The organism is Streptomyces griseocarneus (assembly GCF_014655595.1).
GTDB classification, from domain to species: Bacteria; Actinomycetota; Actinomycetes; order Streptomycetales; family Streptomycetaceae; genus Streptomyces; species Streptomyces griseocarneus.
On the sequence record NZ_BNBL01000020.1, the window covers coordinates 1 to 56,602 of the forward strand.

The 56,602-nt window shown below is 74.7% G+C and carries 47 protein-coding genes; 23 read left to right on the forward strand and 24 right to left on the reverse strand.

Features of this window, described 5'->3' with window-relative positions:
• Positions 1-583: 583 nt before the first annotated feature.
• Together IE295_RS31760 and ptsP are read left to right on the forward strand one after the other, a co-directional pair.
• Positions 584-1,033 (forward strand): PTS sugar transporter subunit IIA, encoded by a 450-nt coding sequence (locus tag IE295_RS31760; RefSeq protein WP_190067263.1) that lies wholly within the window; start codon positions 584-586, stop codon positions 1,031-1,033.
• 123 nt (positions 1,034-1,156) lie between these two features.
• The gene (gene ptsP, locus IE295_RS31765) at positions 1,157-2,827 is read left to right on the forward strand and encodes a phosphoenolpyruvate--protein phosphotransferase (RefSeq protein WP_190067340.1); all 1,671 of its coding nucleotides are present in this window, start codon (positions 1,157-1,159) and stop codon (positions 2,825-2,827) included.
• Between the two features lie 96 nt (positions 2,828-2,923).
• Here the strand turns inward: ptsP and IE295_RS31770 are convergent, their stop codons facing one another.
• A complete protein-coding gene (locus tag IE295_RS31770) occupies positions 2,924-3,820 on the reverse strand; it encodes a DUF8829 domain-containing protein (RefSeq protein ID WP_190067264.1) in 897 nt (298 codons plus the stop codon).
• Between the two features lie 109 nt (positions 3,821-3,929).
• Positions 3,930-5,948 (reverse strand): acetoacetate--CoA ligase, encoded by a 2,019-nt coding sequence (locus tag IE295_RS31775; RefSeq protein WP_190067265.1) that lies wholly within the window; start codon positions 5,946-5,948, stop codon positions 3,930-3,932.
• A gap of 209 nt (positions 5,949-6,157) precedes the next feature.
• Between IE295_RS31775 and IE295_RS31780 the strand changes: the two genes are divergently transcribed.
• Positions 6,158-8,515, forward strand: a complete 2,358-nt coding sequence (locus tag IE295_RS31780; RefSeq protein ID WP_190067266.1) for a glycoside hydrolase family 31 protein — start codon at positions 6,158-6,160, stop codon at positions 8,513-8,515.
• A 60-nt stretch (positions 8,516-8,575) separates the two neighbouring features.
• A complete protein-coding gene (locus IE295_RS31785) occupies positions 8,576-9,364 on the forward strand; it encodes a M15 family metallopeptidase (RefSeq protein ID WP_190067267.1) in 789 nt (262 codons plus the stop codon).
• A 6-nt stretch (positions 9,365-9,370) separates the two neighbouring features.
• On the opposite strand, the gene IE295_RS31790 is transcribed toward IE295_RS31785, so the two are convergent.
• The 4 genes from IE295_RS31790 to IE295_RS31805 form a co-directional block, all read right to left on the reverse strand.
• A complete protein-coding gene (locus IE295_RS31790) occupies positions 9,371-9,976 on the reverse strand; it encodes a GTP-binding protein (RefSeq protein ID WP_190067268.1) in 606 nt (201 codons plus the stop codon).
• 115 nt (positions 9,977-10,091) lie between these two features.
• The gene (locus IE295_RS31795; protein ID WP_190067269.1) at positions 10,092-10,490 is read right to left on the reverse strand and encodes a DUF742 domain-containing protein; all 399 of its coding nucleotides are present in this window, start codon (positions 10,488-10,490) and stop codon (positions 10,092-10,094) included.
• 8 nt (positions 10,491-10,498) lie between these two features.
• Positions 10,499-10,960 carry a roadblock/LC7 domain-containing protein gene (locus IE295_RS31800; RefSeq protein WP_190067270.1) on the reverse strand — a complete coding sequence of 154 codons (462 nt, stop codon included), beginning with the start codon at positions 10,958-10,960 and terminating at the stop codon, positions 10,499-10,501.
• Positions 10,957-13,452 carry a sensor histidine kinase gene (locus IE295_RS31805; protein WP_190067271.1) on the reverse strand — a complete coding sequence of 832 codons (2,496 nt, stop codon included), beginning with the start codon at positions 13,450-13,452 and terminating at the stop codon, positions 10,957-10,959. The genes IE295_RS31800 and IE295_RS31805 overlap by 4 nt, the downstream gene beginning before the upstream one ends.
• 248 nt (positions 13,453-13,700) lie before the next feature.
• On the opposite strand from IE295_RS31805, the gene IE295_RS31810 reads away from it, so the two are divergent.
• Entirely contained in the window at positions 13,701-14,066 is a 366-nt protein-coding gene (locus tag IE295_RS31810; protein WP_190067272.1) for a hypothetical protein, read from the forward strand.
• 40 nt (positions 14,067-14,106) lie between these two features.
• Here IE295_RS31810 and IE295_RS31815 read toward each other — a convergent pair whose 3' ends face one another.
• The 5 genes from IE295_RS31815 to IE295_RS31835 form a co-directional block, all read right to left on the reverse strand.
• A complete protein-coding gene (locus tag IE295_RS31815; protein ID WP_190067273.1) occupies positions 14,107-18,744 on the reverse strand; it encodes a hypothetical protein in 4,638 nt (1,545 codons plus the stop codon).
• A gap of 71 nt (positions 18,745-18,815) precedes the next feature.
• Complete coding sequence (locus IE295_RS31820) at positions 18,816-19,724, reverse strand: hypothetical protein (RefSeq protein ID WP_190067274.1); 909 nt, start codon at positions 19,722-19,724, stop codon at positions 18,816-18,818.
• A gap of 166 nt (positions 19,725-19,890) precedes the next feature.
• Positions 19,891-21,414 (reverse strand): hypothetical protein, encoded by a 1,524-nt coding sequence (locus tag IE295_RS31825; RefSeq protein WP_190067275.1) that lies wholly within the window; start codon positions 21,412-21,414, stop codon positions 19,891-19,893.
• A gap of 124 nt (positions 21,415-21,538) precedes the next feature.
• A complete protein-coding gene (locus tag IE295_RS31830; RefSeq protein WP_190067276.1) occupies positions 21,539-22,507 on the reverse strand; it encodes a DUF979 domain-containing protein in 969 nt (322 codons plus the stop codon).
• Positions 22,504-23,199, reverse strand: a complete 696-nt coding sequence (locus IE295_RS31835; RefSeq protein WP_190067277.1) for a DUF969 domain-containing protein — start codon at positions 23,197-23,199, stop codon at positions 22,504-22,506. Before IE295_RS31835 ends, IE295_RS31830 begins: the two co-directional genes overlap by 4 nt.
• A gap of 168 nt (positions 23,200-23,367) precedes the next feature.
• Between IE295_RS31835 and IE295_RS31840 the strand changes: the two genes are divergently transcribed.
• From IE295_RS31840 to IE295_RS31855, 4 genes are read left to right on the forward strand one after another with little or no spacing between them, the layout of a single operon-like run.
• Positions 23,368-24,012, forward strand: coding sequence for a GntR family transcriptional regulator (locus tag IE295_RS31840; protein ID WP_190067278.1), 645 nt, complete (start codon positions 23,368-23,370; stop codon positions 24,010-24,012).
• A complete protein-coding gene (locus IE295_RS31845; RefSeq protein ID WP_190067279.1) occupies positions 24,009-24,785 on the forward strand; it encodes a LamB/YcsF family protein in 777 nt (258 codons plus the stop codon). The genes IE295_RS31840 and IE295_RS31845 overlap by 4 nt, the downstream gene beginning before the upstream one ends.
• Entirely contained in the window at positions 24,782-25,420 is a 639-nt protein-coding gene (gene pxpB / locus IE295_RS31850) for a 5-oxoprolinase subunit PxpB (RefSeq protein WP_190067280.1), read from the forward strand. The genes IE295_RS31845 and pxpB overlap by 4 nt, the downstream gene beginning before the upstream one ends.
• The gene (locus tag IE295_RS31855) at positions 25,417-26,295 is read left to right on the forward strand and encodes a 5-oxoprolinase subunit C family protein (RefSeq protein WP_224323564.1); all 879 of its coding nucleotides are present in this window, start codon (positions 25,417-25,419) and stop codon (positions 26,293-26,295) included. The genes pxpB and IE295_RS31855 overlap by 4 nt, the downstream gene beginning before the upstream one ends.
• A gap of 595 nt (positions 26,296-26,890) precedes the next feature.
• Here the strand turns inward: IE295_RS31855 and IE295_RS31860 are convergent.
• Both IE295_RS31860 and IE295_RS31865 read right to left on the reverse strand, forming a co-directional pair.
• Positions 26,891-28,105 (reverse strand): glycosyltransferase family 4 protein, encoded by a 1,215-nt coding sequence (locus IE295_RS31860; RefSeq protein ID WP_190067281.1) that lies wholly within the window; start codon positions 28,103-28,105, stop codon positions 26,891-26,893.
• 73 nt (positions 28,106-28,178) lie between these two features.
• The gene (locus IE295_RS31865) at positions 28,179-28,340 is read right to left on the reverse strand and encodes a hypothetical protein (RefSeq protein WP_190067282.1); all 162 of its coding nucleotides are present in this window, start codon (positions 28,338-28,340) and stop codon (positions 28,179-28,181) included.
• 201 nt (positions 28,341-28,541) lie between these two features.
• On the opposite strand from IE295_RS31865, the gene IE295_RS31870 reads away from it, so the two are divergent.
• Positions 28,542-28,997 carry an SPW repeat protein gene (locus IE295_RS31870; protein WP_190067283.1) on the forward strand — a complete coding sequence of 152 codons (456 nt, stop codon included), beginning with the start codon at positions 28,542-28,544 and terminating at the stop codon, positions 28,995-28,997.
• Between the two features lie 131 nt (positions 28,998-29,128).
• On the opposite strand, the gene IE295_RS31875 is transcribed toward IE295_RS31870, so the two are convergent.
• Positions 29,129-29,311 (reverse strand): hypothetical protein, encoded by a 183-nt coding sequence (locus IE295_RS31875; protein ID WP_190067284.1) that lies wholly within the window; start codon positions 29,309-29,311, stop codon positions 29,129-29,131.
• Between the two features lie 166 nt (positions 29,312-29,477).
• Between IE295_RS31875 and mdlC the strand changes: the two genes are divergently transcribed.
• The 6 genes from mdlC (at position 29,478) to IE295_RS31905 (ending at position 37,505) form a co-directional block, all read left to right on the forward strand.
• Positions 29,478-31,091 (forward strand): benzoylformate decarboxylase, encoded by a 1,614-nt coding sequence (gene mdlC / locus IE295_RS31880; protein WP_190067285.1) that lies wholly within the window; start codon positions 29,478-29,480, stop codon positions 31,089-31,091.
• Positions 31,092-31,220: 129 nt separating this feature from the next.
• A complete protein-coding gene (locus IE295_RS31885; protein ID WP_224323563.1) occupies positions 31,221-32,624 on the forward strand; it encodes an FAD-binding oxidoreductase in 1,404 nt (467 codons plus the stop codon).
• Positions 32,621-34,051: a cytochrome P450 gene (locus IE295_RS31890; protein ID WP_190067287.1), complete on the forward strand. Its 1,431-nt coding sequence runs from the start codon at positions 32,621-32,623 to the stop codon at positions 34,049-34,051. The genes IE295_RS31885 and IE295_RS31890 overlap by 4 nt, the downstream gene beginning before the upstream one ends.
• A complete protein-coding gene (locus IE295_RS31895; RefSeq protein ID WP_190067288.1) occupies positions 34,048-35,418 on the forward strand; it encodes a hypothetical protein in 1,371 nt (456 codons plus the stop codon). The genes IE295_RS31890 and IE295_RS31895 overlap by 4 nt, the downstream gene beginning before the upstream one ends.
• A gap of 36 nt (positions 35,419-35,454) precedes the next feature.
• The gene (locus tag IE295_RS31900; protein ID WP_190067289.1) at positions 35,455-37,218 is read left to right on the forward strand and encodes a peroxidase family protein; all 1,764 of its coding nucleotides are present in this window, start codon (positions 35,455-35,457) and stop codon (positions 37,216-37,218) included.
• On the forward strand, positions 37,215-37,505 hold the full coding sequence (locus IE295_RS31905; protein WP_190067290.1) for a hypothetical protein: 291 nt from the start codon (positions 37,215-37,217) through the stop codon (positions 37,503-37,505). The genes IE295_RS31900 and IE295_RS31905 overlap by 4 nt, the downstream gene beginning before the upstream one ends.
• Positions 37,506-37,562: 57 nt before the next feature.
• Here the strand turns inward: IE295_RS31905 and IE295_RS31910 are convergent, their stop codons facing one another.
• Positions 37,563-37,913, reverse strand: a complete 351-nt coding sequence (locus tag IE295_RS31910; protein WP_190067291.1) for a hypothetical protein — start codon at positions 37,911-37,913, stop codon at positions 37,563-37,565.
• Between the two features lie 287 nt (positions 37,914-38,200).
• Between IE295_RS31910 and IE295_RS31915 the strand changes: the two genes are divergently transcribed.
• The gene (locus IE295_RS31915; RefSeq protein WP_190067342.1) at positions 38,201-39,631 is read left to right on the forward strand and encodes an FtsW/RodA/SpoVE family cell cycle protein; all 1,431 of its coding nucleotides are present in this window, start codon (positions 38,201-38,203) and stop codon (positions 39,629-39,631) included.
• Between the two features lie 61 nt (positions 39,632-39,692).
• A complete protein-coding gene (locus IE295_RS31920) occupies positions 39,693-41,252 on the forward strand; it encodes an ATP-dependent DNA ligase (RefSeq protein WP_190067292.1) in 1,560 nt (519 codons plus the stop codon).
• Here IE295_RS31920 and IE295_RS31925 read toward each other — a convergent pair.
• Both IE295_RS31925 and IE295_RS31930 read right to left on the reverse strand, forming a co-directional pair.
• Positions 41,242-43,236 carry a glycoside hydrolase gene (locus tag IE295_RS31925; protein ID WP_190067293.1) on the reverse strand — a complete coding sequence of 665 codons (1,995 nt, stop codon included), beginning with the start codon at positions 43,234-43,236 and terminating at the stop codon, positions 41,242-41,244. The two genes, IE295_RS31920 and IE295_RS31925, sit on opposite strands and share 11 nt — an antisense overlap.
• A gap of 131 nt (positions 43,237-43,367) precedes the next feature.
• Positions 43,368-43,784 (reverse strand): ankyrin repeat domain-containing protein, encoded by a 417-nt coding sequence (locus IE295_RS31930; protein ID WP_190067294.1) that lies wholly within the window; start codon positions 43,782-43,784, stop codon positions 43,368-43,370.
• A gap of 106 nt (positions 43,785-43,890) precedes the next feature.
• Between IE295_RS31930 and IE295_RS31935 the strand changes: the two genes are divergently transcribed.
• Positions 43,891-44,085, forward strand: coding sequence for a hypothetical protein (locus tag IE295_RS31935; protein WP_190067295.1), 195 nt, complete (start codon positions 43,891-43,893; stop codon positions 44,083-44,085).
• Positions 44,086-44,118: 33 nt separating this feature from the next.
• A complete protein-coding gene (locus tag IE295_RS31940; protein ID WP_190067296.1) occupies positions 44,119-45,690 on the forward strand; it encodes a hypothetical protein in 1,572 nt (523 codons plus the stop codon).
• Between the two features lie 30 nt (positions 45,691-45,720).
• On the opposite strand, the gene IE295_RS31945 is transcribed toward IE295_RS31940, so the two are convergent.
• Positions 45,721-47,226 carry an SCO1417 family PLP biosynthesis transcription factor gene (locus tag IE295_RS31945; RefSeq protein WP_190067297.1) on the reverse strand — a complete coding sequence of 502 codons (1,506 nt, stop codon included), beginning with the start codon at positions 47,224-47,226 and terminating at the stop codon, positions 45,721-45,723.
• 64 nt (positions 47,227-47,290) lie between these two features.
• Between IE295_RS31945 and yczE the strand changes: the two genes are divergently transcribed.
• Together yczE and IE295_RS31955 are read left to right on the forward strand one after the other, a co-directional pair.
• A complete protein-coding gene (gene yczE / locus IE295_RS31950; protein ID WP_190067298.1) occupies positions 47,291-48,034 on the forward strand; it encodes a membrane protein YczE in 744 nt (247 codons plus the stop codon).
• 257 nt (positions 48,035-48,291) lie between these two features.
• Positions 48,292-48,666, forward strand: coding sequence for an RNA polymerase-binding protein RbpA (locus tag IE295_RS31955; RefSeq protein WP_004948858.1), 375 nt, complete (start codon positions 48,292-48,294; stop codon positions 48,664-48,666).
• A 100-nt stretch (positions 48,667-48,766) separates the two neighbouring features.
• On the opposite strand, the gene fxsA is transcribed toward IE295_RS31955, so the two are convergent.
• The 5 genes from fxsA to IE295_RS31980 all read right to left on the reverse strand — a co-directional run bounded on the left by fxsA (position 48,767) and on the right by IE295_RS31980 (position 54,493).
• Positions 48,767-49,342 carry an FxsA family membrane protein gene (fxsA, locus tag IE295_RS31960; protein ID WP_190067299.1) on the reverse strand — a complete coding sequence of 192 codons (576 nt, stop codon included), beginning with the start codon at positions 49,340-49,342 and terminating at the stop codon, positions 48,767-48,769.
• A gap of 54 nt (positions 49,343-49,396) precedes the next feature.
• Entirely contained in the window at positions 49,397-50,176 is a 780-nt protein-coding gene (locus IE295_RS31965; protein WP_190067300.1) for a polyprenol monophosphomannose synthase, read from the reverse strand.
• Entirely contained in the window at positions 50,173-51,858 is a 1,686-nt protein-coding gene (lnt, locus tag IE295_RS31970) for an apolipoprotein N-acyltransferase (protein WP_372479809.1), read from the reverse strand. The genes IE295_RS31965 and lnt overlap by 4 nt, the downstream gene beginning before the upstream one ends.
• 501 nt (positions 51,859-52,359) lie before the next feature.
• The gene (locus tag IE295_RS31975; protein WP_190067302.1) at positions 52,360-53,988 is read right to left on the reverse strand and encodes an amidohydrolase; all 1,629 of its coding nucleotides are present in this window, start codon (positions 53,986-53,988) and stop codon (positions 52,360-52,362) included.
• A gap of 61 nt (positions 53,989-54,049) precedes the next feature.
• The gene (locus IE295_RS31980; protein WP_030365423.1) at positions 54,050-54,493 is read right to left on the reverse strand and encodes an Lrp/AsnC family transcriptional regulator; all 444 of its coding nucleotides are present in this window, start codon (positions 54,491-54,493) and stop codon (positions 54,050-54,052) included.
• A 195-nt stretch (positions 54,494-54,688) separates the two neighbouring features.
• Here IE295_RS31980 and IE295_RS31985 point away from each other — a divergent pair, with 195 nt between their 5' ends.
• Entirely contained in the window at positions 54,689-55,060 is a 372-nt protein-coding gene (locus tag IE295_RS31985) for a hypothetical protein (protein ID WP_190067303.1), read from the forward strand.
• 102 nt (positions 55,061-55,162) lie between these two features.
• Here the strand turns inward: IE295_RS31985 and IE295_RS31990 are convergent, their stop codons facing one another.
• Positions 55,163-56,335, reverse strand: coding sequence for an acyl-CoA dehydrogenase family protein (locus IE295_RS31990; protein WP_190067304.1), 1,173 nt, complete (start codon positions 56,333-56,335; stop codon positions 55,163-55,165).
• Positions 56,336-56,602 lie beyond the last annotated feature (267 nt).

Sequence of the window (56,602 nt, forward strand, 5' to 3'; positions counted from 1 at the left end):
CGAGAGCGGAACAACCAGGCGGAATAGGCCCGGTCGTTCACAGCGTCCTCGCTGTGTGTGCCTACCCAATCCTTAATCGGATCCGGCAGGACTTTTAAAGGAACCTCATCCATCGAGATGGACGGGGTGTCAACATATCTGGCGTTGACTTTTGGCACGCTGTTGAGTTCTCAAGGAACGGACGCTTCCTTTGTACTCACTCAGTGGTATTCACTGGGCTTTCCTCCGGGCGCTTCCCTTCGGTGTTCCACCACTCTATCAGGACTTTTCCGACCCGTTCACCGCCCGTTTCCTCATGCACGAAGGCATGCAGAAAGCACCAGCGGATCCAGGAATTGGATCTCATCCGAATGGAGGCCGCCCTCGCCTTGCCAGCAGTTGACTGCGGGCCTCGGTCGTGGGCAGGGATCTGACAGTACATGCCTCCCTGAGGCGAGGCAAATCGATTACTCAGCGCACACGGCCTCCCGTGCGCACGCTCGTGCGGAATCCTCAGTTCCTATGACTTAGGCTTCCGACCAGTGCGCCGTCCAGGACAGGTAGTGACGGCGCGTGATGATTCTCCACCTCTGGGAGGCTTCCCATGACCACCGTGACGTCCCCGATCGCCGGACGCGCCATCGGACTCGCGGCAGTGCCCGACCCGGTCTTCTCCGGCGCGATGGTGGGACCCGGTACCGCTATCGACCCCGTGCGTGAGCCCCACGCCGCGGTCTCCCCCATCGACGGCGTCATCGTTTCGCTCCACCCCCACGCGTTCGTCGTCGTCGACCCCGAGGGCCACGGCGTGCTGACGCACCTCGGCATCGACACCGTCCAGCTGAACGGTGAGGGCTTCGAGCTGCTCGTCAACAAGGGCGACACCGTCTCGCGCGGCCAGGAGGTCGTGCGCTGGAACCCGGTCGCCGTCGAGGAGGCCGGCAAGTCCCCGGTCTGCCCGATCGTCGCGCTCGAGGCCACGCCCGACGCCCTGGCCGACGTCCGCGAGGACGGCGACCTCAAGGCCGGCGACACCCTCTTCACCTGGCAGTGACGTTTCACCTGCAGTGACCCCAAGCCGTCGACGTCACTGGTGACGACATCACTGACGGCCGGCGGCACGTACGACATCCACGGCGGCGGCACGATCCGCCGCATCCAACCGGAGACGGGTGAAATGGAGACAACGCTGCGAGGCGTCGGCGTGAGCCACGGTGTGGCGATCGGCGAGGTGCGGCACATGGGCACGGCGGTTCTGGAGCCGCCGGCCAAGCAGATTCCGACGGACGAGGCGCCGCGTGAGCAGGGGCGGGCGCGTCAGGCCGTCGAGGCCGTGGCCGCCGATCTGATCGCGCGCGGCAACCTCGCCGGCGGCGAGGCCCAGCACGTGCTCGAGGCCCAGGCCATGATGGCCCAGGACCCCGAGCTGATGGCCGATGTCGAACGGCGCATCACCGTCGGCAGCACCGCCGAGCGCGCGGTGTACGACGCCTTTGCCGCCTATCGCGCGCTGCTCGCCAACGCGGGCGAGTACCTGGCCGGCCGCGTGGCCGACCTGGACGACGTGCGCAACCGCATCGTCGCGCGCCTGCTGGGCGTGCCGATGCCGGGCGTGCCGGACAGCGACGAGCCGTACGTGCTGATCGCGCGGGACCTGGCGCCGGCCGACACCGCGCTGCTCGACCCGACGCTGGTGCTGGGCTTCGTGACCGAGGAGGGCGGGCCGACGAGCCACTCGGCCATCCTGGCGCGTGCGCTCGGGGTGCCGGCGGTCGTGGCGCTGCCGGGTGCCGGGGAGCTTGCCGAGGGCACGGTGGTGGCCGTGGACGGCAGCACGGGTGACATCTTCGTCGACCCGAGCCCGGAGAAGCGCGCCGAGCTGACGAAGGCGGCCGAGGAGCGCAAGGCGGCGCTGGCCGCGTCGTCCGGTCCGGGTGCGACGTCGGACGGGCACAAGGTGCCGCTGCTGGCGAACGTCGGCGGTCCGGCGGACGTTCCGGCGGCGGTCGAGGCGGGTGCGGAGGGCGTGGGCCTGTTCCGTACCGAGTTCCTCTTCCTGGACGACAGCGCGAAGGCGCCGTCGGAGGCCAAGCAGGTCGAGGCGTACCGCAAGGTGCTCGAGGCGTTCCCCGAGGGCCGTGTGGTCGTGCGGGTGCTGGACGCGGGCGCGGACAAGCCGCTGGACTTCCTGACGCCGGCCGACGAGCCGAACCCCGCGCTGGGCGTGCGGGGTCTGCGGACGCTGCTGGACCACCCGGAGGTGCTGCGGACGCAGCTGACGGCGCTGGCCAAGGCGGCCGAGGGGCTGCCGGTCTACCTCGAGGTCATGGCCCCGATGGTGGCGGACCGTACGGACGCCAGGGCCTTCGCCGACGCCTGCCGCGAGGCGGGGCTGCGGGCGAAGTTCGGCGCGATGGTGGAGATTCCCTCCGCCGCGCTGCGTGCCCGTTCGATCCTGCAGGAGGTCGAGTTCCTCTCGCTGGGCACGAACGACCTCGCGCAGTACACCTTCGCCGCCGACCGTCAGGTGGGCGCGGTCTCGCGTCTGCAGGACCCGTGGCAGCCGGCGCTGCTCGACCTGGTCGCCGCGTCGGCCGAGGCCGCCAAGGCCGAGGGCAAGAGCTGCGGCGTGTGCGGTGAGGCCGCGTCGGACCCGCTGCTGGCCTGTGTGCTGACGGGTCTGGGCGTGACGAGCCTGTCCATGGGTGCCGCCTCGATCCCCTACGTCCGTGCCACGCTTGCCAAGCACACGCTCGCCCAGTGCGAGCGTGCCGCCGCTGCCGCGCGTGCCACGGACACGGCCGAGGAGGCCCGTCTGGCCGCGCAGGCCGTGCTGTCCGGCGAGTGATCCGGGCGGTGTGACCGGCCGCGTGAAGTGAGCCGCGTGAAGTGAGGGGTGCCCCCGCCCGAGTGGTGGGGGCACCCCTTCCTCTTTGTGCCTCCCTTACGCGTCCCCCTCCAGGTCGAGCGGGATCCCCGCGCGGTACTCGACGCCGTGCTCGGGCGGCACGGGTTCGCCGGTCTCGGCGTCGGTGCAGTAGGCGTCGAAGACCTCGGCCTCGGTGAGGGGTCGCAGCCCGCCGTCCCTCAAGCCCCAGCCGCGGACCGTGTCGGGCCGGCCGGTGAGGCTGGAGCGCAGGACGATTCCGCCGGGCCGGTCGATGGCGAAGCCGGCGGCGAGCACCGTGCAGAACACCAGGGCCGCGGCCTCGCCCAGGTGGAGGCTGCCGTCGCGGCACTCGGCGTGGAGCACGGCGATCAGCGGCGTCCCCTCCCCGGTGGGGACGCTGCAGACGAGGTGGTGCGCCCCCTCCCCCACGGCCTCGAGGATGAGGCGCAGGGCCCTGGAGGCCCGGGCGAAGGCGGCCCGGCCGATGTCCTCGCCGCACGTGGCGCAGCCGCCGCCGGCGGAGAGCAGGGCGGAGGCGTACTCCCAGGTCGCCTGTTGTTCGGCCTCGTCGATGAGGCGGGGCAGCAGGCGGGCCAGGGACTGGCCTTCGTACGGGACCTTGGTGCCGGCCGCCGCGACGTCGGCGGTGTAGCGCGTGCGGCTGAGGGCGGTGTCGGGGTTCAGGTGGCGGTTGGCGCAGTAGCGCTCGTAGTCGTCGGGGTCGAAGAGGGTGACGCTGGTGTACGTGCCCTGGGCGGTCATGGAGCGCAGCAGTTCCTCCACGTGCCGCAGGTAGGTGGCGTGGTCGTCGAAGAGGAAGGAGGTGTAGCGCCGCATGGCGGCGAAGTCCTTCTCGTCCGCGAGGACGGCCACGGTGCTGGGTGTTTCGCCGCGCAGTGCGCGGCGTGCGTTCTGTCGCTTCCGGCTCCGGCCGTTGTCGGTGTGCGGCATGAGCTCCCCCTTGCCCTCGGCGCGCGTGATCGATGCTCACTCACCGTAACCGAGGGCACTGACAGCGGCCGACGTCCGACCATTTGTGCAGGTCAGCGGGGTTGGCAGGTCAGCGGCGTTCGCGTGCGAGCCGCTCGTAGAAGTCCAGCAGGGCGACGTTGTCGACGGATCCGGGGTTGACCGCCTTTTCCAGGGGCGTGCCCTGGAGGAGGCGCTTGACGGGGACCTCGATGCGCTTGCCGGTGAGGGTGTGGGGGATGCCGGGGACCTCGATGACCTCGTCGGGGACGTGGCGCGGGGAGAGCTGCTCGCGGATGGTGCGCTTGATGCGGTCGAGCAGCGCGTCGTCGAGGGTGGCGCCGGGTGCGAGGTGGACGAAGAGCGGCATCCAGTAGCCGCCGTCGGGCTGTTCGACGCCGATGACGAGGGATTCGCGGATCTCGGGGAGGCGTTCGACGGCCTCGTAGATGTCGGCGGAGCCCATGCGGACGCCCTGGCGGTTGAGGGTGGAGTCGGAGCGGCCGTGGATGACGACGGTGCCGCGTGAGGTGAGGGTGATCCAGTCGCCGTGCCGCCAGACGCCGGGGAACATCTCGAAGTAGCTCTCGCGGTAGCGGCTGCCGTCGGGGTCGTTCCAGAAGCGGACCGGCATCGAGGGCATGGGGTTGGTGACGACGAGCTCGCCGACCTCGTCGGTGACGGGCTTGCCGTGCGCGTCCCAGGCCTGCAGGTCCGTGCCGAGGCAGGGGGCCTGGAGTTCGCCGATGTACACGGGCAGGGTGGGCACGGCGCCCGCGAAGCAGCTGCAGACGTCCGTGCCGCCGCTCACCGACGCGATCCACATGTCCCCCGCCCCCGCTTCGTGGAACGCGTCGTGGATCCAGCGGAAGCCGTCGGGCGGCAGCGGGGAGCCGGTCGTGGCGACGCAGCGGACGGTGGAGAGGTCGAAGTCGCGGGCGGGGTGGACGCCGGCCTTGCGGCAGGCCATGACGTAGGCGGCGGAGGTGCCGAAGAGGGTGGCCCGGGTGCGTTCGGCGACGCGCCACTGGGCGGCGGTGTCGGGGTGGCCGGGGCTGCCGTCGTAGAGGACGACGGTGGAGCCGACCAGGAGGCCGGAGACGAGGAAGTTCCACATCATCCAGCCGGTGGAGGTGTACCAGAAGAAGCGGTCGCCGGGGCCGAGGTCGCAGTGCAGGGCGAGCTGCTTGAGGTGTTCGAGGAGGATGCCGCCCTGGGACTGGACGATGGCCTTGGGCAGGCCGGTGGTGCCGGAGGAGTAGAGCACCCACAGCGGGTGGTCGAAGGGGACCTGCTCGAAGACGGGCTCCACGTCGGCCGCCGTCAGGGCGTCCCATTCCAGGGTGCCCTCGGGGGCCGGGGTGCCGAGCAGCGGGATGTGGACGACCGCGCGCAGGGTGGGCAGTTCGGCGCGCAGCTCGGCGACGACGTCGGCGCGTTCGTGGCGCTTGCCGCCGTAGTGGTAGCCGTCGACGGTGAACAGGACGACGGGTTCGACCTGCTGGAAGCGGTCCAGGACGCTGCGGGCGCCGAAGTCGGGGGCGCAGGAGGTCCACACGGCGCCGACGGCGGCGGTGGCGAGGAGGGCGGCGACGGCCTGCGGGATGTTGGGCAGGTAGCCGCTGACGCGGTCGCCGGGGCGTACGCCGAGGCGGCGCAGTTCGGCGGCGAGCGAGCCGACCTGGCGGCGGAGCTCGCCCCAGGTGACGGGGCGCGGCTCGTGGGTCTCGTCGACGTGGAGCAGGGCTGCCTCGCCGGCCGTGGCGGGGTCCTCGGCGGCGCGCAGGGCGTGCTCGGCGTAGTTGAGGGTGGCGCCGGGGAACCACTGGGCTCCGGGCATGGAGGGGTCGGCGAGCACCCGCTCGTAGGGGGTGGCGAAGCGGACCTCGCACCATTCGGTGACGGCCTGCCAGAAGCGCTCGAGCTCCTCCACCGACCAGCGGTGCAGTGCGCGGTAGCTCGCCCCGGGGTCGCCGGGGACCGGGGCGGGGGCGCCGTGCCGGTCCGCCGCCCAGGCGTGGAAGCGGGTGACCTGCGCGCGGTCGATGCGTTCCGTGCCGGGGGTCCACAGGGGCTCCGGCCGGTCGACGGGCTGCGGTGCGGTGGTCATGGCTGCTCCCGGGCTTCTGCGCGTCGTGGGCGGCGCCGCGCGCACGGCGGGATGTGCGCGTGGCGTGGCTGACCAGGACGATGCCACGTGATCGACTCGGACACCAGGGTTGGCGCCGCAGATCACGTCGGCGGGGGTGGGGCCCTGAGGGGGTGAACGGCAGTTGAACGGTGCGCGCGCCGGTCAGGGGCGGTGGCAGGGTGAGCGGCATGGACGCTGGTGACCTTGTGCGGTCGGAGAAGTGGATGGCCGCGTTGCGGGTGGTGGGGAGCGCTCAGGGGCTGCGGTCCGTGCGGTCGGCGTGGCGCAGGCAGCGCGTGGACGCGGTGGGGCTGCCCCGGCCGGGGGCGGGGCGGGCGCGGGTGCCGGGTGCGGTGGTGGGGGCGGACGCGGAGCCGGGCGGTGGGGTGGTGCGGTTCGCGCGGTCGTCGCTGCGGGTGCGGGTGGCGGCGGGCGGTGCGGTGTTCTGCGGCTGGGACGACGCGGCGCCGGAGCCGTCGTACGCGCTGGACGGGCGCCTTCCGCAGGCGGATGACCGGGCGGTGCTGGAGCCGGACACCGACGGCGGCTGGCGGGTGGTGTCCGAGCGGGTGCTGGTGGTGGTCTCGCGGCACGGCGCGGTGGAGGTGCGCACGCCGGGCGGGGTGCTGCTGCGCCGTGACCTGCCGCCGCGCTGGTGGGAGCCGGCGGCGCGGGAGCCGGGCGGGGCGCGGTGGACGCAGCGGTCGGAGGTGCCGGCGGACGGGCGGTTCTTCGGTCTGGGCGGCCGGGCGGCGGGGCCGCGGCTGCGGGACGGCTCGTACCGGCTGTGGAACACCGACCCGGGGGCCTTCGAGCCTGGGGAGGATCCGCTGTACATCACGATGCCGGTGCAGCTGGTGGTGGCGGACGCGGGGACGCACCTGGCGTTCCACGACAACACGTGGGACGGCCGCGTGACGCTGTGGGAGGGCGAGGAGGGCGCGGGGTCGGGGCACGACCGGCCGGGGCGCTGCGAGATCCGGATGGACGGGGGGCCGCTGCGCTACTGGGTGCTGGTGGGCACGCCGGCGCGGGTGCTGCACGGGTGGGCGGCGCTGACGGGCGCGGCGGCGCTGCCGCCGTCGTGGGCGCTGGGTTACCAGCACGCCCGCTGGGGCTTCGGCAGCGAGCGGGAGGTGCGGCGGGTGGTGACGGGCTATCTGGAGCGTGGGCTTCCGCTGTCGGCGCTGCACCTGGACATCGATCACTACCGGGGGCACCGGGTGTTCACGGTGGACCGGGAGCGGTTTCCCGATCTGCCGGGGCTGGCGGCCGGCCTGCGGGAGGAGGGGGTGCGGCTGGTGTCGATCGTGGATCCGGCGGTGAAGGCGGAGCCGGGGCTGGCGGTGTACGACGAGGGGGTGGCCGAGGACGCGTTCGTGAAGGACGCGCGGGGACGCCTGGTGCGCGGCGAGGTCTGGCCGGGCGAGGCGGTGTTCCCCGACTTCACCGATCCCGGCGTGCGCCGCTGGTGGGGCGGGCTGTACGCGGAGCGGCTGGCGCAGGGCTTCGCCGGGTTCTGGCACGACATGAACGAGCCGGTGTCCTTCGCCGCGTTCGGCGACCCCACGCTGCCGCGTTCCTCCCGGCACGCGCTGGAGGGGCGCGGCGGGGACCATCGCGAGGCGCACAACGTGTACGGGCTGACGATGGCGCGGGCCGGCTACGAGGGACTGTGCGCGCTGCGGCCGCAGGAGCGGCCCTTCCTCTTCTCGCGCTCGGGGTGGGCGGGCATGCAGCGCTACGGCGGCACGTGGTCGGGCGACGTGGCGACGGGGTGGCCGGGGCTGCGGGCCTCGCTGGCGCTGGTGCTGGGGCTGGGGCTGTGCGGGGTGCCGTATTCGGGGCCGGACATCGGGGGGTTCACCGGGTTCCCCTCCCCCGAGCTGTTCCTGCGGTGGTTCCAGCTGGGGGCGTACCTGCCGTTGTTCCGTACGCACGCGGCGATGACGGCGGGGCGGCGGGAGCCGTGGGAGTTCGGCGCCGAGGTGCTCGAGCACGCGGGCGCGGCGCTGCGGGAGCGGACGCGGCTGCTGCCGTACTTCGTGACGCTGGCCCATCTCGCGCAGCGCACGGGGGCGCCGTACGTGCGGCCGGTGTGGTGGCGGTCGCCGGAGGACCGGGCGCTGCGGGACTGCGAGGACGAGTTCCTGCTGGGGGACGCGCTGCTGGTGGCGCCGGTGCTGGAGGCGGGGGCGGACCAGCGGGCGGTGCGGCTGCCGCGCGGGCGGTGGTACGACACGGCGACGGGCCGGGCGTACGAGGGGCCGGGGCAGGTGCTGCTGGACGCGCCGCCGTCGCGCATCCCGGTGCTGGCGCGGGCGGGGTCGGTGGTGCCGGTGGCGGGTGCGGACGGGGAGGTGGAGCTGGAGGTGTGGGCGCCGGCTCCGGGGCGTACGGGCGGTGGGGTGCTGATCACGGACGCGGGGGCGGGGTGGGAGCGGCCGGAGGTGGTGCGCTTCACCACGCGGGCGCGGGGCGGGGTGGTGACGGTGGAGCAGGAGGGTGTGCCGGAGGTGGCGTACCGGGTGCGGATGCGCACCTGAGGGGGACGGGGGTGTTCGTCCTCTTCCGCGGTGGGCGGTGCGGCTGGTAAGTGGAGGGTCATGCCGAGTCTTTCCGCCGTATGGCGTGTCATGACCCTGTCGCTGGCGGCGCTGGTCGCCACCGTGACGCCCGCTCCCGCCGCCGGCGCGGCGGAGCGGGACTCCGGGCCGCCGCCGGGCTTCGTGGCGCTCGCGGACGTGGACCCCACCATCGTCCAGGAGATGCGCTACGCCACCGTCCACAACTTCACCGGCCACCGCGTCGAGGGCTATCTGCGCCCCCGCTGCCTGCTCACGCGCCCGGCCGCCGAGGCGCTGCACCGGGCGCAGCAGGTGCTGCTGCGCGAGGGCCACACCCTCAAGGTCTACGACTGCTACCGCCCGCAGCGCGCGGTGAACGACTTCGTGGCGTGGGCGAAGGACCTGGACGACGTGCGGATGAAGAGGGAGTTCTATCCGCGCGTGGAGAAGTCACGGCTGTTCGAGGACGGCTACATCGCGGCGAAGTCGGGGCACAGCCGGGGCAGCACGCTGGACCTGACGATCGTGCGGCTGCCGGCCCTGCCCACGCGGCCGTACGTGCCCGGCGAGCCGCTCGTGCCGTGCTTCGCGCCGAAGGCGCTGCGCTTCCCGGACAACTCCCTCGACATGGGCACCGGTTTCGACTGCTTCGACACCCTCTCCCACACCCTCGACCCGCGCGTGACGGGCCGGCAGCGGGCGCACCGGATGCTGCTGAAGACCACCATGGAGAACGCCGGGTTCGTCAATCTCGCGGAGGAGTGGTGGCACTACACCCTGCGCGGGGAGCCGTACCCCGGCACGTACTTCGACTTCCCCGTCCGCTGAGCCGGCTCACACCGTGGCGGGGCTGCGGGACGCCCCGCCGGCCAGCGCGTGCTCGACGACCGAGACGAGGACCTCCTTCACCGACTCGCGCTCGCGGGCGTCGCACATCACGACGGGCACCCCCGGGTCGAGGTCGAGCGCGTCGCGCACGGCCTCCTCGGGGTGGCGCTCGGCGCCGTCGAAGCAGTTGACGGCGAGGGTGAAGGCGATGCCGCGGCGCTCGAAGTAGTCGACCGCGGCGAAGCAGTCCTCCAGCCGCCGGGTGTCGGCGAGGACGACGGCGCCCAGCGCGCCCTGCGCCAGCTCGTCCCACAGGAACCAGAAGCGGTTCTGGCCGGGCGTGCCGAAGAGGTAGAGGACCAGGTCGTCGCGGAGGGTGATGCGGCCGAAGTCCATGGCGACGGTGGTGGTGCGCTTGGCCTCGACGCCGGAGGTGTCGTCGACCGGGCGGCTCGCCTCGGTGAGCAGCTCCTCGGTGCGCAGCGGCTTGATCTCGCTGATGGCGCCGACCAGGGTGGTCTTGCCCACGCCGAAGCCGCCGGCGACCAGGAGCTTGAGGGCCAAGGGAGTGACCGCGTTCTGTTTGCGGCGGTCAGTGCGCCCGAACACCATGGGTTCTTCCTCCGATTCAGGGTCAGTGCGTCATCGCGCTCCCCCGCGGTAGTGATCGTTCCGTAAGGGCGGCCGCTGGACAACCCCCGGCCGGCCCCGAGGCCGGCCGGGTCGGTCACAGCGCGCGCAGGCCCTCGATGACCTCGCGCAGGATGCCCTCGTCGGGCAGTTCGGCCGGCGGCACGGGGCGCGAGACGCGCACGTACCCGCCGTCGATGAGGTCTCCCACCAGCACGCGCACCACGCCGACCGGGAGGTCGAGCCCGGTGGCGAGTTCGGCGACGGACTGGGGGGCGTGCCGGACGAGGCCGGCGATGTCGAGGTGTTCCGGCGACAGGGTCCGGTCGGCGGCCGCGTGCACGTCGTCGGGGTGGTCGGTGAGGAAGTCCTCGGCCACGACGAGCGCGATGAGATCGAGCCGGTCCTCCCCGGGGCCGCGGGTGCGGCCCCGGGTCATGGTGTACGGGCGGACCACCGGGCCCGCCGCGTCGTCGTACCAATGGTCTCCGGTCATGCCGCCCGTCACTCGCCGGCGGCGCCGGCCCGCGGAGCGGTGGCCAGGTGCGCGCCCACGCGCTTGACGAGCAGCGTCATCTCGTAGGCGACCAGCCCGATGTCGGAGTCGGCGTCGGCGAGGACGGCCAGACAGCTGCCGTCGCCGGCGGCGGTGACGAACAGGAAGGCCTGGTCCAGTTCGACGACGGTCTGGCGGACCTGGCCGGCGTCGAAGTGCCGGCCCACGCCCTTGGCGAGGCTGTGGAAGCCGGAGGCGACGGCGGCCAGGTGCTCGCCGTCCTCGCGGCTGAGGTCCTTCGACGTGCCGGTGGCCAGGCCGTCGCCGGACAGGACGAGGGCCTTGCGGATGCTGCCGACCCGCTCGACGAGGTCGTCGAGGAGCCAGTTGAGGTCTCCCGTGGCGGTGGCCGGCCGGTCCGGGCCCGTGGTTGACGAAGCGTTGCGTATCGCGGCCTTCGGTGCGGTCATCGACCGTCCCCCTCAGTTGTCGTTCCTGGTGCTGGTGTGCTCGGCGGGTTCGTGGCCCCATTGTCCTCCCGGCCCCGCTGCCAACCGCGCTGCAGGGCCGTCATCCTGGCCCGTACCTCGTCGGCGTCGCGGTCGGCGTCCGGGCCCGCCGGGTCGGGCACGGGCCGGGACCGGGCGGTGGGTTCCTTGAGCTGGGGAGCGAGGCTGGCCTGGCGCACGCGGCGGGGCAGGCCGCCGGACGGGGTGTGCTCCCGCGCCTCGCCGCCCGGCTGCCCCTGGCGCCTGCGGCGCGGCAGCGGGGCGGGGCCCTCATCCGCCTGCTGGTGCTCGCCGCCGGCCGGGGGCTCCTGGGCCAGGCGGCGCAGGATGCCGCCGACCGTGCCGCCGCCGGAGCCGTCCGTGCCGTCGCCCGGCCCGGCCTCGAACGGCGAGGGCGTGGGCTCGACGTCGAAGAGCGCGCCGAAGGCCTGCAGTCCGTCGGCCGGGCCGGGCTCCTCCCGGTACGGGATGGCGGGCACCCCGCGCTCGGTGCCCGGCCGCGGCAGCGGGACGGGGCGCGAGCCGGTGTCCTCGTCCGGGTGCCCCGTGCCGCGCGCGGGCCCTGCCTGGGTGAGCAGCGCGGCGGGGAGGAACACCACGGCCGTGGTGCCGCCGTACGGGGAGGTCTGCAGCGAGACGCGCACGCCCTGGCGCTGGGCTAGCCGGCTGACCACGAAGAGGCCGAGGCGGTCGGTGTCGGACAGCTCGAACTCGGGCGTCTCGGCGAGGCGGAGGTTGGCCTCGAGGAGTGCGTCGGGGCTCATGCCCAGGCCGCGGTCGTGGATCTCGAGGGTGAAGCCGTTGGCGACGCGCTCGCCGTGGACCTGGACGGCGGTGTGCGGCGGGGAGAAGACGGTGGCGTTCTCCAGGAGCTCGGCGAGGAGGTGGGTGAGGTCGGCGACGGCCGGGCCGCTCAGGGCCAGCCGGGGCAGGCGGCGCACCTCGATGCGTTCGTAGGCCTCGACCTCGCCGACGGCGGCGCGGACGACGTCCATGAGCCGCACGGGCTTGCGCCACTGCCGGGAGGGGGTGGCTCCGGAGAGGATGACCAGGCCCTCGGCGTGGCGACGCATGCGGGTGGTGAGGTGGTCGAGGCGGAAGAGGTCGGCGAGGTGGTCGGTGTCCTCGGTGCGGCGCTCCATCGCGTCCAGCAGGGTCAGCTGACGGTGCAGCAGGACCTGGCTGCGGCGGGCGAGGTTGACGAAGACGGCGGAGACGCCGCGGCGCATGTCGGCCTGCTTGACGGCGGCTTCCACGGCGGCCCGCTGGAGGGTGTTGAGGGCCTGGCCGACCTGGCCGAGCTCATCGGGGCCGTAGGCGAGGCGGGGGGCCTCGGTCTCGACGTCGACCCGCTCGCCGGCGGCGAGGCGGCGCATCACGGCGGGCAGCCGGACGCCGGAGACCTCGTGGGCCTCCTTGCGCAGCCGCCGCAGGTCCCGCACCAGGCCCCGGCCCACCCGCAGGGAGATGACGAGCGAGCAGACGAGGGCGGCGAGGCCGAGCACGCCGGCGACCGCGGCCTTGGTCAGGACGCCGATGGCGACGGGCTCCACGCGGTCGCCGAACCGGTCGCTGGCCTCGGTGCCCATCCGGCCGAGGTCCTCGAGGACGGGGGTGGCGGCGGCCTGCCAGCGCTGGGCGTCGATGACGTGGACCGCGCGGGAGGCGCCGGCGAGGACCACGGCGTCCTCGGCCGCGCGCAGGGCCTGGGCGTTGCCGCCGCGCCAGTAGTCGTCGTACGTCTTCTGGTCGTTGACGGGCAGCAGCACCAGGTTGGTGCTGTAGAGGATGCGGCGCTCGGCGATCCGGTCGGAGACGGCGCGCAGGTCCTGGCGGCTCATGCTGCCGGCGGCGAGGGCGGAGGCGAGCAGGGCGTCCTCGCGGGAGACGGCCTCGCGGGCGCGGGTGAGGCCGACCAGGGCGCGGCCCTGCTTGTCCATGTCGGCGTCCTGCAGGGCGCTGAGGCTGCCGAGGAAGTCGTAGTAGGGCTCGATGAGCTCGTTGTAGGCCTGGAAGGCGCTGTAGCGGGTGATGGTGTCGTCCTCGACCCGGCGGCGCAGGCCCTCGATGCTGTCGAGGCTCTTCTCGATGGCGCGGAAACGCTTCGCCGAGTCGTCGCTCATGTCGTCGCGCACGCCGCCCTCGACGCCGGAGCGGAAGGCGGCGACCGTCCGGTCGGTGCCGCGCTGCAGGGCGCGCAGCTCGGCCAGGGCGTCGGCGCGGCGGGGGTCGGCGAGGTGGACGAGGGTCTGGCGGCGCTCCTTCTGCAGGGCCCGGACCATGTCCTCGGCGGGATAGCCGACCTTGCGCATCACGTCGGCGACGGAGAGCAGCTGGACGGCCTCGGTGCCCGTGATGACCGTGGCGAAGACCCACAGCCCGGTGAGCGACACCAGGGGCACCAGCAACAGCGCCACGATCTTCCGGCGGATCGACTTCGCGCGAAAGCGCATGGCCTCCCCTACGTCAACCCCGGCGCACGGGGGTGGTGTTCCGACAGTAATGCGGCGTGAGCCTACTACTGCGGGGTACGGGACTCGAAGGCCAGTGCGGCGGACGGACGGCGGTCTGGCCGGAATTCCCCTGCACGCCGGAATTCGTCCCGGCACGGGAACCTCCGGGCGCCGTCGTTCGCTCATAGTTTCCGGGTGCTTTTGGGGAGCATCCGGGTGGGGCAGCCACTGGGGGAGGTGAGCCGCCGATGGACCACGATCACCGCACGCGCGACGTCCCGTCGTACGGTGCCCGCCGGCCGCTGTGGGTCGAGGAGCCGGCCCGCAGACCGCGGATGCCCGATCCCGTCCGCACCTCGGCCGTGCGCGCGGGAATCATCATCGCGGTGACGCTGGTGGTGACCATAGTGACCATATTGTTCGCACTCGCCGGCTCCTGGTACGCGTTCCCGGCCGTGCTGTGCGCGGTGGCCAGCACGGTGGCGGCGACGTGGGGCGTCCTCGACGTGTGGGTGACGCGCCAGGTGTGGCTCCAGCGGCACGGCGTGGTGTCCGTGCCGAGCAGCACGGCGCGCCCCGTGCGCGGAGGCACGCGGAGCCCGCGCTTCCCCTGACGGATCGTCCGCCCGGGACGGCACGGGCCCCGCGGCCCCGCTAGCGTCCGGCCGCCGCCTCCTCCACGGGGCGGCGGAACATCCGCGTGGCCGTGATCTCGCCGTGCACCTTCTCCGCCTCCGGGTCCTGCGGCTGCGGAAGGCCCGGCCGCAGGTGCTCCTCGACGCTGATGTACTTCAGGCCCGCCCGCAGGTCCGCGTCATTGCGCAGCCGGATGACCAGCGGGAACTCCGCAAGGGCCGTGGTGTCGAAGAGGCCGGTGGTGTAGAGCAGCTGGACGCCCAGCGCGTCGGCGACGGCCCGCTGGAGCTCCAGCAGGTACGTGGCGTTGGCCCGGCCGATGGGGTTGTCCAGGAACAGCGTGCCCGCGTGCCGCTGCTTGTCGCGGCCCCGGTCGTTGCTGCGCAGCGCCGCCATGGTGCAGTACAGCGCGATGGCCGCGGTCAGCAGCTGGCCGCCGGAGAAGACGTCGCCCATCTGCCGGACCGGGACCCGCTCGGCGCGCAGCACCGCGTCCGGCTTGAGGATCTCCACGGCCACGCCGCGCGGCAGCAGCGCCGCCTGAACGCCGCGCAGCAGCAGGGACATGCCGTCACGGCGCAGGTCGGAGTTCTTCTTCACCGCCGAGCGGGTGGCCTCGTCGATGACCTCGCCCAGTCGCTCGGTGAGCGTGGACTGGTCGGGGTCCTCGAAGCGGATGCGCAGGAACTCCTGGCCCGACCACTCCCCCAGGCCCTCCGGCAGCCGGGACAGGCGCTGCGCCGAACGCAGCGTGGTCAGCGAGGACTCCACCAGGCCGCGCAGCCGGTCGACGATGCTGTCGCGGTTGCGCTCGAGCTGCTCCAGCTCGTCGGTCAGCACGCGCAGCCGGGGCGCGAAGGCCTCCGCCCAGGCGGCGGCGTGCTCGGGCAGGGCCGCGGCGGGCAGTTCGCGGATCTGCTGGCGGGCCGGGGTGCGCACCTGCTCGTAGCGGGTGGAGTTGGCGTGGCGGACGAGCACGTCGCCGGCCTCGCGGACCGACGCCTCGGCGGCCGACAGGTCGCCGGCGCAGCCGCGCAGGGAGCGCCGGGCCTCGGCCGCCGCCTGCCGGGCCTCCTCGAGGGATCCGGAGTACGGCTCGGGCGGCTCGGCGCCCTCCTCCGGGGAGTTGTCCCGCAGCAGGTCGCGCAGCAGGGCCGCCGTGTCGTCGAAGCCGCCGGCCGCGTCCTCCGCCGAGCGGTGGGCGCGCAGCAGGTCGGCGTGGACCGTGCGGGCCGTCTCCAGGGCGTCGGTGCGGGCCGCGAGCTCGGCGGTGGCGGTGCGCAGCAGCTCCCTGGCCCGCTCGGCGTCGGCGGGCACGAGCTCCTCGGGGAGCTCGGTGTGGGCGTCGCCGTCGGCGGGGGCCAGCCGCTCGGCCTCGCCGCGCAGCCGGCCCAGCTGCTCGCTGGCGGTGGACGCGCGGGTCTCCAGCATCTGCACGAGCGACTCGGCGCGGGCCGCAGCGGCCTGGCGGGACGGCCCGTCGGCGCCGTCGGTGCCCTCCAGGAGCTGGGCGGCGCGGGTGCGCACCTTGTTGGTGAGGCGGTCGAGCTCGGCGCGGGCGGCGCTCTCGTCGCTCTCGGCGCGGGCCTGCTCGGCGCGCAGGTCGGCGCCGACGCCGACCTTCTCGTACAGCTGGGAGGCGGCGCGGTAGGCCTCGCGCAGGGCGGGCAGGGAGACGGCGGGCGGTTCGGTGCCCTCGGACACCTCGTCGGGAGCGCCCGCGATCTCCGCGCGCTCGGCGCGCAGGGCGCGGGCCGTACGGCGCGCGTCGTCACCGGCGCGCTGGGCGGCGCGGCGGTCCTCGTCCGCGGCACGGGCACGGTCCACACACGCCTCGGCGCGCTCCTCCGCCTCGGCGGCCTCCTCGGCGAGCTCGCGCAGCCGGCTCTGCCAGTTGGCGCGCTCGCGCAGCCGGTAGGCGAGGCCGGCGAGCGCGTCGGCGACCCGGCGGGCGCGCTGGGCGGTCTCCTGCCGCTCGTCGCGCACCCGGGCCGCCTCGGCGGCGGTCTCCTCCTCCTCGGCGCGGGCGGTACGGGCCTCGGCGAGCGCCTCCCGCGCGACGTCGGCGGCCGTACGGGCCCGCAGGGCCGCGGCCGCCAGCTCGGCGAGGCGGCCGGCCGGGCAGCCGGCCCGCCAGGATGCGAGCCGGGCGGCGAGCGTACGGTCGCCGGCCAGCCGGGCCGCCACCGCGCGGATCTCCTCGTCGCGGGCCATGGCCCGCTCGCGCAGGGCGTGCCGCTCCTCGTCGGCGGCGCGCTCGTCGTGCATGGCGGGGTTCGGCGGCACCAGGAAGACGCCCGTCTCCCCCGCGTCCCGGGCCGGGGCGGGGGCGAGCAGCGCGGCAGCGGTGCCGACGGCCACGGCGGAGCGCGGCAGCAGGGACGCGGCGCCCAGCGCCTCACGGGCGCGGGCGTGGGAGTCGGCGTCGGTGATGACGACGCCGTCGACGAGCTCGGGGCGGGCGGCCAGGACGGCGGCGTGCCGGGCCGGGTCGACGGACTGGGCGAGGTAGCGCCAGCCGGGCAGGGCGGGGATGCCGTGCTCGCCGAGGAACTCGACGGCGGCCAGCACGTCGGCGCTGGGCGGCAGCAGGCCGCCGTCGCCCAGCGCACCCAGGATGCGGGAGTCGTCGGCGGCCGCGGTCCGCAGCTCGAACAGCTGCCGCTCGGCGGCGGCGACGTTGTCGTCGAGCAGCTCCCGCAGCGCGTCGGCGTTGCGGTCCAGCTCCTCGGCGGTCAGGGACCCGGCCCCCGCCGGCGCGTCCGCGTCGTCACCGGCGCGCTGGCCCGGCACCCGGCCGGAGGCCACCGGCTGGGGCAGGCCCAGCAGCTCGACCAGGCGCCGGTCGGCGCCGATCGACTCGGCGGCGCGGCGCTCGGCGTCGTACGCGGTCTCCGCTGCCGTCGCGGCGTCGGCGGCACGGGCCGCGGACAGCTCGGCGCGGCTCTCGGCGGCCGAGGCCTCCTTGGCGCGGTCGGCGGCCTGCCGGGCGGCCTCGCGGGCGCTCTCGTACGCGGCGACGGCGGGCTTCTCGGCATCGCTGGCGGCGAGCGCGGCGCGGGCCGGGTCGGCGTCGGGCGCGGTGTCGTCCAGCCAGCCGGCCCGGACCGCCTCGGCGGTCTCCTGCTCGACCTCCGTCAGACGCTGGCGGAGGTGGCCCGCCTCGCTGCGGGCGCGCTGGGCCTCGGTGGCGGCGGCGGTGGCGTCGCGGTGGGCGGCCTCGCTCGTCTCCTGGAGCGTCGCCGAGCGCTCCTCCTGCTCGTTGGCGAGCTGCTCGCCCTTCTCGGCGGCAGCGTTGAGGGCGCGTACGAGCTCGGCGGCCGCCTGGGCGCGGGCGGCCAGCGCCGGGGCCGCGTCCCGTTCGGCCTCGTGGATGGCGGCGGCCACGCGCGCGGAGCGGTCGGCGGCGGCGCGGTGGCGCAGCACGGTCTCGGCGGCCTGCCACGCGGAGTGCAGGGTGCGGGCGTCGTTGAGCTCGCGGCGCTGGGCGGCGGCGGCCTTCTCGGCGGCGGCGAGCGCCAGGGAGGCGTGCCGGTAGGCGATCTCGGCGGCCACCAGAGAAGTGCGGCCGCGCTCGGCCTCGGCGTCGGTGACGGCGTGCGCGGCGGCGGCGACCTGCCCGGCCAGCTCGACGGCGCGGCCGCGCTCCTCGGCGCCGCGCGCGGAGAGCCGGCGGGCCAGGACGCGGGTGCGGCGCTCGGCACCGGCGTGCACCCCGCGCGCCTGCTCGCGCCGCTCCGCGGCCTCGGCGATGCGCGAGAGCAGCTCGAGGGAGCCGGCGGTGAAGTCCCGCTCGGCGGTCAGCTCGGCCCGGCGGCCCAGCTTGTGGGCGAAGCCGTGCACGAGGTCGGCGAGGCCGTCGGTGTCGCGGGTGTCGGTGACCGCGCGCAGCAGCAGGTCGGTGAAGTCGGAGTCGTTCTTGACGGCGAAGAGGCCGGCGGCCTCGCCCTCGTCGGCGTTCATCTCGCGCTGGTAGCGGAAGAGCTCGGGGTCCAGGCCGAGCTCGCCGAGGTGCTCGTTCCAGCGCTCGTGGATCTCCTCCCAGACCACGTCCAGGTTGGGGTAGGCCTTGCCGGCCTCGGTGAGGGCGTCGCGGAAGCCCTTCATGGTGCGGCGGCGGCCGCGCGCGCCGGAGGAGCCGTCCGCCCTGGGGCGCATCGCGCTGGACTCGGCGACCGGCAGCGAGTCGAGGCTGAGCCCGGGGCCGGGGCGGAAGGAGTACCACGCCTCGGCGAACTTGCGCGGGTCGTTGGAGACCTGGCGGCCGCGCCACTCGCTGACCTTGCCCACGACCACGGACTCGCCGGTCAGGACGTGCTGCCACTCCAGGGCGACGTGCCCGCAGTCGTCGGCGAGGAGGAACTTGCGCAGCACTCCGGAGCTGGCGCCGCCCAGGGTGTTGCGGTGGCCGGGCAGCATCACCGAGAAGATCAGCTTGAGCAGCACGGACTTGCCGCCGCCGTTCTCCAGGAAGAGCACGCCCGCGGGCGCGGGGCGGCGCGGCGGGCCGACGGGCTCGTCCTCGAAGAACTCCGCCTGCGTGGGCGCGGGGGAGGGCACGGGCGCGCCCACTCCGCGCAGGTCCAGCACGGTGTCGGCGTAGCGCGCACCGGCCGGCCCGATGGAGTAGAGGCGGACCCGGGACAGCTCGTACATGGCGGCGGACTCTCGTGTAGCGGTGGGTCGGGCGGAGGGGTCGGACAGGGCGGCCGGGGCCGTCGGGTCCCTCAGGCGGAGTGGAAGGGCAGGCCGGCGTCGGCGACCAGGTCGAGGTCGTCGGCGTCGTCCGGCGGCAGCAGCGTGGCGCTGCCGTCGGCCACGGGCACGATGCCCAGCTCCAGCAGCTCGGTCATGGCGGCGGTGCCGGCCATGTCGCGGACCTGGAGCTGGTAGCGGGCGGTGGTGCGGTACGTGCCGCCGGCCTCGTCGCCGGTGCGCTGCAGGAAGCCGGAGTCGACGAGGAAGGCGACGGCCTTGGCGATGATGCCGGTGGTCGAGCCGGCCAGGCGGCGGGCGTCCTTGGTGGCGCCGGTGGCGCTGCGGCGGGCGTAGACCCGCCAGGCCGCCTCGAGGCCGGGGGCGTCGGTGGTGGGGTCGGTGTTCTCGCCCTCGGCGGCGGCCCGCTCCTCCAGGCGGCGGCAGGCCTGGCGTACGAACGCGTCGACGCCGTTGACCGTGACGCGGCCGATGTACCCGTCGTCGGCGAGGTCCTCCGGGCGCGGGAACGCCATCGCGGCCACGGCGAGGTGGGCCACGCCGTGCAGGAAGCGGTCGCCGGAGTCGGCGGTGGCGCGGCGGGCGTAGTCGCCCATGCGGACGGCGAAGACGGAGTCCTCGGCGGCGGTGACGGCCATGCCGGCGCGGGTGGACACCTCGAGGACGACCAGGCCCAGCCCGGCGGCGACGGCGTCGGCCAGGCGCGCGAACGCCGGGTCGTCGCGGTGGCGGCGCAGCAGCTCGGCGTACTCGGCGTCGCGGGCGGGCTGCAGCTTGGGCTGCAGCCCGAAGGCGATGAGGCGGGCGGCGTCGGCCGCGTCGGCGGGCGTCACGGGCGCGGTGCCGCTCGGCGTGGGGGGTTCTCCGGTCGCGGCGGCGCCGGGCTCTTCCGCCGGTGCCTCGGCGTCGTACTCAGTCACGGTTGGTGCTCCTGCGGGGTTTGCACGGGGTACGGGGTGACGGCGGGTTCGGCACCGCCGGGGCTGCGCCACGGTGGTTGCGCGCCGTGGCGGCGGGGGGAGAGCCCCGGTCCCGCCCTTTCACCGTTTCCCGGGGCTGCGCCCCGGACCCCTGGGGTCCGAGGGCTCACGACGCCTCCTGGCGGTCCGCTGCCATCCCGGCCGCGTCCAGCAGCGCCGTGCCCACGATCAGATCGGCACCGCCGAACTCGGCGTCGTCGAGGACGGTGCCGTCGTCGACGGCGAAGAGCAGGGACTGCTCGCCCTGGCGGTAGGCGGTGCCGACGGAGGGGCTGGCGGCGTGGACGGCCAGCAGGGCGACCAGGTAGGGCAGTTCGGGGTCGCGGCGGCGGGCGTCGGCCAGGAGGCCGGACAGCCGGCGGGGGGCGTCGGCGGGCAGGTCGAGGAGCTCCAGGGCGCTCGCGAGCTGCTCCTCGCTGAAGCGGCTGTCGTCGGGCGTCTCGACGAGGTCCGGCTCGGGCATCTCCGCGCCGAGGTGCTCGCGCTCGGCGGGCGGGCTCAGCAGCATCTCGACGAGGTCGCCGACGCGCACCGAGACCGGCGTGCGCAGGCCCGTGCCGCGCGCGAAGAAGGCGTCCGTGACGCGGCCCGCCTGCTCGAGGGGCAGCGGCAGCAGCGGCGCCAGGAGCTGTCCGTACAGGTCGAGGCCGGCCCGGGCGGCGGGGGTGGCGAAGGCCTGCCGGTCCTGCTCGGCGCGGAAGAGCGGTCCGGCCTCCAGCAGCCGGGACTGCAGCTGGGTGTGGCGGCGGATGCAGTCCTTGACGATGTCGACGAGCTCGGCGGCCCGGCGCTTGTGCTCGGGCTCCTCCGCCTCGTCGCGCGCCTTGCGGATGTTGGTGAGGATCGCGTTCTCGTGGCGGTAGCGGTCGGCGACGTGCTCGAGCGCCTCGGCGATCATGTCGGGGACGGCGCTGAGCCAGTCCACCGCGCGGACGTTGCGCCGGGTGGCGTCGAGGGTCTTGCGGAGCGTCTCGGCGTACTGGACCGTGCGGTAGCGGGCCTGCTCGGCGGCGAGCTGGGCGTCGGCGAGACGGCCCCGGCTGATGAGGACCTCGAGCTTGACCTCGGCGGCGATCTGCGCGCTGGTGACGTCCGTGTCGAGGGCGCCGACCAGGACGTTGACGGCCTCGTCGGTGGTCCGCAGGAAGACCGTGCCGCCGGGCCCGGGGACCTCTTCGATGAGCTTGAAGTCGTAGTCGCGCCGCACGTACACCCCGTCGGCCCCGAAGGTGCCGTAGACGGCGCGGAAGCCGCGGTCGACGCTGCCGACGTTGATGAGGTTCTCCAGGACCCAGCGGGCGACGCGCTCGTGCTCGCCGTGGGACCGCTCGGGCGCCTGGGCGGCGACGCGCGGCTGGAGCCTGGTGACTATCTGCTCGTGGTCGGCCCCGGTGTCGAAGTCCATGTTGAGCGTGACCAGGTCGATGGCGGCCAGCGCCACCTCCGCCATGGCGTAGACGCCGTACTCGCCCGCGAGGTTGGCCTTGCGCGCGTCGAGGTCGTGCAGCGGCGCGGTGCAGGCGAGCGCGCGCAGCCTCCGGGCCAGGCCCTCGTCGGCGGCCGGGCCCGGGGCAGGGCGTGAGGGCCCGTTGAGCTGGGGCGGAACGGCCGCCGGGGCTGGAGAAGTCACGTCGCACAGAGTAGGCGGTCACCCCGACAACGGACGAAACGGCACGGGCTCGCCGGGCCGCGGGCCCGTTCGCCCGCCGTTCCCCGGCCCCTGTCCTCTGCCTTCCGCCCTCCGCCCTCCGACCTCAGAAGGCGAAAACGGACATGATGGCTATATTGCAGCCGAGCAGGACGAAGGCCGTCGGCAGTTGGGCCTTGATCGGCCCGTACGGGTCCTTGAGCTCCAGCAGGGCGGCGGGGACGAAGTTGTAGTTGGCCGCCATGGGGGTCACCAGGGTGCCGCAGAATCCGGCGAGCATCCCGACGGCGAGGACGGCCGGGGCGTTGCCGTGGTGCTGTTCGACCAGCACCGGCCAGCCGACGGCGGCGGTCAGCACGGGGAAGGCGGCGAAGGCGTTGCCCATGACGACGGTGAAGAGGAACATCCCGCAGCAGTAGGCGACGACTCCGAGGAAGGCCGACCCGTCCGGGAGCACCGTCGTGGTGATCCGGCGGACCTGTTCGCCCACCCCGGCGACGGAGAAGATGGCGCCGAGCGTGGCGAGCAGCTGCGGCAGCAGCATGGCCCACCCCATGGACTCCAGCATCGACCGCCCGGCGTGCAGCGGCGTCGACGGGCGCCGCTCGCGCAGCATCACCATGCCGACGGCGAGCGCGACGAGGGATCCGATGCCGAGCCCCAGGACGGTCTCGCTGCCCTTCTGCAGGACCGGCTGTCCGCCGACGTGGAGCTTCTTCACGCCGACCGCGCAGATCAGGGCGACGGCGGGGATGGTGAGCGCGGGGACGAAGAGCCGGGAGCCGTACCGCCGTGCGCTCGCCTCCCGCTGCCCGGGCGTGGCGGTGCGCGGCGTGCCGCGGCCGGTGAGGCCGAAGCCCGCGAGGCAGACCATGACCAGGACCGCGGCGCCCAGCGGTTCGGCGGGCGCCGTCCCGTCGGCGACCCAGGTGCTGTAGACGAAGCCGGCGCCCAGCAGTCCCCAGAACGCGGCGGTGCCCACGCGCCTGGGGTTGGTGCGGTCGCCGAGCATCTGGGCGGCCATGGCCAGGAAGATGCCGCCGACGAGCCAGAAGAACCACTCCGCCTTGATCACTTGGCCGCCCCCGCCCCCGCCGGCTCCGGCTTCGCGTGCTCCAGCGTGCGGTCCAGGCGCAGCAGCCGGCAGCCGTGGACCGCGAGCGCGCACAGGGCGGTGGGTATGGCCCACAGCGCGAGCCGCAGCGGTTCCAGGTGGGTGTGGTACGTCGTATTGACGAAACCGGTGATCAGAAGGATCGAGCCGACGGCCAGGAAGACGTCCTCGCCGAAGAAGAAGCCCACGTTGTCGGCGCTGGCGGCGAAGGAGCGCACCTTCTCCCGGGCCTTGTCGGTGAGCGGCCCGTGACGCCGTTCGGCGGCTCCTTCGGCCATCGGCGCGGCCAGCGGCCGTACGGTCTGGGCGTGCCCGAAGACGCCGTTGAGGCCGAGGGCCGCGGTGATCTGCCGCAGCAGGAGGTACAGGGCGAGGAAGCGGCCGGCGGTGAGGCCGGAGAAGCGGGTGATCAGGCGGCGGGCTTGCTCCTGGAGCCCGTGGCGCTCGAGGAGGCCGATGACCGGGAGGGTGATGGCGAAGATGGTCACCGCGCGGCTGGAGGCGAAGCCGGTGCCGAAGGCGGCCAGCACCTTCTGGAGCGAGAGGCCGCCGAGCAGGCCGGTGGCGACGCCCGCCACGCCCACGACCAGCAGGGGATTGCGCCGGGTCGCGAAGCCCACCACGACCACGAGGACGCCCAGCAGTACGAGCATGCGTCCGCCTTCCGCATTCTCGGACCTCACTCGATCAGGTGAGGCGACTGGCGAGGAGGCTAAGATATTGTTCAACAATCCTCAATAGGCAATGCTGTCACGGGAATTCCCGGCACCGTCCCGGGATCCCGCCCCAGCCGGCCGCCACCGCCACCCATGGGGGACGCCATGGCCCGATCCACCGCGCAGCGCGTCGCCGCGACGCTGCGCGACCGCATCGAGGGCGGCGGCCTGCCGCCCGGCACCCAGCTGTCGGAGGAGGCCCTGGGCCGCGACCTCGGCGTCTCGCGCAACACCCTGCGCGAGGCCTTCCGGCTGCTCGTCCACGAGAGCCTGGTGGTCCACCGGCTCAACCGCGGGGTCTTCGTGCGGGTCCTGGAGCCCGCCGACGTCCGCGACATCTACCGGATGCGCGGCGCCCTGGAGACCGCGGGCGTCCGGGCCGCCGCCACCGCCCCCCACGCGCTGCACGAGGCCGTCCGCGGGGCCGTGACCCACGCCGAACAGGCCGCCAGCGAGGGAGACTGGCAGGAGGTGGGCTCCGCCGACCTGCGCTTCCACCGGGCGCTCGCGGCGCTCGCGGACAGCGCGCGCGTCGACGCGGCCATGGACCGGCTGATGGCCGAACTGCGCCTGGCCTTCCACGAAATGCCCTCGCCGCGCCGCTTCCACGAACCGTTCGTGGCGCGCAACCGCTCACTCGCCGCCCTCCTGGAGCGCGGCGAGTACGAGCGCGCCGAGGCGGAGTTGACCACTTATTTGGATGACGCCCTGCGGCTCATCCTCGACGCGATGCGGGAGGCCGGCCGATGACGACGCCCCTGATGGAACCCGTGCTCGATCTCAACGCCGATCTCGGCGAGGGCTTCGGCCGCTGGCGCCTGACCGACGACGACACCCTGCTGTCCATCGTGACCAGCGCAAACGTCGCCTGCGGCTTCCACGCGGGCGACCCGTCCACCATGCGGTGGGTGTGCGAGCGGGCGGCCGAACGCGGCGTGCGCATCGGCGCCCAGGTCTCCTACCGCGACCTCGTGGGCTTCGGGCGGCGCGCCATGGACGTGCCACCGGACGAACTCGCCGACGAGATCACCTATCAGATCGGCGCGCTGCGCGTCTTCGCGCAGGCCGCCGGGACCGACGTGACGTACGTCAAGCCGCACGGCGCCCTGTACAACCGGGTGGTGACCGACCCCGAGCAGGCGATGGCCGTCGTCACCGGCGTGCTGCGCGCGGGCGGGCACCTGCCCGTGCTCGGCCTGCGCGGCTCGCGCCTGCACGAGGCCGCCGGACACGCCGGGCTGCCCGTGGTGGCCGAGGCCTTCGCGGACCGCGCGTACACCGCCGTCGGCACGCTCGTGCCGCGCCGGCAGCCCGGCGCGGTGGTCCTCGACCCGGACTCCGTCATCGCACGCTCGGTCCGCATGGCCTGCCTCTCCTCGGTCACCGCGGTCACCGGCGAGGAGATCCCCGTCCACGCCCGTTCGCTGTGCGTGCACGGCGACACCCCCGGGGCGGCGCTGCTGGCCCGCCGCGTGCGCGAGGGACTGGAGGCCGCCGGCGTCCGCGTGGAGGCGTTCACATGACCGGGGCCGGGCCGGCCCCCCTGCGGACGCTGCCCGTCGGGCGGCACGCGCTGCTGGTGGAGGTCGCCGGCACGCAGGAGGCCCAGGCGCTGCACGCCGAACTGCTGCGCCGCCGCGACGCCGGCGCCCTGCCGCCCGTACGGGAGATCGTGCCCGCCGCCCGGACCGTCCTGCTCGACGGCCTGGCCGACCCGCGAGCCCTCGCCGCCGACCTCGCGCACTGGACCGTGCCGCCGCTGCCCGCCGCCGAGGCGCCGCCGGTCGTCCTGCCCGTGCGCTACGACGGCGCCGACCTCGCCGAGGTCGCGGCGCTGTGGGGGGTGAGCGAGGACGAGGTCGCGCGCATCCACTCCGGAACCGAGTTCCGCGTCGCCTTCTGCGGCTTCGCGCCCGGCTTCGGCTACCTCACCGGGCTGCCCGAACGGCTGCACGTGCCGCGCCGGGCCACGCCGCGCACCACCGTGCCGGCCGGCTCGGTGGGCCTCGCCGGCCCCTACACCGGCGTGTACCCGCGCTCCTCCCCCGGCGGCTGGCAGCTCATCGGCCGCACGGACGCGGTCCTGTGGGACACCGGCCGCGACCCGGCGGCCCTGCTGTCCCCCGGCACCCGGGTGCGCTTCGAGGAGCGCGCGTGACCGGCCCGAACCGCCTGACCGTCGTCCGGGCCGGGGCCCTGACCACCGTGCAGGACCTGGGCCGGGCCGGGTACGCGCACCTGGGCGTACCCCGCTCCGGGGCCCTGGACGAGCCCGCGCACCGGCTCGCCAACCGGCTGGCCGGCAATCCCGAGCAGTGCGCCACCCTCGAGACCACCGTCAACGGCTGCGCCGTGCGCCCGGAATCGGCCGTCACCGCCGTCGTGACCGGGGCACCCTGCCCCGTCCGGGTCGACGGCCGCCCCGTCGCGTGGGGCGCGCCGGTGCGCGTCCCCGCCGGCGCCGTCCTCGAGGCCGGGCCGGCGAGCGCCGGGCTGCGCAGCTACGTCGCCCTCGCGGGCGGCATCGCGGTGCCGCCGGTGCTGGGCAGCCGCTCGCGGGACCTGCTCTCCGGCCTGGGGCCGGACCCGCTGACCGACGGCATGTCCCTGCCGCTGGGCACGCCGTACGGGCCGCCGGGCGCCGCCGACGTCACGCCCTGGCCGGCGCCGCCGGCCTCGGCCGGGGGGCTCGTCCTGCCGGTGGTGCTCGGGCCGCGCGACGACTGGTTCACGGCCGAGGCCCTGCGGACGTTCGCGGGCCCCGGATTCCGCGTCGCGCCCGCGAGCAACCGCATCGGCCTGCGCACCGAGGGGCCGGCCCTGGAACGCGGCCGGCCCGGCGAACTCCCCAGCGAGGGCATGCCGCTGGGGGCCGTCCAGGTCCCGCCCGACGGGCGGCCGGTGGTCTTCCTCGCCGACCACCCCACGACGGGGGGCTACCCGGTCATCGGGGTGGTGCCGGAGGGGGCGCTGGCGGGGGCGGCGCAGGCGGCGCCGGGGACGGGGGTGCGGTTCGTTGTGGTGCGGGCTTGATGGGGTGCGGGGTGATGGGTGGCTGCCGCCGGTTGTCGGGGCGGGGGCCGGGGGCTCCGGAGGGTGTTCCGGAATCGGATATTTACGGGCCCGGTGCCGTCTCGCGCATTGATCGCCCTCACATTGGGCCCACAAATATCCGGCAGCATTCCGGAACACCCTCCTGCGCCCCCGACCCCCTCCCGTCACCGGGACGGCCAGGGTGGGGTGGTGGGTGAGGGTGGGTGGGGGAGGTGGGTGGGCAACCCTCCCGGGTGGGTGGGTGGGGAAGGGTGGGCGGGACCTGTCCCCCTTCCGGCGCGCACCCGGTGGAGTGATGTGAGGGACCCCTTTTCAGGGCACGCACCGGCGGGGTGACGTGAGGGCTCGCCCCTCTTCGCGGATGCGCACTGGGGGGATGTCAGGGGTTCCTCCCTGGGGCTGCGCACCCGGGGGTGCCGTGAGGTGGGCCCCTCTGTGTGGTGACGCGAGGGAGCCCACCCACCCCCGCCCCCATATCCCCCCTCCCCCCGCGTGGCGTGAGGGGCCGGGGCGGGGTGGGACGGGCCCTGGTAGGGGCGTCAGGGTTATTTGCGGCCCTGGTGCGGGGCGAGCATCACTGTTGGGGGCTCCGGGCCGTAAATAATCCAGCCCCGGAAGGGCCCGGCCCACACCGACCCGGCCCCGACCCACCACGCACCCCACCACGCACCCCCAAGACCTCCGCATAGTGGGCCAGCAGCTCATCCCCCACCACCCCCCACGTGCGGCCCAGCACGGACTCCCGCCCCGCCCGCCCGTACTCGGTGCGCGCCCGTCGCGCGGTCTCCAGGGTCAGAACGGCATCCCGCAGGGCCTCCGCATCGTGGGGCGGCACGAGAAGCCCGGTGCGGGCGTGGTCGACGAGGTCCAGGGGACCCCCGGCGGCGGGGGCGATGACGGGCACTCCGCTCGCCTGGGCCTCCTGGACGGTCTGGCAGAAGGTCTCGTGGGGGCCGGTGTGTACGAAGACGTCCAGCGAGGCGAAGATCCGGGCGAGTTCGTCGCCGGTGCGGGTGCCGAGGAAACGGGCACCCGGCAGGGCGGACCGCAGCCGGGCCGCGTGCGGGCCGTCGCCGGCGATGACGACGCGGACGCCGGGCAGGGCGCAGACGGGGGCGAGGAGTTCCACCCGCTTCTCCGGCGCGAGGCGCCCCACGTAGCCGACGATGAGCTCGCCCCCGGGCGCGAGCGCCCGGCGCAGTTCGAGGTCGCGGCGGCCGGGGTGGAAGCGTTCGGAGTCGACGCCGGGCGGCCACAGCCGGACGCGGGGCACGCCGTGCGCGGCCAGGTCGCGCACGGCCGCCGTGGACGGCGCGAGGGTGCGGTCGGCGGCGTGGTGGACGGCGCGGATGCGGCGCCAGGCGAGGTCTTCGCCGGCGCCGAGGCAGGCGCCGAGGTAGGTGCGGGCGTAGCCGCCGAGGTCGGTCTGGTAGACGGCGACGGCCGGTACGCCCAGTCGCCGGGCGGCCGTCATCGCGCGTGCTTCGAGCACGAAGGCGCCGGCAAGGTGGACGATGTCGGGCCGGTGGGCGGCGAGCGCGGCGGCCGGGCGCCGGCTCGGCAGGGCGACGCGGATCTGCGGATGTCCGGGCAGTGGCACGGACGGTACGCGCACGACCGGGCACGGCGCGGCGCCGTGCTCCTCGCCGGGGCGTCCGCGTGCCCCGGCCGGCGTCACGACGAGCGGCTCGTGGCCGCGCAGCGCGAGGTGCCGGGCGGTCTGCCAGGCGCAGTGCGCGACGCCGTTGACGTCGGGCGGAAACGATTCGGTGACGATGACGACACGCATACGGGTGTTGTCGGCCACCGGCACGTGGGGCGGGCCACGTGGATCTTTCCGCCCGGGGAACGTCCCGTGAGCGTCAGTCCACACCCCGCACGATGTGCGGTTCGGGGTCGTCCTCGTCGGCGGCGAGCGGCTCGTGGTGGGCGCGCGCGGGCTCCGCCGGCCGCGTGGTGCGCTCCGGCGCGGGCGCCCCGGCGGCGTCCCGTACGCGCTCTTCGGTCATCTCTGGGTCTTCCATGGCGACTCCTCCCCCTGCAGTACCGTTCCTGCTGCTTCCGCAGCCTCTTGCGCCCCCAACGGACAAGCCTTCCCCGGCTGCCCGCCTGATAAGCAGCTTCTTCGGACCAGGCGTCACTTCCTACCGCCAATAGGGTGAATTCGCGGTCAATTGGTATAAAATGCAACCAGGTCCGCACCGGTACGAAAGAAGGTGGCTGACGTGACCGTCCCCCGCACGTCGCCCGGGATCGATCAGCACCCGGACATCCTCGCGCTCCGCGCACACTCCGAGGAGACGACGGCGACCCCCGCCGCCCAGGCCGTCGAGGCAATCGCCCTTCTGTGTGGCGTCTATCTGGCCGCCTCACCATGGATTGTGGGCTTCAACGGCGCGACCACCCTGGCCATCAACAATCTGATCACCGGTGTCGCCTTCGCCTGCCTCGTCGGCGGCTTCGGGCCGGCCTATGAGCGCACCCACTCCTCGAGCTGGGCCGCGCTGGGCATCGGCGCCTGGACGATCGTGGCTCCCTGGGTCGTCTCGGGCCCCGGGTTCGGCACCGCCGCCACCGTCAGCAACGTCGTGGTGGGCATCGCGTGCTGCCTGACCGCCCTCGCCCTGGCGGGGCTCGGCACGGTGCGCGGCACCCTCGGCGTCGCCCGCACCCGGCGGTAACCCCCGCGGGCCCGACGGCGGACGGCCGCCGACCCGCCCGCGACATCCGCCAGGCCCCGCCGCGACCACGCGGCGGGGCCGTCGCACGCCCTCGCGCCGGCGGGCGGCGGGGCGGGGCGGCCCTTCCCCGGCTACTCCCCCGCGCTCACCCCGGTATTGCCGGCGGTGGCGGGGGCGTCGCCCCCGCCGTCCGGGCCGGCCTCCCCCGAGACGGACCAGCCGGCGGGGCCGTCCAGGGCCCGTCTCGCACGCTTGCGCAACTCCGTGTCCATATCCCGTCGGATACGTCGGATGATCTCATCCATGTCAGGCATGCGGGCGACGGTAGAACCCGCCGCGCGGCAATACGGCGCAGGCCAGGGGGCATTCACTCGCGCGGATGAATACTCAGGTGATCTTCCGGCGTCATGGCTTCGCCGGTCGGGAAGTGGCAATGCTCCCCCTCCCCGAACGGCCCACCGACCCCAAGAGGTGCCAGGCATGACGACCGTACGCGCTGCGGCGCGTGAGCTGTTGCGGTCCCGCGGTGTGACCACCGTGTTCGGCAACCCGGGCTCCACCGAACTGCCCTTCCTGCAGGACTTCCCCGCGGACTTCCGGTACGTGCTCGGCCTGCAGGAGGCCGTGGTCGTCGGCATGGCCGACGGATACGCCCAGGCCACGGGCACCACGGCCCTGGTCAACCTGCACACCGCGCCCGGCGTGGGCAACGCCATGGGGGCCATCGTCACCGCGGCCGCCAACCACACGCCGATGGTGGTGACGGCGGGGCAGCAGGTGCGGGCCATGATGACCATGGAGGCGCTGCTGACGAACGTGGACGCCACCGCCCTGCCCCGCCCCGCCGTGAAGTGGGCGTACGAGCCGCCGCGCGCCCAGGACGTGCCCGCCGCCCTCGCCCGCGCCTTCCACATCGCCGAGACCGCGCCGCGCGGACCGGTGTTCCTCTCCCTGCCGATGGACGACTGGGACGTGGAGCTGGACGAGGCGGCGCAGCGGGCCGCGCGGCACGCGGCGGGGCGGCGGGTCCACGACCTGACGGCGGCCGACCGGCCGTGCGTGGAGGCGCTCGCCCGGCGGCTGGAGGCGGCGGCCAACCCCGTTCTGGTGACGGGCGGTTCGGTGGACGCCGAGGGGGCCTGGTCCGCTGCGGTGGCGCTGGCCGAGCGCCGGCAGCTGCCGGTGTGGGCGTCGCCCGTGGAGGGCCGGGTGGGCTTCCCGGAGAACCACCCCCTCTACCAGGGCGTGCTGCCCCCGGCCATCGGACCGCTGGCCCGGACCCTCGCGGGACACGACCTGGTGCTCGTCGCCGGGGCGCCGGTCTTCCGCTACTACCCCTACGTGCCGGGCCCGTTGCTGGCCGAGGGCAGTGAGCTGGTCCTGCTCACCAGCGACCCCGGCGAGGCCGCGCGGGCGCCCGTGGGCGACGCCCTGGTCGCGGGGCTGCGGCCGACGCTGGAGCTGCTCACCGAGCTGGTGGACAAGCGCGGCGACGCCGCGCCCGCCCGGCCGGCCCGCGGCCCGGTGGAGGTGCCGGAGGCCGACGGCGAGCCGATGTCGGCCGCCATCGCGCTGGCCGCCGTGGCGAGCGCGGCGCCCGAGGACACGGTGTGGGTCAACGAATCGCCCTCCAATCTGCAGGTGTTCCGCGACCACGTGCGCATCGACCGCCCGGACTCGTTCCTGATGACCACCGGCGGGGGCCTGGGCTTCGGCCTCGCGGCGGCCGTCGGGGCCCAACTGGGGCGCCCCGAGCGGCCGGTGGTGGCGCTGGTCGGCGACGGCTCCGCGCAGTACGCGATCACCGCGCTGTGGACGGCGGCGGCCTACCGGGTGCCGGTGACGTTCGTGGTGCCGGCCAACCGCGAGTACGCCATCCTCAAGTGGTTCGGCCGCTTCGAGAACACTCCGGGCGTGCCGGGCCTGGACCTTCCCGGGCTCGACCTGTGTTCCCTCGCCCGGGGTTACGGGGTGACCGCCCACCGCGCCACGGATCCCGCGCACCTCGCCGAGCTCGTCGGCGCCGCCACGGCCGGCTCCGACGGGCCCGTACTGATCGAGGCTCCGGTCACCACCGTCCCGCCGACGCTCTGACCCCTTCTTTTCCTGCCGTCCGGCGCCGGTCGCCGCGCGGCTGCTCCGCCACGCCTTCCCACGCTCTGGCGACGCTTCTTCCCGCACTTTCCCCATGCCCTTTCCGGGCCCCATCGCATGGAGCTGCCCATGACCCCTTCCGTCGGCAATCCGCTGCTCGCGGCGCTTGCGGAGGCCTTGCCTCCGCAGGCCCTCGGCACGGCGGACGTCGAGCTCGCCCTGCACAGCCACGACGCGGCCCCGTTCAGCGAGGCGGGCAGACCCGCCGTCGTGGTCCGGCCCGAGACCGTGGAGCAGGTGCGCCACGTGCTGCGCGTGGCGCGCGCCCTGGGGGTTCCCGTGGTGCCGCAGGGCGCCCGTACCGGGCTCGCCGGGGGCGCCAACGCCGTGGACGGCTGCATCGTGCTGTCGATGGTGCGCATGAACCGCATCCTGGAGATCGACACGGCGAACCGCCTGGTGCGCTGCGAGCCGGGGGTGATCACCGCCGATCTCGCGGCGGCCGTCGCCGGGGAGGGGCTGTGCTACCCGCCCGACCCTGCCTCGTGGGAGACCTGCACGATCGGCGGCAACATCGCCACCGGCGCGGGCGGGCTGTGCTGCGTGAAGTACGGCGTCACCGCCGACTACGTCCTCGGCCTCACCGTCGTCCTGGCCGACGGCGAGGTGCTGCGGGTCGGGAGGGACACGGTCAAGGGCGTCGCCGGGTACGACCTGACCCGCCTGTTCGTCGGGTCCGAGGGAACGCTCGGCGTCATCGTGGAGGCGACGCTGGCCCTGCGGCCGCCGCGGCCGCCCGCGCTGGCGCTGCTGGCGACCTTCGCGAGCACCCGTGACGCGGGCGAGGCCGCCGGGGCGATCATCCGGGGCGGGCACGTGCCCTCGGCCCTGGAGCTGATGGACCGTACGACGACCGAGGCGGTCGCGGCGCTGGGCCATCCGCTGCTGGCCGGCGGGGGCGGCGCCACGCTGATCGTGGCCAGCGACGCCCCGGATGCGGCGGCGCGGGTGCGGGCGATGGCGGAGCTGTGCCGGGAGGCCAAGGCGCTGTCGGTCGCGGTCGCCGAGGACGACGAGCGGTGCCGGCGGGTGCTGGACGCCCGGCGCATGGTGATGCCGGCGCTGGGCACCGTGGCCCAGGGAATGCCGGGCGAGGTGACGGCCTTCATCGAGGACGTGGCCGTGCCGCGCGACCGGCTGGCCGATCTCGTCGAGCGCATCGAGGAGATCGCCGGGGAGTACGGCCTGTACATCGCCACCGTCGGTCACGCCGGCGACGGCAACCTCCACCCGACGGTCGTCTTCGACCGCTGCGACCCCTCGGCGGTGCGGCGGGCCAGGGAGGCGTACGACGCCATCATGGCCGCGGGCCTGGAGCTGGGCGGCACCATCACGGGCGAGCACGGCGTGGGCGTGCTCAAGCGCGAGTGGCTGGCCCGGGAGCTGCCGCCGCGCGGCCTGCGCCTGCAACGCGACATCAAACGGCTGCTGGACCCCGACGGCCTGCTCAACCCGGGGAAGGTGCTGGCATGAGCCGGACGAGCGAGACCTTCGGCAACGGCACGGACGCGGGCACGGACACCCTCCTGGAGGGCGCGCTGCCGACGGCCACCCGGAGCGAGAACCTGCGTCTGACGCTGGGTTACTTCCTCCCCAACTACCTCCGGGGCGTCTTCCGTTCCCGTCCCCGGGCCGCCCGCCTGGTGGCCCGGATCGACCCCAACCGGCGCGGCATGGAGCTGATGCGCGCCCTGCGCCGGCGGCACGGCCGCGGTCCCGTCGTGGTGCGCGGCACCTCGGGCCCGACGCTGCTGGTGCTGGACGCCGAGGACGCCCGGCAGGTGCTGGCCGGGCCGGTGGAGGTGTACGCGGTCGACACCTGGGAGAAGGTGAGCGGCTTCGCCGCCGTGCAGCCCGAGGCGCTGGTCGCCTCGCACGGCCGGCAGCGCACGGCGCGGCGGGCGTTCAACGACGCGGTCCTGGACGCCGGTTGCCCCGTGCACCGGCTCGCCGGGCACTTCCTGCGGGTGGTGGGCGAGGAGGCCCGGGCGCTGCTGGGGCCCCGGGCGGAGGCCGGGCTGTCGGCGGGGGACGTCCGCGGGCGGATCGAGCGGGTGGGGCGGCGGTGCTTCCTGGGCGAGGCGGCCGCCGAGGACACGGAGTTCTCCCGGCTGCTGGAGGAGCTGCTGGCGGAGGCCAACTGGATGGGCGCGCGGCGCTGGCGCACGGCCCGCACCCGCCGGCTCCGGCGGAAGATGACGCAGCGCCAGGCCCGCTACCTGTGCGACGCGGATCCGCGCAGCCTGACCGGGCTGTTCCGTACCGCCCCCCGGGGCCCGGAGACCGCTCCGGAGGGGCAGGTCGCGCACTGGTTCATGGCGCTGGGGGTCGTGCACGCGGCCGTGACGCAGACCCTGGCCCTGCTCGCCACGCATCCGGCGCAGTACCGGCGGGCGCTCGAGGAGGTCGCGGCGGCGGACCGCCGGCACGGGGCGCACACGGCGGCGGGGTTCGAGGACATGCCGTACCTGCGCGCCTGCGTCCAGGACGCGGCCCGGCTGTGGCCGCCGGTGCCGAGCCTGATGCGGCGTACGACGGCGGAGACCCGCTGGCGGGGGGCCGTGGCGCCGGGCGGGATGAACGTCCTGGTGCCCGCCGGCTTCCACGCCCGCGACTCGGAGCGCCTCGACTACGCGCACCGGTTCGCGCCCGAGAAGTGGCTGGACGGCACGGCATCGCAGGACTGGGCCGTCAGCCCGTTCAGCCGTGGCGAGGCCCAGTGCAGCGGCATGGAGCTGGGGCTGCTGCTGGCGACCGGCTTCGTCGCCGAGTTCCTGCGCGGCGGGGAGCTGGCGGTGGCCGGCGTACGGCTGGGCCCGGCCCGGCCGCTGCCGCACACCTTCGACGCGACGCGCCTGCGCATCGGTTACCGCGCCCACCGCACACCGGGGGCGTCATGACGGCCGGCGGCGGCACCCGCGCCGCCGGGCCGGACGTGGCCGCCCTGGCCGCGGTGGCCCGGTCGCTGGGGAAGGCGGCGGGCGAGATCCGGGCGGCGGGCCGGGCGCTGACGGCCGTGGCCACCGACCCGGCGCTGGCGGCCTCGCTGGGCCGCTCGCCGCGCAGCGGGCTGCGGGCCGTGCGGGCCCTGGCCGGCGCGCTGACCTCCGCCGCCGGGCTGGGCTACGCGCCCGACGGCGGGCGGGTGGGCCGGGCGGCGTGGCTGGGCGGCGTGCTGACCAGCCGCGAGAGCCTGGCGGTCGCCGTGGCGGTGACCTCGCTGGAGCTGCGCATCCGGCTGTGCTCGGTGCGGCACCCGGAGTTCGCCGAGGACGGCCCGGTCCGGCGGCTGCTGGACGCCATCGCGGCGGACCGCCAGCTGCGCGCCCTGCGGGTGCTGCGGCAGAACGTGCGGGAGCAGGGCGGCGAGCGGGCCCTGGCCCGGCTCGCCCCCTCGCTGACCGAGGTGATGGCGTGGAACGCGCTGGTGGACGAGAACCCGTTCAACGACGCGGCGGCCTGGCACATCGTCACCGGCACCCGGCCGGACGGCGATCCGCTGCTGGGCACGTCCATCGGCGCCTGGGCGCGCTGGGACCGGGGGGCCGGCCGCGCCGAGGTGCTGCCGGCGGACCCGGCCCTGCTGGCGCGGCTGGACCGCGGCACCGGCGTCAGCGGCCACCTGCGTGACATCGCGGTGCTGGGCACCGACGGCCGGATGCTGATCCACCGGGTCACGGGACCGGACGGCGTGGTGCGGCACGTGGTGGTGCTGCCGGGCATGGCCTTCGGCCGGCCCCGCAACTCCACCCCGCAGGACCTGGTGGGCGCGGTCACCGCGGTGGGCCGCAACGACGCGCCGTACACCCGGGCCGTGCGCAAGGCGCTGGCCCGGGTGGTCCCCGAGGGCACCGAGGTCGCGCTGGTCGGGCACAGCCTGGGCGGCATCACGGCCCTGAACCTGACCGAGCTGCCCGACGTCAACGAGCGGTGGCGGCTGACCCACGCCGTCGCCGTCGGCTCGCCCGTCGACTTCAAGCGTCCCCTCGATCCCGCGACGCGGGTCGTCAGCCTCGTCAACGAGCACGACGTGGTGCCCAACCTCGAGGGGCGCAGCCCGGTCTCCGTCTTCCCGGTGCCCGCCGACTGGCTGGAGATCACCTGGGTGGACCGCGCGCACGACTTCCCGCAGTGCCACAACGCGGGCGTGTACGCGCAGAGCCTCGACGCCGTGGTCCCCGAGGCGCGCGACCGGGTGGACGCCCTGCTCGCGCCGTACCGGGGCCGGGTGGAGGAGACCGTCGTCCTCCGGCTCCACGACCGCTGAACCGTCCCGCCCCCTACCCCCGTTGGAGAGCGATCGATGACACCGGCACCGCGGCACCGCCGCGAGTGGCACTCCCTGCCGTTTCCCCTGGCGCTGCTGGAGATCAAACGGCAACGGGAGCTGCTGCGCGCCCACAACCTGCACGACACCTACGGCGCCGGCGGCGAGCGGCCCCGCACCCCGAGCCCGGCCCTGCTGCCGTACCGCAGCTACGACGGCTCCGGCTACGACCCGGACGACGTGGACATGGGCCGGGCGGGCACCCGGTTCGACCGCAACTGCGCGCTGCCGCAGACCGTTCCGGAGCCCGAGGAGGGGGGCCTGTTCGCGCCCAGCCCGCGCGAGGTCAGCCGGCGCCTGCTGGCCCGCTCGCGGGGCTTCCACCCGGCCACCTCCCTCAATCTGCTGGCCGCGGCCTGGATCCAGTTCCAGAACCACGGCTGGTTCAGCCACGGCGACAACACGGCCGAGGCGCCCCTGGACGTGCCGCTGGCCCCGGGCGACGACTGGCCGGCCTGCCCCATGCTGGTGCGCCGCAGCCGGCCCGACCCCGTCGCCCACACCGGCCCCGGCAGGCCGCCGACGTACGAGAACACCGTCACCCACTGGTGGGACGGCTCGCAGGTCTACGGGTCCGGCGAGGAGCGGTGCCGGGCGCTGCGCACGGGCGAGGGCGGCCGGCTCGCCGTCGTGGACGGCAGGCTGCCGGACGAGACGCGCCCGGGGCTGGCCGGCATCGACGCCACCGGCTTCAACGACAACTACTGGGTGGGCCTGTCGCTGCTGCACACGCTCTTCGCCAAGGAGCACAACGCGATCTGCGCCCGGGTGGCCTCCGCCCACCCCACCTGGGACGACGAGCGGCTGTTCCAGGTGGCCAGGCTGGTGAACGCCGCCGTCATGGCCAAGATCCATACGGTCGAGTGGACCCCGGCGGTCATCGACCGCCCGGTGACCCGGGCGGCCATGCACATCAACTGGTACGGGGTGCTTCCCGCGCGGCTGCGGCGCCGGGTGGGGCGCCTGGGCCGGGGCGAGGCGCTCTTCGGCATCCCCGGCTCCCCCACCGCGCACCACTCGGCGCCGTACTCGATGACCGAGGAGTTCGTCACCTCCTACCGGCTGCACCCGCTGATCCGGGACGAGTACGAGATCCGCTCGCACCGCGACGGCTCGCTGATCGAGGTGACCGGCTTCGAGCCGCTGCAGGCGCTGGCCACCCGCAAGGCGGTGGACCGGTGGGGGCTGACCGACCTGCTGTACTCCTTCGGCACCATGCATCCCGGCGCCATCACCCTGCACAACCATCCCGACTGCCTGCGCGACCTGGTGCGGGTCTCCGGGGAGCACGTCGACCTCGGCACGGTGGACGTGCTGCGCGACCGCGAGCGCGGAGTGCCCCGCTACACCGCCTTCCGCGCCGCGCTGCACCGGCCGCCGGTGACCGGCTTCGAGGAGCTGACCGGCGGGAACGCCCGGCTGGCCGCCGAGCTGCGGGAGGTCTACGAGGGGCGCCTGGACCGGGTCGACACCATGGTGGGGATGTACGCCGAACCCCGGCCGCGCGGCTTCGCCTTCAGTGACACGGCGTTCCGGGTGTTCGTCCTGATGGCGTCCCGGCGGCTGAAGAGCGACCGCTTCTTCACCACCGACTACCGGCCCGAGATCTACACCCCGGAGGGCATGGAGTGGATCGACCGTACGACCATGCGCGACGTCCTGCTGCGGCACCATCCGGAGCTGGCCCCGGTTCTGGAGGGCGTGCGCAACGCCTTCGCGCCCTGGACGAGGACGCGGTGACGGCCCCCGGCGGGGCCGACGGGGCGCCCTGGTCCAGGTCGGTGCGGGCGCAGGCCGACAATCTGCGCGAGCAGGCGGGGCGGCTGCGGGCGAGCGCCGACGCCGTGACGCTCCTGGGCGCGGAGGGCACGGCGCTGCGGCAGCGGATCCTCACCCACGCGGACCGGGCCGAGACGGCCGCCCGGTCGCTGGAGCGCGCGGCCGACGCGCTGCTGGGCCACGAGGCCGTGCTCTCGGCCCTGGCGCGCAAGCGCCGGGAGAGCGGGGGCGCGACGCGGATCGGCTGAGCCCCGCGGGCCCCGGGCCGGACGGGCTCTGCCCGACCCCCGGCCCGGGGCCGGCCGTCACCGGCTGACGAGGGACTCCTCGGCCTCCCGCGCGTACCAGCGTTCGCCGCGCAGCTCCGCCAGGCCGTGGCCGGCGAGCCCGGTGACGTGTTTGGCGATCGTGCGCGGCTGGTAGCCGACCGAGGCGCACAGCTCGTCCAGGGACGCCCCGTCGGTGCCGAAGGCACGCAGCCCGTCCCACGTCCGGGCCTCGTGGCGGCCGAGGGCGGGCGCGGGAACGGCCTCGGGCCGCTCCTGGCGCACGTCGCGCTTCGGCTCCGCCCGCGCGGTGGCGGGGCGGGAGGCGCCCACCGGGCGTGGGGTGCGGTTGACCCTGCGGTGTCGGCGGCCCTTCTGGCGCTTGCTCATGGCTGACCACTGCTCCGTCCTGCGTCGTCGGTCCTGCGGTGCCGGTGCCACAACTCGGCGCGGCTCCGGCCGGTTACGACAATTCCACTAAGTGTGCGCGACATCACGCACCGTCACCCGTCCATGGTCATACGAGCCGCGCATTGGGCCGGACACGCGACCCCGTGGGCGGCCGGCGGGGACAGGGCGCCGTGTGCGTACTGTTTCTGATGGAGGGTCCGCGTGTGCACCGTTTTCCGGCGACATCTTCTGCTCTTGCGGGTTTTCTCCGGGTCCGGCCGCTCATGATGGCGGGTGTGACCGTGGAAACCGTACGAGTCGAGGGAAGCGGCGACAGCGGGGTGCCCGTGGCGGCCGTCCCGCCGGTGGCCGGCAGGCGCCGCAGCGAGGCGGTGCTGCTGGTCCTCGCGGTCCTGACCGGCTGCTCCGGATACGCGTACACCGGCCTGGCGACCACGGGCGGGCTTCCCGGCGGGCTGCCGGCCTTCGCGGGGGCCATGGTGTGCCTGGCCCTCTTCCCGCATCTGGCGGTGCGTCAGTGGGCGCCGCACGCCGACCCGCTGATCCTGCCACTGGCGGTGCTGCTCTCGGCGCTGGGACTGGTGCTGCTGTACCGCCTGGACCCGGCCTACAGCAGGCGCTACGACGCCGCTCCGACGGCCGCCGAGCAGCTGATGTGGACGGTCCTGGGGGTGATGCTGTGCGTCGCCGTGGTGGCGCTGCTGCGGGACCACCGCCGACTGCAGCGGTACATCTACCTGACGATGGCCGTGGCGCTGGTGCTGCTGATGGCGCCCGCGTTCTTCCCCGGCGACCTCTACGGCGCCAAACGGTGGATCTTCATCGGCCCGCTGTCCTTCCAGCCGGGCGAGTTCGTCAAGAGCATGATCGCGGTGTTCTTCGCCGGCTATCTCGTCACCCATCGCGACGCCCTGGCGCTGACGGGCCGCAAGGTGCTCGGCATGCGGCTGCCCCCGGGGCGGCAGCTCGGGCCGATCCTGGCGGTGTGGGTGCTGAGCCTGCTGGTGCTGATCTTCGAGCGGGACCTGGGCACCTCGCTGATCTTCTTCGGGCTGTTCGTGGTGATGCTCTACGCGGCCACCGAGCGCACCGGCTGGGTGGTGTGCGGCGTGCTGATGGCCGGGGTGGGGGCGGGCGTGGTGGGTTCGATGGAGCCGCACGTCAAGGGCCGCATCGACGCCTGGCTGCACCCCTTCGCCGCCTTCGAGGAGGGCAGCGGCATCTCCGACCAGGCCGCGCAGGCGCTCTTCAGCTTCGGCAGCGGCGGGGTGACGGGCAGCGGCCTGGGCCGCGGCCACCCCGAGCTCATCCGCTTCGCCGGCCGCAGCGACTTCATCCTGACCACGGTCGGCGAGGAACTCGGGCTCGCCGGGACGATGGCGGTCCTGCTGCTGTACGCCCTGCTGGTCCAGCGCGGCCTGAGCGTGGCCCTGCGTACGCGCGACCCGTTCGGCAAGCTGCTGGCGGTGGGCCTGGCGGCGGCGCTGGCGCTGCAGGTGTTCGTGGTGGCGGGCGGGGTGCTGGCCCTGATTCCGCTGACCGGCAAGGCCCTGCCGTTCCTGGCCAAGGGCGGCTCGTCGCTGGTGGCCAACTGGCTGATGGTGGCGCTGTTGATCAGGATCAGTGACAACGCAGGCCGGGAGGGCGGGGGAAACACAGGCCGGGAGGACGGCGAGGCCGCGGAGGCCTGCGACTGAGGGCCCCTGCCGCGGCCGGGCCCGGCCTGCGGCCCGTTCCGGACCGCCGCACCATGGAGTCATGCTGCTCGCCGAGGTCGCACGCGTGTCCGGGGAGGTCGCGGCGACGAGCGCCCGCACGAAGAAGACCGCCCTGCTGGCCGGCCTCTTCCGCGACGCCGACCCCGACGAGGCGCCGCTCGTCATCCCCTACCTCGCCGGACGGCTGCCGCAGCGCAGGATCGGCGTCGGGTGGAGCACCCTGCGCGACGCGCCCGCCCCGGCCGCCGAGCCCACGCTGACGGTGGGCGACGTCGACCGGGCGTTCTCGGCGATCGCGGCCGTGGCGGGAGCGGGCGCCCAGGCCGAACGCCGGCGCCTGGTCGGCGAGCTGCTGGGCGCGGCCACCGCCGAGGAGCAGGACTTCCTCTTCCGCCTGATCGGCGGGGAGCTGCGCCAGGGCGCCCTGGACGCGCTCGCCGTCGAGGGTCTGGCGGCCGCGGCCGGCGCGGCGCCGGAGGACGTGCGGCGGGCGGTGATGCTCGGCGGCTCGCTGGGCGCGGTGGCCCGTGCGCTGCTGGACCGGGGCCCGGCGGCGCTGGCGGAGTTCCGTCTGCGGGTGGGCCGGCCGGTGCTGCCGATGCTGGCGCAGAGCGCGGGGGACGTCGACGAGGCGCTGGACCGGCTGGGGCCGTGCGCGGTGGAGGAGAAGCTGGACGGGATCCGGGTGCAGGTGCACCGGGACGGCGGGGAGGTGCGCGTCTACACGCGGACACTGGACGAGATCACTGGGCGGCTGCCGGAGGTGGCCGTGGCGGCGCTGGCGCTGCCGGTGGACTCGGCGGTGCTGGACGGGGAGGTGATCGCGCTGGACGCGGACGGGCGCCCGCACGCCTTCCAGGACATCGCCGGGCGCGTGGGCTCGCGGCTGGACGTGGCGGGGGCGGGGGCGGCCTTCCCGCTGTCGCCGGTGTTCTTCGACGTGCTGGCGGTCGACGGCCGGGAGCTGCTGGCGATGCCGACGGCCGGGCGGCACGCGGTGCTGGCCCGCGTGGTGCCCGGGCCGATGCGGGTGCGGCGGCTGGTGGTGGCGGATCCGTCGGACGAGGGGGCGCGGGCGGCGGCGCGGGAGTTCTCGGCGGAGGTGCTGCGGCGCGGGCACGAGGGGGTGATGGTCAAGGCGCTGGACGCGGCCTACAGCGCGGGCAGGCGGGGGGCCGCGTGGCTGAAGGTGAAGCCGGTCCACACCCTGGACCTGGTGGTGCTGGCCGCCGAGTGGGGGCACGGCCGGCGCCGGGGGAAGCTGTCGAACCTGCATCTGGGGGCGCGCCGGCCGGACGGCTCGTTCGCGATGCTCGGCAAGACGTTCAAGGGGCTGACGGACGCGGTGCTGGCCTGGCAGACCGGGCGGCTGCGGGAGCTGGCGGTGAGCGACGACGGCCAGGTGGTGAGGGTCCGGCCGGAGCTGGTGGTGGAGATCGCCTTCGACGGGCTGCAGCGGTCCTCCCGGTATCCGGCGGGGGTGACCCTGCGCTTCGCGCGGGTCGTGCGGTACCGGGAGGACAAGACGGCGGCGGAGGCCGACACGGTGGAGACCGTGCTGGCCCTGGGCGCCGCGGCCGGGGGGCCGGCTAGCGGGTGAGGTCGGCGGGGCAGAGGCGGCGGGCGTCCTTCTCGCCGCGGAGCCTGGCGTCGACGCAGCCGCCGGGCAGGCCGTCGTGGGCGGTGGTGCCGAAGTTGGCGGTGACGGTGAGGGTGCCGTCGCCGAAGACGGTGCGCTGGACGGTGCGGTCGGCGTTCAGGGTGCGGAAGCCGGTCATGGCCTGGGTGCCGGCTGCCTTGTGGAGGGGGGCGAAGTACTTCTGCAGGGCGGCGAGTTCGGCTCCGTTCCTGGTCAGGGAGTCGCCGTCGAGGGCGTAGTTGAGGGGGGTGTTGTAGAGCATGGCGAGCAGGGCGCGGGTGGTCTTCTGGCGCGGCAGCTTGTCGTAGGGCAGCTCCCAGCGCTCGGTGTTGACCAGGGAGTCGTGCAGCGCGGTCTCGAAGAGGGGGACGCGGTAGGCGGGGTCGTACATGGCCTTGGCGACGTCGGCGGGGAGTTCGGCGGGCTTGAAGAAGAGGGCGGGGGCCTTGGCGGGGGCGTAGCCGCCCCACTTCTCCTTGTCCTTCTCGGCCTTCCACAGCCCGTCGGCCACGGGGGTGCCGGAGCCGTGGTCGAAGGCGAGCGCCTCGTTGGACCAGGCGCCGGCCGATTCGGAGCCGAGCACGAGGCGGTGGTCGTCGGTCAGGCGCTTCATGCGGGCCAGGCGGTTGGCGCGGTCGCGGGCCTTGGTCATGGGGTGGGCGGTGCTGTGGTCGCGGAAGAGTTCGCCGGCGGAGTCGACGTCGAGGAAGTAGCTGTCGGCGCCGTTGGCCGTCATCGCCCGGGTGCGGTCGGCGAGGTAGTGGCGGGTGGGTTCGGCCTTCTCGAGGGCCTCGGTGCTGAGGTAGCAGCCGCGGTCGTGGAAGCCGGTCACGGGCTTGCCGTCGGCGCCCTGGACGCAGAAGTCGGGGTAGACGCGGTCGGGCCAGGTGGAGGTGGTGGAGTCGGAGGTCTTGGGGTCCTGGCCGTTGGCGAAGGAGTCGTACGGTCCGACGAGGTAGCCGGCCTTCTTGGCCTCGGCGACGGCGGCCGGGCTCATGGGGCCCTGGTCGGTGCCGTCGCCGAGCCACATGCGGTCCACGCCCAGCGCGCGGAGCCTGCGGATGCCCTCGGCGGTGCGTGCCTCGCCCCAGACGTAGGCGTGGAAGGCGCCGAGCAGCTTCTCCGTGGCGGGAAGGGCCTTGATCTTGCGCTGGAGGCTGCCGAGCTGCCCGTGTTCGCCGAGCCAGGCGCGGTAGTCGGCGGCGGGGGCGACCGGTGAGCCGTCGGTGAGGGAGAGGGCGACGGTGTATTCCGTGGTGCCCTCGTCGCGGGAGAAGGTGTGGGCGGCGGTGGCGCGCAGCCGCCCCTGTGCGGAGGCGATGCCGAGGGTGGTGCCGATGTCGGTGGGCACGAGGTAGCTGACGCCGTGCCGGCCCATGGTGTAGCCCCACAGCGGGAGGGTCAGCCCGGCGTCCATGGCGGTCTCGCTGCCGGCGAGGCCGTTGTCGGAGCCGTTCCAGAAGGGGTCGGCCACGGGGACGGACAGTCCCTCGCCGCGGGGGATCTGCAGCGCCGTGGCGGTGGGGTCGGCCCCGGTGACGGGCCACTTCAGGGTGCGGTCGGCGGTGCCGGTGGACCGTATGGAGACCAGGAGGCGGCCCTTGTCGGCGCGGGCGGTGACGGCCAGGCCCGTGCCGGGGTACGTCCAGCGGGCGCCGTCCGCCGTGGCGGTCACGGCGGACGGCTTCCCCGGGGCGGTGGCGGCCGGGGCGGAGAGTTCGACGGTCCCCTGCGGCGTACGGGCCGTCACGCGCAGGGTGGTGGTGTCGACCGTGGCGGTGCCGCCCCGGACGGGAAGCTCGACGGCGTCGCCGTGCACGCGCACGGCGGCCTGCGGGGGCCGGGGCGCGGCGTGGGCGGTGGGTGCGAGGGTGACGGCGGAGAGCGTCGCGGCGAGGGCGACGGCCGCGGCACGGACGGTGGGGCGTGAGGCGTCGAAGTGCATGAGGAGTTGATAACGCCCGGTCTTAAGAAGCTTGTGAGAGGGCGTCGTTGATCCATGCGTCGCGTAGCGTGCGGCGAGGGCGCTGAGGGCGCGTCAGCGCGCCGGTCAGCGCCCTGCGCCGGGCTCTCGCGTCACTCGCCCTGGAGCAGCTCCAGCAGGTCCTGGCGGGCGAACATGGCGGCGGTGTCGAGGGCGGACGGCATGCCGGCGGCGGGGTCCGCGCCATGGGCCACCAGTACGCGGACGGCCTCGGTCTCGCCCTTGAAGACGGCGCCGGCCAGCGGCGTCTGGCCGCGGTCGTTGGGCCGGTTGGGGTCGGCGCCGCGCTCGAGGAGCGCGGTGACGGCGGCGACGTGACCGTGGTAGGCGGCGAGCATGACGAGCGAGTCGCCCCGGTCGTTGGTCAGATTCGCCGGAACGCCTGCGTCCACATAGGCGGCCAGGGTGTCGGTGTCACCGTGCCGCGCCAGGTCGAAGACCTTGGCGGCGAGCTGCAGCACCTCGGGGTCGTGGGCGGGCTCTTCGGTCTCGGGCGAGGGTCCGGTCATGGTCTGCCATCCTCCGTACGGGTGTATCCCCAGTTGCCGGAATAATACTTTCTGTGAAGCTGGAGGGACTCATGGTGACCGCCCCCCAGTTCCGCAGGAGATACCAATGATCCTCTCCATCTCGGGCGTCGTGCTCCTCGGTATCGTCGTCTTCCTGTTCTTCCGCAAGGACAACCTCAAGGCCTCGCACGGGCTGGTCTGCGCCCTGTTCGGCTTCTACCTCGCGAGCACCGGCATCGCCCCCAGCATCCGCGCGGGCGGCGCGAGCCTCGCCAACCTGCTGGGCGGCATCAAGTTCTAGCCCCGCCCTCCGCAGCGACCCCAGGAGGCCGACGTGGGCCGGCGCTCGCTCCCCCGCATCCCGACGACCGGCGGCACCTCGCTCGTCCGGGGCAGGGAGCTCGCCCGCGACGCCGCCGAGAACACCAGGGACGTCCTCCACCCGCTGTTCGTGGTCGTGCGGGGGCTGCGCCGGCTGGCCGTGGCGGCCGTACGCGGCTGGCTGCGGATGCCCGCCGACCGGCGCGGCCCCTCGCTGCTGCTGATGGGATCCTCCCTCGTCATCGTGGCACTCATGCCGTACGGACCGCCACTGGCCACCGCGGCCCTGGTCGCCGCGGGCGCCTGGGCCGGCCGCGAACGGGCGCCGGAGCCCGAGGAGCCGGACGACGCGGAGAACGACCGGCTGCAGGCGCTGTACGAGGCCCTGGTGCCCTACCTGGCCTCCCCGGAGGACCCCAGTCCGCTGTACGAGCACGGCGGCGACTGGAGCACCGTCTTCGACGGGCACGCCTTCGACGACCAGGGGCGGCTGACCTCCCTGCGACTGCGCTACCCCGGCTACTTCACCGACGGCGAGGGCGGCGCCCGCACCCGGATCGAGCAGCTGCTGCAGCTCAAGGCCGGCCGGGGCCGGGAGTACCGCTTCGCCTGGGACGAGGCCGCCAACCGCCTCGAGGTGAGCGTCCTCCCCCCGCTGCCCGCCGACATCGGGGCCCAGCGCTTCGTGACCGCCCCGGGCGAGACGGTGCTGGGCTTCACCGACCCCTCCTCCGTCCAGCGGACGCTGCCGGTGACCGTCGGCGAGGACACCCGCGACGCGCCGCCGGTCGTCTGGCGCACGGGCCCGCGCTCCACCGAGCCCCACCTGCTGGCCCTGGGCCGGCCCGGCGGCGGCATCACCACCCTGCTGCGCTCGGTCGCGCTGCAGGCCCTGCACCACGGCGACGCGGTGGTGCTCGACGGGGCCGGCACGGGCGGCTACGCGTGCCTGGCGGGCCGCGAGGGCGTGCTGGCCGTGGAGTGCTCGGCCACGGACGCGCTCGCCATCCTGGAGTGGGCCTGCCACGAGACGGAGCGGCGGCTGATGGCCGCCACCTACGCCCGCCGCAACGGCCGTCCGGTGCCCGACGACATCCGCCGGCCCCTGTGGATCGTCGTCGACCGGCCCGCCGCGCTCAGCCGGCTCGCCGCCGCCGAGGGGCGCCGGGATCCGCAGGAACTGCTCCAGGTGCCGCTGCGGCACGGGCGGACCGCCAACGTCACCGTCGCGGTCGGCGAGCGGCTGGAGGCGGCCGGACTGCTCGCCGAGGCGCTGTTCGCCCACACCGGGGCCCGGGTGGTGCTCGGCCCGGCCACCGCCGAGGGGGCGGCGACGGCGCTGGGCGCCGCCCCGCACACCACGCCCGCCGAGGACACGCCGCCCGGCCGGGGCTACGCCCGGCTGGGCCCGGGCGGCGTGCACCGGCTGCAGGTGCCGGCGACCCCGGACCCGTACGACGAGGAGACGGCCGACGCCCAGCGGGAGGCGGTGCTGCGGCTGCTGCCGGAGTGGCCCGGCGCCGCGGGCGCGCCCGGGGCCGTCGCCGCCGGGGGCGACGGGATGCTGCCGGTCCGGACCTCGTAGCGCCCCGGGCCGCGTGGCCGGGCCGCCCGCTCAGGCCACGTACGTGCGGGGCGTCTCGACGGCGGCGGTGGCCCCGCTGGCCACCAGGCGGGTGGCCTCGGCCAGCCGGGTCGCGGCCTGTTCGGCGACCGGGGCGCCCACCGTGAACGGCAGCCGCACGTACCCCTCGAAGGCACCGTCGACGCCGAAGCGCGGACCCGACGGCACCCGCACCCCCAGCCGCTCCGCCGCCTCGGCGATCCGGGAACCGGACAGCCCGCCGGTGCGCGCCCACAGCGTGAGGCCGCCGCGCGGAACGGTGAACTCCCAGTCGGGCAGGTGCCGCCGGACGGCCGCGACGACGGCGTCCCTGTTCTCGCGCGTCTGCTCGCGCCGGATCCCGAGGGCGGAGTCCCAGCCTCCGGTGTTCAGCAGCCAGGTGACGGCGAGCTGGTCGATGACGGGCGTGCCCAGGTCGGCGTAGGCGCGGGCCGCGATCAGGTTGCGGATCACGTCCGGGGCGGCGCGCACCCAGCCGATGCGCAGCCCGGCCCAGAAGGACTTGCTGGCCGAGCCGACGGTGATGACGGCGTTGCCGGCGGGGTCGAAGGCGCAGACGGGCCGGGGCAGTTCGAGGCCGTCCTCCAGGACGAGCTCGGACATGGTCTCGTCGGCGACCAGCAGCGTGCCGGCGGCCCGGGCCGCCTCGACCAGCTCCCGGCGCTGCTCCTCGGGCGCCAGGGCGCCGGTGGGGTTGTGGAAGTCGGCGATGACGTAGGCCATGCGGGGCGCGGCGTCGCGCAGCACCTGCCGCCAGGCGTGCAGGTCCCAGCCGGTGAGCCGGTCGGCCATCGCCACGGGCACCAGCCGGGCGCCGGCCTCGCGCATGAGCTGCAGGACGTTGGCGTAGGAGGGCGACTCCACGGCGACCCGCTCGCCGCGCCCGGCCATCAGCCGGCAGATGGCGGCGACGGCGCCCATGGCACCGGTGGTGATCATGATCTGCTCGGGCATGGTGGGGACGCCGCGGGCGGTGTAGCGGTCGGCGACGGCCTGGCGCAGGGCGGGCAGGCCGGCCGGGTAGTCGCCGTGGGTGTGGGCGTAGGGCGGCAGCTCCTCGAGGGCGCCCTGCAGGGCGCGGGTGAGCCAGGGCTCGGGAGCGGTCAGCGCCGCGCAGCCGAGGTCGATCACCGAGGCGGCGGCCTCCGGCGGCAGCGGGTCCAGCGCCCGGGTGGGCAGCGGGCTGCCGGCGGGCACGGCGGTCCAGCTGCCCGCGCCGCGGCGGGACTCCAGGAAGCCCTCGCCGCGCAGCGCCTCGTAGGCGGCGGCGACGGTGGTGCGGCTCACCGACAGGGCGGCGGCCAGCTCGCGCTCGGCGGGCAGGCGGGCGGCCACGGGGACGCGCCCCTCGAGGACGAGCAGCCGGATGCCGTCGGCCAGCGAGCGGTAGGCGGGCAGCCGTCTGCCGCCGAGGGGTGTGACGGTGTCGCGCGTGTGCTGCGAGCCGAGGAGGCGCGCCAGCTGGGGCGCTCCGACCGAAGAGGTCCACTGGGTCATGGCTTGCGGTCCACCTTCCCGGGATTGGCTATGGATCTTTCTGTTCTCCAGTCCACAGACTGTCATGGCTCAAGCCACTCGCACCACCACTGGGGAGGATTCTTTGTCTGCGCCACCGGGATCAGGGTCACGGTCCGCACTCGCCCGCCGTCTCGTCCAGCTGTACGGCGGGCTCGCGCTGTACGGGATCAGCATCGCGCTGCAGCTGCGCGCGGGGCTCGGGCTGGCGCCGTGGGACGTGCTGAACCAGGGGGTGTCCCGGCACACGGGCCTGTCGATGGGTACGGTCACGATCGCCATCGGCGCGCTGGTGCTGCTGCTGTGGATCCCGCTGCGGCAGCGGCCCGGGCTCGGCACGGTCTCCAACGTGCTGGTGATCGGCCTGGCGGTGGACGCGACGCTGCACGTGGTGCCGGCCCCGCCCGGCACGCTGTGGGTGCGGATTCCGCTGCTGCTGTTCGCGGTGGTGCTGTGCGGGGTCGCGACGGGTCTCTACATCGCGCCGCGCTTCGGGCCGGGCCCGCGCGACGGGCTGATGACGGGGCTGCACCGCAGGACGGGGCGCTCGGTGCGGCTCGTGCGGACCTGCATCGAGCTCGCCGTGCTGGTGACCGGCTTCGCGCTGGGCGGCTCGGTGGGCATGGGCACGGTGCTCTTCGCGGTGGCCATAGGCCCGCTGGCGCAGTTCTTCCTGCGCCTGTTCGCACGGCCGGATACGAGCACGGTCGTCGCGGCGGGGCCCTCTTCGGCACCCCTCGCGACGGCCGCCGAGGAGGGCGCGGCCCACGGAGTGCCGGACCCGGTTTAGGTGGGAAACCGGCAGCCCGGTAGTGTACGCCTTCGACCCACCGGACGGACCGTTACTGCGCGCTCAAGCAGCGGAAACACAGGGTGACATCTATTGCCAGATGTGACAAAACGGGCGCTGGTGGGTACAACAAGGGGCGGCACGACGGGCGACGCATGTCCCTCAACGGGGAATCTTCACCGCCGACCGGACGTTGACCGGATGACGACGACAGCGACACCTGTCCTGTGGGCGACAAAGCCCGGGAGGCACAATTCATGAGTGAGCGAGCTCTCCGCGGCACGCGACTCGTGGTGACCAGCTACGAGACCGACCGCGGCATCGATCTGGCACCGCGCCAGGCGGTGGAGTACGCATGCCCGAACGGCCATCGATTCGAGATGCCGTTCTCGGTAGAGGCGGAGATTCCGCCGGAGTGGGAGTGCAAGGCGTGCGGCGCCGTGGCACTCCTGGTGGACGGCGACGGTCCTGAGGAGAAGAAGGGCAAGCCCGCGCGTACGCACTGGGACATGCTCATGGAGCGGCGCACCCGCGAGGAGCTCGAGGAGGTGCTGGCCGAGCGGCTGGCCGTCCTGCGCTCCGGTGCCATGAACATCGCCGTGCATCCGCGCGACACGCGCAAGTCCGCCTGACGGCGGAACGCGCACTCCACAGCACCACCAAGGGCCCGGGCCACTGCGATCAGCAGTGGCCCGGGCCCTTGTCCGTACCCATGTCCGTACGCGGCGCCGCTCAGCGCGGCAGCTGCGGGTCGTCGTGGCGGGGCGCGGGTGGGGCGTCGTCCCGGATCACCTCGCCCTGGACGACCTTGCCGTCACCCATCCGCGCCTGCTGGGCCTGCTGGGCCTGCTGCGCCTGCTGGAAGGCGTCGCCCAGCGTCCCCGGCCGCCGCAGCCGCCGGCCCAGCGAGCGGTGCAGGAGCGCCCGGGTCGGCGGGAAGAGGCACAGCAGCCCGGCCACGTCGGAGATCAGGCCCGGCACCATCAGCAGCAGGCCGCCCAGCATCGTCAGGGCGTTGCCGCCGCCCTCCGCCGGCGCGGGCGCGGGCGCCGCGCCCGGGGTCTGCAGGGACTGCGTCAGCCGCTGCCAGGCCCGGCGGCCGGCCCGCTTGATCACGTACGAGCCGGCGACCACTCCCCCGGCCAGCAGGGCGAAGACGGCCAGCCCGCCCGCCGCGCCGGCCACCAGCGTCAGCAGCCAGACCTCCAGCACCACCCAGACCGCCACCACGAGGGGAACGATCCTGCGGGCCCGGCTCCGCCGTGGCGGCCTGCTGTTCACCGTCTGCTGCTGCGCTCCGAACGTCATGCCTCAAGTGTGCCCGGACGGCGGCGCGACGGGCGGTGCGGGCTTATGGGGCCCTTACGGCCGCGGGCCCTGCTGGTCCTTGCCCAGCACCTTCGCGGCCCGCGAGCCCAGGCCCCAGGACGTGACGCGCCACAGGGCCTCGGCGACGATGTCGCGGCTCATCTTGCTGTCCCCGAGCTCCCGCTCGACGAAGGTGATGGGCACCTCCACCACGTTGAAGCCGGCCTTCACCGCGCGCCAGGCCAGGTCGACCTGGAAGCAGTAGCCCTGGGAGGCCACGTCCTCCATGCCCAGCCCCTCCAGCGTCTCCCGGCGGAAGGCCCTGAAGCCGCCGGTGACGTCGCGGATCGGCACGTCGAGCATGAGGCGGGAGTACGTCGAGCCGCCCCGGGAGAGGAACTCCCGCGACTTCGGCCAGTTCACGACCCGGCCGCCGGGCACCCAGCGGGAGCCCAGCACCAGGTCGGCGCCCTTGAGGGCGGTCAGCAGCCGGGGCAGCTCCTCCGGCTGGTGGGAGCCGTCGGCGTCCATCTCGACCAGCACGCCGTAGCCGTTGTCCAGGCCCCAGCGGAAGCCGGCCAGGTAGGCCGCGCCCAGGCCCTCCTTGCCCTCGCGGTGCAGCACCTTGACGTGGTCGTCGTCGGCCGCCAGCTCGTCGGCGAGCTTGCCGGTGCCGTCGGGGCTGTTGTCGTCGGCCACGAGGACGTGCGCCTCCGGCACGGCCTCGCGCACCCTGGCGACGATGGGCTTGATGTTCTCCGCCTCGTTGTAGGTCGGGATGATCACCAAGGTCGTGCCGAGCGGACCGTATCTCCGCTGACCGCCGTCGTTCACAGCTGGCCCTTCTTGTCCATATCCTCTTCGGTTCCCTCCGGCCGCACCCGACGGCCGATCAGGAAAGCGGCCGCGCAGGACAGAAGCCCCACGATAGCGAGCGCCCACTCGGGGCCCGCACCCACGCGGTCGGCCACGGTCGTGCCGTCCCGCAGCGGGATGCTCGCGCTGATCACGTCCCGGGTGAACTCCTCGCTGCGCTGGAGCACCCTGCCGTCGGGGGCGACGACGGCGCTGATGCCGCTCGTCGCCGCGGTGACCACCGCGCGGCCGTGCTCGACGGCCCGCAGCCGGGACATCGCCAGCTGCTGCTCGGGCTGGCCGGTGCGGCCGTAGGTGGCGTTGTTGGTCTGCACGACGAGGGCGCGGGCACCGGCCCGGACGGTCTCGCGGACGATCTCGTCGTAGGCGACCTCGAAGCAGATGACGTCGCCGAGCCGGGCCGGGCCGACCTGGAGGACGCCGGTGCGGTCGCCGGGGTAGAAGTCGCGGGGGACGCGCTGGAGGCGGGTGATGACCTTGCTCAGCTGTCCCCGGAAGGGCACGTACTCGCCGAACGGCACCGGGTGCTGCTTGGCGTAGGAGGCGCCGGGGCCGGTCCTCGGGTCCCAGACGATGCCCTTGTTGTCGATGTAGCCCTGCTTGCCGGGGTGGTCGATGAGGGCGCCCACCAGGACGGGGACGCCGACGGCCTTGACCGCCTCCTCGATCCGGTCGTAGGCCTCGGGGTACTGGAAGGGATCGAGGTCGGAGGAGTTCTCCGGCCAGATCACCAGGTCCGGCTTCTTCGCCTTGCCCGCCTTGATGTCCCGCGCCAGCTTCAGCGTCGCCTCGACGTGGTTGTCGAGGATCATCATCGGGCGGCCGAGGAAGTTCATGCCCGGGTTCTGCACGTTGCCCTGGACGATCGCGATGTCGGTGGTGTCGTCGGCCTTGGTGGGCACGGGCACGGCGTACCCCGCGAGGACCACGGCCACCGCGAGGGCCACCGCCTCCACGGCGGGCAGCGCCGCCCGTACGGTCCGGGGGCCGCCGGCCCGCAGCCGGTGCGCGGCGGACAGCGCGTACGCCAGCAGGCCGCCCGTCAGGGCCACGCCGAAGGTCACCAGGGGGGCGCCGCCGAGGGCCGCGAGCGGGGTGAAGGGCGAGCCGGTGTTGGCGAAGGCCAGCCGGCCCCACGGGAAGCCGCCGAACGGCAGCCGGTCCCGGGCCCACTCCTGGGCGATCCACAGGCAGGCGCCCCACAGCGGCCACGCGGGCAGCCGCGAGGTCACCGCGAGCCCGGCGCCGAGCGCGGCCACGAACAGCGCCTCGGCGACCGACAGGCCCACCACCGCGTCGTAGCCGACCACGTGCAGCCAGCGCAGCAGGACGAAGAAGAAGGGCAGCGCGAAGGCGAAGCCGGTCCAGGCGCCCTGGCGTGCCGTGCGCCCCCGGGTCAGCAGTGCCAGCGCGGCGACGGCCACGACGGACAGCGGCCACAGGCCGTAGGGCGGGAAGGCGGCCGCCAGGGCCAGTCCGCCGACGAGGGCCAGGGCGGTGCGGGGGGCCTCGCGGCGGGCGAGGCGGGCCAGCCGCACGGCCCGTCCGGGGCGGGCGTCCGCGACCGGGTCGCGGGACGCGCCGGCGGCCGCCGAGGGGCTCACGGCGGCTTCTGGAGTGGTTTCGGGGCCCGAGGGCACGGTCGGCGGCCTTCCTGGAGCTTTCGGGATTATCAGCTGACCGTACCTCGCTCCGGACGCCCGGCAGCCCGCCGGGTGCGCTTCGGGCGGCCCCTCGGGGAGGGCGGAATGGGGGCCCGGCGTCCTTCGGGCCGGCCTGGGATCCGCTGGCTGCGGGTCGCCCGAGAGCCGTTGTCTACTGAACCTCCGGGCCCCACCCGGGTCACACCTGCCGGCCTGGCCGAACCTCCCCCGCCCCTCGTGCGCTGGACCTGGCTCCCAGTGGTGGCGCGCCTGCTCGGCACCCCGCCCCATGGCCCAGCGGCGTTCGACGACTGCGTGGAGGTTCCCCGGCCGGACGTCCTGTGGTGGACAGCGGAGAACCTACCGGCCGCCGCCCGCACCGTGTCAACACCCTCCCGACCTGCGTGCCCCGTTCAAATCAGCAGGTCAGTACGGCAGATGACGGCGCGCCGCGGCGGGCCGGGGCACGTCGTTCGGCGGTACGCGGATCTTGTCGCGTCACCCGTTCGGGCGCGCGTGGACCGTGCGCCCGCCCACGACCGTGCGCAGACAGACCGGCAGCGGGGTGCCGGGGGTGAGGTCGGGCAGGCCGGGCGTGCCCGAGCGGGGGTCGGTGGACCAGTTGGCGACGCGGTTGTCGGGCACCTGCACCACGAGGTCGCCGGCCTCCCACACCGCGTAGTCGGCGGGCGCGCCCGGCACCAGCACCCCCGCGTCGTCGCGGCCGATGGCCCGCCAGCCGCCGCGGGTGTGGGCCGTGAAGGCGGCGCGCACCGAGATCCGGTGCTCGGGCGTGCGGTGGAAGGCGGCGGCCCGGACGGTGCCCCACGGGTCGAGGGGGGTGACGGGGCTGTCGGAGCCGAGGGCGAGCGGGACGCCGGCCCGCAGCATGGCGGCGTAGGGGTTGAGGGTGCGGGCGCGCTCACGGCCCAGCCGCTGGGCGTACATCGCGTCCTCGCCGCCCCAGGCGGCGTCGAAGGCGGGCTGGACGGAGGCGGTCAGGGCGAGTTCGGCGAACGCGGCGATCAGCTCGGGGGAGAGCATCTCCGCGTGCTCGACGCGGTGCCGGGCGGCGCGCACGCGCGCCAGGCCGAGCCGGTCGGCGGCCGCCCGCACGCCCTCGACGACGGCGCTCAGCGCGGCGTCGCCGATGGCGTGGAAGCCGGCCTGGATGCCCGCCTCGGTGCAGGCGGTGACGTGGGCGGCGATGGCGCCGGCGTCGAGGTGGGCGGCGCCGGTGCCGTCCGGGGCGTCGGCGTAGGGCTCGTGGAGGCAGGCGGTGTGGGAGCCGAGGGAGCCGTCGACGAAGAGGTCGCCGGCCGCGCCGATCGCGCCGAGCTCGCGGACGCGGGCGGCGCCCTCGGGCGAGGTGATCGCCTCGGCCCAGTAGCCGGTCACCCGGAGGCCGGGCTCCTCGGCGGCCAGGCGCAGCAGGCCGGTGAGGTCGTCGGCGCCGGAGATCTCGGGCCCGGCGCACTCGTGGACGGAGCCGATGCCCAGCGATGCCGCGCGGGCGAGCGCCGCGCGCTGCGCCTCGGCGCGCTGGGCGGGGGTGACGCTGTCGTACGCGGCGGCGCGCACGGCGTGGTGGGCGGCGCCGGTCAGGGGCGCGTCGGGGGCGTACCCGGACAGGTCCCGGGCGTGCGGGACGAGGTCGAGCAGGGCGGTGGTGACGACGGCGGAGTGCACGTCGGCCCGGGTGAGGTAGAGCGGCCGGCCGCCGGCGGCCTCGTCGAGCTCCCGGCGGGACGGCGGCCGCCGCTCGGGCCAGGCGCTGGCGTCCCAGCCGTGCCCCAGCAGCACCCGGTCGGCGGGCCGGGCGGCGGCGTGCGCCCGTACCCGTTCCAGGGCGCCGGCGAGCGTGTCCACGCCGGTGAGGTCGAGGCCGGTCAGGGCCAGCCCGGTGGCGGTGGTGTGCACGTGCGCGTCGGTGAACGCGGGGGTGACCAGCGCCCCGCGCAGGTCGATCACCTCGTCGACGCCGTCGGCGAAGGAGTCGGCCGCGCCTTCGGAGCCGACCCAGGCGACGTGGCCGCGCTCGACGACCATGGCGGTGGCGAAGGGGTCGGCGGGGCTGTGCACGTCGCCGCCTCGCAGCAGGACGGTCTTCTCGGGACGCTCGCTCATGGGAGGTAAGTCTGCCGCCCGGCGGGCCCGTCGTCGTCACCGGGGCCCGGCCCCGGCCGTGTCACCCCACCCGTGGCGGCCGTGCCTCGTAGGGCGTGGACAGCACGATCGTGGTGCGGGTCGACACCCCCGCCAACGAGCGGATGCGGGCCAGCAGATGCTCGAGCTCCAGCGGCGTGGCCACGCGCACCTTGAGGATGTAGTTCTCGTCGCCCGCCACGCTGTGGCACGCCTCGATCTCGGGGATCTCGGCGAGCCGGTCCGCGATGTCGTCCGGCGCGCTCGGGTCGAACGGCTTCACCGAGATGAACGCGGTGAGGGGCAGCCCGACGGCCTCGGGGTCGACGACCGCGGCGTAGCCGCGGATGACGCCCCGCTGTTCGAGCCGGCGCACGCGCTGGTGCACCGCCGACGTGGACAGGCCCGTGGCCTTGCCCAGGTCGGTGTAGCTCATCCGCCCGTCCTTGACGAGCAGTTCCACGATCTCTCTGTCCAACTCCTCCACGCGGATCAACCTACTGTGTCCCGGTGCGCCCGGCACAGTCGGCGGTACCACAGGCGCACGACCCCTGTGACAAATGCCACAGGCGCGCACCCGTGTCCTCCCGGGTCTGGCGATTACCCGGCTCTCCAATAGGGAAGTGCTTGCTGTGGCCGAGGCCGGGAGGCCTGGCCGGCCCATCCGAGGGGGAGAAACACTATGCCCAGCCTGGAACGCCTGGAGAACGACGGCGAAGGCGGCCTGTTCGAGACCGACACCTATGACATGTTCCGGGTGACGTGCCCGGACTGCGCGCGGCCCATCGCGCTGCTCGCCGACGAGGACGTGCTCCCGGAGCACGCGCTGTGCCCGTCGCCGTGGAACCCGTTCGGGCTCACGGTCTGCCCGGGCTCGGGGCGCGGCGTGGAGGACGCCACCGCGGCCGACGAGTCCCTGGACGCCCAGGGCCTGGACGCGGCCCTGCTGCTCACGCTGCCGGAGAGCCTGGACTGGCGGACGCAGCCCTTCTCGCACATCGGCGGCCCGGGTTCGCGGCCGCGCCGCGTTCCGGGGATGCGCCGCTCGTCGTAGCGGAGCCGGGCGCCCGCGCGAGGCCTTCGGCCCGGGGCGGACGGACCGTGAGGTGCCGTCGGCCGCCGGGCCGTGGTGCGCCCGGTGGGACCGGGGTCCGGGTCAGCGGGACTCGGGGCCGGCCAGGTGCCGGGCGACGACCATCCGCTGGATCTGGTTGGTGCCCTCGACGATCTGCAGGACCTTGGCCTCGCGCATGTAGCGCTCGGCGGGGAAGTCCGCGGTGTAGCCGTAACCGCCCATGAGCTGGACGGCGTCGGTGGTGATCCGCATTCCGGCGTCGGTGCAGAAGAGCTTGGCCATGGCCGCTTCCTTGGAGAAGGGCCGTCCCGCGTCGCGCAGCCGGGCGGCCGCCAGGTACAGCGCGCGGCCGGCCTCGATCTGGGTGGCCATGTCCGCGAGCATGAAGCGCAGGCCCTGGAAGTCGGCCAGCGGGCGCCCGAACTGCCGCCGTTCGGCGACGAAGGCGAGGGCGGCGTCCAGCGCCGCCTGGGCGACGCCGATCGCGCACGCGGCGATGCCCAGGCGGCCGGAGTCGAGGGCGGACAGCGCGATGGCGAAGCCCTGCCCCTCGTCGCCGATGCGGCGGGCGTCGGCCACCTGTACCCCGTCGAAGTGCAGTTGGGCCGTGGGCGAGCCCTTCAGGCCCATCTTGCGCTCGGGGGGCGCGGCGGACAGGCCGGGGGCGTCCCCGGGCACGAGGAAGGCGGTGATGCCGTGCGCCCCCTCGCCGCCCGTACGCGCCAGCACGGTGTAGAAGTCCGCGATGCCGCCGTGGGTGATCCACGCCTTGGTGCCCTCGAGGGTCCAGGTGTCGCCGGAGCGCGTGGCGCGGGTGCGCAGGGAGGCGGCGTCGGAGCCGGAGGACGGCTCGGAGAGGCAGTAGGCGCCCAGGAGCCCGCCGCCGAGCATGGCGGGGAGGTGCTCGGCCCGCTGTTCCTTGGTGCCGTAGCCGGCGAGGGCGTGGCAGGCGAGGGTGTGGACGCTGACGCCGAGGCCCACGGTCAGCCGGGCCGCGGCGAGTTCCTCCAGCACCTGGAGGTAGACCTCGTAGGGCTGGTCGCCGCCGCCGGATTCCTCGGCGTAGGGCAGCGCCAGCAGTCCTGAGGCGGAGAGCAGCCGGAAGAGGTCGCGCGGGAAGCGGCCGGCGTCCTCCTCCTCGGCCACGTGGGGCGCGATCTCGCGCTGGACCAGTTCCCGCACGAGCGAGATCAGGTCGCGGGCCTCCTCGGTGGGCAGCTGACGCTCCACCGGCTGCGGGCCGTGATCGGTCATGACGGCGGCTCTCCTCCCTGTCGGGCGCTGCGGCGGCGGGCGCGCAAGGGTGTCGGCGCCGTCGCCGGTGGGTGCCCAGCCGATGGTTCCGTCCCGGGTCGCGGAATCCGGTGACCTGCGGCTGTGGCGGGTTGGAGTATGCCCGATGGATGGCCCGGCGTCACGGGTCCGGCGATCTTGAACAGCGCCGCACCGTGTTTTGGTCCGAACCATTGACCGTATTGGTCTAGTCCTTCTACGGTTTCCCCACCGTTCAACGCGTCCATG

Bases quoted from the DNA above. Each gene is read 5' to 3' on its own strand.
- IE295_RS31760 (WP_190067263.1), top strand. From the start codon at position 584: ATGACCACCGTGACGTCCCCGATCGCCGGACGCGCCATCGGACTCGCG.
- ptsP (WP_190067340.1), top strand. From the start codon at position 1,157: ATGGAGACAACGCTGCGAGGCGTCGGCGTGAGCCACGGTGTGGCGATC.
- IE295_RS31770 (WP_190067264.1), bottom strand. From the start codon at position 3,820: ATGCCGCACACCGACAACGGCCGGAGCCGGAAGCGACAGAACGCACGC.
- IE295_RS31775 (WP_190067265.1), bottom strand. From the start codon at position 5,948: ATGACCACCGCACCGCAGCCCGTCGACCGGCCGGAGCCCCTGTGGACC.
- IE295_RS31780 (WP_190067266.1), top strand. From the start codon at position 6,158: ATGGACGCTGGTGACCTTGTGCGGTCGGAGAAGTGGATGGCCGCGTTG.
- IE295_RS31785 (WP_190067267.1), top strand. From the start codon at position 8,576: ATGCCGAGTCTTTCCGCCGTATGGCGTGTCATGACCCTGTCGCTGGCG.
- IE295_RS31790 (WP_190067268.1), bottom strand. From the start codon at position 9,976: ATGGTGTTCGGGCGCACTGACCGCCGCAAACAGAACGCGGTCACTCCC.
- IE295_RS31795 (WP_190067269.1), bottom strand. From the start codon at position 10,490: ATGACCGGAGACCATTGGTACGACGACGCGGCGGGCCCGGTGGTCCGC.
- IE295_RS31800 (WP_190067270.1), bottom strand. From the start codon at position 10,960: ATGACCGCACCGAAGGCCGCGATACGCAACGCTTCGTCAACCACGGGC.
- IE295_RS31805 (WP_190067271.1), bottom strand. From the start codon at position 13,452: ATGCGCTTTCGCGCGAAGTCGATCCGCCGGAAGATCGTGGCGCTGTTG.
- IE295_RS31810 (WP_190067272.1), top strand. From the start codon at position 13,701: ATGGACCACGATCACCGCACGCGCGACGTCCCGTCGTACGGTGCCCGC.
- IE295_RS31815 (WP_190067273.1), bottom strand. From the start codon at position 18,744: ATGTACGAGCTGTCCCGGGTCCGCCTCTACTCCATCGGGCCGGCCGGT.
- IE295_RS31835 (WP_190067277.1), bottom strand. From the start codon at position 23,199: ATGCTCGTACTGCTGGGCGTCCTCGTGGTCGTGGTGGGCTTCGCGACC.
- IE295_RS31840 (WP_190067278.1), top strand. From the start codon at position 23,368: ATGGCCCGATCCACCGCGCAGCGCGTCGCCGCGACGCTGCGCGACCGC.
- IE295_RS31845 (WP_190067279.1), top strand. From the start codon at position 24,009: ATGACGACGCCCCTGATGGAACCCGTGCTCGATCTCAACGCCGATCTC.
- pxpB (WP_190067280.1), top strand. From the start codon at position 24,782: ATGACCGGGGCCGGGCCGGCCCCCCTGCGGACGCTGCCCGTCGGGCGG.
- IE295_RS31860 (WP_190067281.1), bottom strand. From the start codon at position 28,105: ATGCGTGTCGTCATCGTCACCGAATCGTTTCCGCCCGACGTCAACGGC.
- IE295_RS31865 (WP_190067282.1), bottom strand. From the start codon at position 28,340: ATGGAAGACCCAGAGATGACCGAAGAGCGCGTACGGGACGCCGCCGGG.
- IE295_RS31875 (WP_190067284.1), bottom strand. From the start codon at position 29,311: ATGCCTGACATGGATGAGATCATCCGACGTATCCGACGGGATATGGAC.
- mdlC (WP_190067285.1), top strand. From the start codon at position 29,478: ATGACGACCGTACGCGCTGCGGCGCGTGAGCTGTTGCGGTCCCGCGGT.
- IE295_RS31885 (WP_224323563.1), top strand. From the start codon at position 31,221: ATGACCCCTTCCGTCGGCAATCCGCTGCTCGCGGCGCTTGCGGAGGCC.
- IE295_RS31890 (WP_190067287.1), top strand. From the start codon at position 32,621: ATGAGCCGGACGAGCGAGACCTTCGGCAACGGCACGGACGCGGGCACG.
- IE295_RS31895 (WP_190067288.1), top strand. From the start codon at position 34,048: ATGACGGCCGGCGGCGGCACCCGCGCCGCCGGGCCGGACGTGGCCGCC.
- IE295_RS31900 (WP_190067289.1), top strand. From the start codon at position 35,455: ATGACACCGGCACCGCGGCACCGCCGCGAGTGGCACTCCCTGCCGTTT.
- IE295_RS31910 (WP_190067291.1), bottom strand. From the start codon at position 37,913: ATGAGCAAGCGCCAGAAGGGCCGCCGACACCGCAGGGTCAACCGCACC.
- IE295_RS31915 (WP_190067342.1), top strand. From the start codon at position 38,201: ATGGCGGGTGTGACCGTGGAAACCGTACGAGTCGAGGGAAGCGGCGAC.
- IE295_RS31920 (WP_190067292.1), top strand. From the start codon at position 39,693: ATGCTGCTCGCCGAGGTCGCACGCGTGTCCGGGGAGGTCGCGGCGACG.
- IE295_RS31925 (WP_190067293.1), bottom strand. From the start codon at position 43,236: ATGCACTTCGACGCCTCACGCCCCACCGTCCGTGCCGCGGCCGTCGCC.
- IE295_RS31930 (WP_190067294.1), bottom strand. From the start codon at position 43,784: ATGACCGGACCCTCGCCCGAGACCGAAGAGCCCGCCCACGACCCCGAG.
- IE295_RS31935 (WP_190067295.1), top strand. From the start codon at position 43,891: ATGATCCTCTCCATCTCGGGCGTCGTGCTCCTCGGTATCGTCGTCTTC.
- IE295_RS31945 (WP_190067297.1), bottom strand. From the start codon at position 47,226: ATGACCCAGTGGACCTCTTCGGTCGGAGCGCCCCAGCTGGCGCGCCTC.
- yczE (WP_190067298.1), top strand. From the start codon at position 47,291: ATGGCTCAAGCCACTCGCACCACCACTGGGGAGGATTCTTTGTCTGCG.
- IE295_RS31955 (WP_004948858.1), top strand. From the start codon at position 48,292: ATGAGTGAGCGAGCTCTCCGCGGCACGCGACTCGTGGTGACCAGCTAC.
- fxsA (WP_190067299.1), bottom strand. From the start codon at position 49,342: ATGACGTTCGGAGCGCAGCAGCAGACGGTGAACAGCAGGCCGCCACGG.
- IE295_RS31975 (WP_190067302.1), bottom strand. From the start codon at position 53,988: ATGAGCGAGCGTCCCGAGAAGACCGTCCTGCTGCGAGGCGGCGACGTG.
- IE295_RS31985 (WP_190067303.1), top strand. From the start codon at position 54,689: ATGCCCAGCCTGGAACGCCTGGAGAACGACGGCGAAGGCGGCCTGTTC.
- IE295_RS31990 (WP_190067304.1), bottom strand. From the start codon at position 56,335: ATGACCGATCACGGCCCGCAGCCGGTGGAGCGTCAGCTGCCCACCGAG.